The organism is Eubacterium album, assembly GCF_025336545.1.
Taxonomy (GTDB): Bacteria; Bacillota; Clostridia; order Lachnospirales; family Lachnospiraceae; genus Eubacterium_U; species Eubacterium_U album.
Window position 1 is genome coordinate 1 of sequence record NZ_JAODBU010000003.1, and the last position, 57,671, is coordinate 57,671.

At 33.2% G+C, this 57,671-nt stretch carries 42 protein-coding genes, 1 other RNA gene and 1 other annotated feature; of the genes, 36 read left to right on the forward strand and 7 right to left on the reverse strand.

Going from position 1 to position 57,671, the window contains the following annotated elements; all coding sequences use genetic code 11:
* Nucleotides 1–198: 198 nt before the first annotated feature.
* A complete protein-coding gene (locus N5B56_RS02635) occupies nucleotides 199–1,356 on the reverse strand; it encodes a sensor histidine kinase (protein WP_260978329.1) in 1,158 nt (385 codons plus the stop codon).
* On the reverse strand, nucleotides 1,353–2,033 hold the full coding sequence (locus tag N5B56_RS02640) for a response regulator transcription factor (protein ID WP_022024520.1): 681 nt from the start codon (nucleotides 2,031–2,033) through the stop codon (nucleotides 1,353–1,355). Before N5B56_RS02640 ends, N5B56_RS02635 begins: the two co-directional genes overlap by 4 nt.
* Before the next feature lie 94 nt (nucleotides 2,034–2,127).
* On the opposite strand from N5B56_RS02640, the gene N5B56_RS02645 reads away from it, so the two are divergent.
* The 4 genes from N5B56_RS02645 (at nucleotide 2,128) to N5B56_RS02660 (ending at nucleotide 5,413) form a co-directional block, all read left to right on the forward strand.
* Complete coding sequence (locus N5B56_RS02645; protein ID WP_009263530.1) at nucleotides 2,128–2,271, forward strand: CD1871A family CXXC motif-containing protein; 144 nt, start codon at nucleotides 2,128–2,130, stop codon at nucleotides 2,269–2,271.
* Nucleotides 2,264–3,151 (forward strand): 4Fe-4S binding protein, encoded by an 888-nt coding sequence (locus N5B56_RS02650; protein WP_260978330.1) that lies wholly within the window; start codon nucleotides 2,264–2,266, stop codon nucleotides 3,149–3,151. The genes N5B56_RS02645 and N5B56_RS02650 overlap by 8 nt, the downstream gene beginning before the upstream one ends.
* 41 nt (nucleotides 3,152–3,192) lie before the next feature.
* A complete protein-coding gene (locus tag N5B56_RS02655) occupies nucleotides 3,193–4,095 on the forward strand; it encodes a TlpA disulfide reductase family protein (protein ID WP_260978331.1) in 903 nt (300 codons plus the stop codon).
* 175 nt (nucleotides 4,096–4,270) lie between these two features.
* The gene (locus tag N5B56_RS02660) at nucleotides 4,271–5,413 is read left to right on the forward strand and encodes a hypothetical protein (protein WP_260978332.1); all 1,143 of its coding nucleotides are present in this window, start codon (nucleotides 4,271–4,273) and stop codon (nucleotides 5,411–5,413) included.
* A 96-nt stretch (nucleotides 5,414–5,509) separates the two neighbouring features.
* On the opposite strand, the gene ppk1 is transcribed toward N5B56_RS02660, so the two are convergent.
* Together ppk1 and N5B56_RS02670 are read right to left on the reverse strand one after the other, a co-directional pair.
* Entirely contained in the window at nucleotides 5,510–7,639 is a 2,130-nt protein-coding gene (gene ppk1 / locus N5B56_RS02665) for a polyphosphate kinase 1 (protein WP_260978333.1), read from the reverse strand.
* Between the two features lie 112 nt (nucleotides 7,640–7,751).
* Complete coding sequence (locus tag N5B56_RS02670) at nucleotides 7,752–8,660, reverse strand: Ppx/GppA phosphatase family protein (RefSeq protein WP_118564962.1); 909 nt, start codon at nucleotides 8,658–8,660, stop codon at nucleotides 7,752–7,754.
* A 475-nt stretch (nucleotides 8,661–9,135) separates the two neighbouring features.
* On the opposite strand from N5B56_RS02670, the gene N5B56_RS02675 reads away from it, so the two are divergent.
* The 6 genes from N5B56_RS02675 to rlmB all read left to right on the forward strand — a co-directional run bounded on the left by N5B56_RS02675 (nucleotide 9,136) and on the right by rlmB (nucleotide 19,189).
* Nucleotides 9,136–11,715, forward strand: coding sequence for a beta-1,3-glucanase family protein (locus N5B56_RS02675; RefSeq protein WP_260978334.1), 2,580 nt, complete (start codon nucleotides 9,136–9,138; stop codon nucleotides 11,713–11,715).
* A 210-nt stretch (nucleotides 11,716–11,925) separates the two neighbouring features.
* Complete coding sequence (locus tag N5B56_RS02680; RefSeq protein WP_178515793.1) at nucleotides 11,926–12,483, forward strand: CDP-alcohol phosphatidyltransferase family protein; 558 nt, start codon at nucleotides 11,926–11,928, stop codon at nucleotides 12,481–12,483.
* Between the two features lie 93 nt (nucleotides 12,484–12,576).
* Nucleotides 12,577–16,062 carry a DNA polymerase III subunit alpha gene (locus N5B56_RS02685; protein ID WP_260978335.1) on the forward strand — a complete coding sequence of 1,162 codons (3,486 nt, stop codon included), beginning with the start codon at nucleotides 12,577–12,579 and terminating at the stop codon, nucleotides 16,060–16,062.
* A 146-nt stretch (nucleotides 16,063–16,208) separates the two neighbouring features.
* Nucleotides 16,209–17,591, forward strand: coding sequence for a TrkH family potassium uptake protein (locus N5B56_RS02690; protein ID WP_118564968.1), 1,383 nt, complete (start codon nucleotides 16,209–16,211; stop codon nucleotides 17,589–17,591).
* Nucleotides 17,592–17,740: 149 nt separating this feature from the next.
* Nucleotides 17,741–18,394 carry a potassium channel family protein gene (locus N5B56_RS02695; RefSeq protein WP_117908413.1) on the forward strand — a complete coding sequence of 218 codons (654 nt, stop codon included), beginning with the start codon at nucleotides 17,741–17,743 and terminating at the stop codon, nucleotides 18,392–18,394.
* Nucleotides 18,395–18,400: 6 nt separating this feature from the next.
* Nucleotides 18,401–19,189: a 23S rRNA (guanosine(2251)-2'-O)-methyltransferase RlmB gene (gene rlmB / locus N5B56_RS02700; RefSeq protein ID WP_118565028.1), complete on the forward strand. Its 789-nt coding sequence runs from the start codon at nucleotides 18,401–18,403 to the stop codon at nucleotides 19,187–19,189.
* Nucleotides 19,190–19,465: 276 nt separating this feature from the next.
* On the opposite strand, the gene N5B56_RS02705 is transcribed toward rlmB, so the two are convergent.
* Together N5B56_RS02705 and N5B56_RS02710 are read right to left on the reverse strand one after the other, a co-directional pair.
* Nucleotides 19,466–20,158: an adaptor protein MecA gene (locus N5B56_RS02705; RefSeq protein ID WP_022089328.1), complete on the reverse strand. Its 693-nt coding sequence runs from the start codon at nucleotides 20,156–20,158 to the stop codon at nucleotides 19,466–19,468.
* A gap of 611 nt (nucleotides 20,159–20,769) precedes the next feature.
* Nucleotides 20,770–22,785 (reverse strand): leucine-rich repeat domain-containing protein, encoded by a 2,016-nt coding sequence (locus N5B56_RS02710; protein WP_260978336.1) that lies wholly within the window; start codon nucleotides 22,783–22,785, stop codon nucleotides 20,770–20,772.
* Nucleotides 22,786–23,095: 310 nt separating this feature from the next.
* On the opposite strand from N5B56_RS02710, the gene N5B56_RS02715 reads away from it, so the two are divergent.
* The 16 genes from N5B56_RS02715 (at nucleotide 23,096) to N5B56_RS02790 (ending at nucleotide 42,735) form a co-directional block, all read left to right on the forward strand.
* Nucleotides 23,096–24,889, forward strand: coding sequence for a glycosyl hydrolase family 18 protein (locus tag N5B56_RS02715; protein WP_022089330.1), 1,794 nt, complete (start codon nucleotides 23,096–23,098; stop codon nucleotides 24,887–24,889).
* Between the two features lie 53 nt (nucleotides 24,890–24,942).
* Nucleotides 24,943–25,386, forward strand: coding sequence for a hypothetical protein (locus N5B56_RS02720; protein WP_022089331.1), 444 nt, complete (start codon nucleotides 24,943–24,945; stop codon nucleotides 25,384–25,386).
* 11 nt (nucleotides 25,387–25,397) lie between these two features.
* Nucleotides 25,398–25,850 carry a tRNA adenosine(34) deaminase TadA gene (tadA, locus tag N5B56_RS02725; protein WP_147585389.1) on the forward strand — a complete coding sequence of 151 codons (453 nt, stop codon included), beginning with the start codon at nucleotides 25,398–25,400 and terminating at the stop codon, nucleotides 25,848–25,850.
* Between the two features lie 83 nt (nucleotides 25,851–25,933).
* Nucleotides 25,934–26,194, forward strand: an RNA gene (ffs, locus tag N5B56_RS02730) — signal recognition particle sRNA large type.
* A 199-nt stretch (nucleotides 26,195–26,393) separates the two neighbouring features.
* Entirely contained in the window at nucleotides 26,394–28,394 is a 2,001-nt protein-coding gene (locus N5B56_RS02735) for a hypothetical protein (protein ID WP_260978337.1), read from the forward strand.
* 171 nt (nucleotides 28,395–28,565) lie between these two features.
* On the forward strand, nucleotides 28,566–30,128 hold the full coding sequence (gene dnaX / locus N5B56_RS02740) for a DNA polymerase III subunit gamma/tau (RefSeq protein WP_022089334.1): 1,563 nt from the start codon (nucleotides 28,566–28,568) through the stop codon (nucleotides 30,126–30,128).
* A 1-nt stretch (nucleotide 30,129) separates the two neighbouring features.
* Complete coding sequence (locus N5B56_RS02745; RefSeq protein WP_022089335.1) at nucleotides 30,130–30,471, forward strand: YbaB/EbfC family nucleoid-associated protein; 342 nt, start codon at nucleotides 30,130–30,132, stop codon at nucleotides 30,469–30,471.
* A gap of 10 nt (nucleotides 30,472–30,481) precedes the next feature.
* Complete coding sequence (recR, locus tag N5B56_RS02750; protein ID WP_022089336.1) at nucleotides 30,482–31,078, forward strand: recombination mediator RecR; 597 nt, start codon at nucleotides 30,482–30,484, stop codon at nucleotides 31,076–31,078.
* A gap of 48 nt (nucleotides 31,079–31,126) precedes the next feature.
* Nucleotides 31,127–35,611, forward strand: a complete 4,485-nt coding sequence (locus tag N5B56_RS02755; protein ID WP_260978338.1) for a hypothetical protein — start codon at nucleotides 31,127–31,129, stop codon at nucleotides 35,609–35,611.
* 15 nt (nucleotides 35,612–35,626) lie between these two features.
* The gene (locus N5B56_RS02760) at nucleotides 35,627–36,463 is read left to right on the forward strand and encodes a transketolase (protein WP_022089338.1); all 837 of its coding nucleotides are present in this window, start codon (nucleotides 35,627–35,629) and stop codon (nucleotides 36,461–36,463) included.
* Nucleotides 36,451–37,386 carry a transketolase family protein gene (locus N5B56_RS02765; protein ID WP_260978339.1) on the forward strand — a complete coding sequence of 312 codons (936 nt, stop codon included), beginning with the start codon at nucleotides 36,451–36,453 and terminating at the stop codon, nucleotides 37,384–37,386. The genes N5B56_RS02760 and N5B56_RS02765 overlap by 13 nt, the downstream gene beginning before the upstream one ends.
* Nucleotides 37,387–37,752: 366 nt before the next feature.
* Complete coding sequence (locus N5B56_RS02770) at nucleotides 37,753–39,489, forward strand: ammonium transporter (RefSeq protein WP_260978340.1); 1,737 nt, start codon at nucleotides 37,753–37,755, stop codon at nucleotides 39,487–39,489.
* 221 nt (nucleotides 39,490–39,710) lie between these two features.
* Nucleotides 39,711–40,169: a LytTR family DNA-binding domain-containing protein gene (locus tag N5B56_RS02775; protein WP_260978341.1), complete on the forward strand. Its 459-nt coding sequence runs from the start codon at nucleotides 39,711–39,713 to the stop codon at nucleotides 40,167–40,169.
* Entirely contained in the window at nucleotides 40,169–40,915 is a 747-nt protein-coding gene (locus N5B56_RS02780; RefSeq protein ID WP_117908428.1) for a LiaF transmembrane domain-containing protein, read from the forward strand. Before N5B56_RS02775 ends, N5B56_RS02780 begins: the two co-directional genes overlap by 1 nt.
* 381 nt (nucleotides 40,916–41,296) lie before the next feature.
* On the forward strand, nucleotides 41,297–42,334 hold the full coding sequence (locus N5B56_RS02785; protein ID WP_260978342.1) for an SPFH domain-containing protein: 1,038 nt from the start codon (nucleotides 41,297–41,299) through the stop codon (nucleotides 42,332–42,334).
* 209 nt (nucleotides 42,335–42,543) lie between these two features.
* Nucleotides 42,544–42,735 carry a type II toxin-antitoxin system antitoxin gene (locus tag N5B56_RS02790; RefSeq protein ID WP_117909009.1) on the forward strand — a complete coding sequence of 64 codons (192 nt, stop codon included), beginning with the start codon at nucleotides 42,544–42,546 and terminating at the stop codon, nucleotides 42,733–42,735.
* A gap of 90 nt (nucleotides 42,736–42,825) precedes the next feature.
* Here N5B56_RS02790 and N5B56_RS02795 read toward each other — a convergent pair whose 3' ends face one another.
* Nucleotides 42,826–43,857 (reverse strand): sigma-70 domain-containing protein, encoded by a 1,032-nt coding sequence (locus N5B56_RS02795; RefSeq protein WP_260978343.1) that lies wholly within the window; start codon nucleotides 43,855–43,857, stop codon nucleotides 42,826–42,828.
* A 121-nt stretch (nucleotides 43,858–43,978) separates the two neighbouring features.
* On the opposite strand from N5B56_RS02795, the gene N5B56_RS02800 reads away from it, so the two are divergent.
* The 10 genes from N5B56_RS02800 (at nucleotide 43,979) to N5B56_RS02845 (ending at nucleotide 57,498) form a co-directional block, all read left to right on the forward strand.
* The gene (locus N5B56_RS02800; protein ID WP_260978344.1) at nucleotides 43,979–45,127 is read left to right on the forward strand and encodes an NTF2-like N-terminal transpeptidase domain-containing protein; all 1,149 of its coding nucleotides are present in this window, start codon (nucleotides 43,979–43,981) and stop codon (nucleotides 45,125–45,127) included.
* Entirely contained in the window at nucleotides 45,127–45,738 is a 612-nt protein-coding gene (locus N5B56_RS02805; protein WP_117908435.1) for a flavin reductase family protein, read from the forward strand. Before N5B56_RS02800 ends, N5B56_RS02805 begins: the two co-directional genes overlap by 1 nt.
* A 67-nt stretch (nucleotides 45,739–45,805) precedes the next feature.
* A complete protein-coding gene (locus N5B56_RS02810; protein WP_260978345.1) occupies nucleotides 45,806–47,041 on the forward strand; it encodes a Y-family DNA polymerase in 1,236 nt (411 codons plus the stop codon).
* A 94-nt stretch (nucleotides 47,042–47,135) separates the two neighbouring features.
* Entirely contained in the window at nucleotides 47,136–47,651 is a 516-nt protein-coding gene (locus N5B56_RS02815; RefSeq protein ID WP_117908439.1) for a shikimate kinase, read from the forward strand.
* Between the two features lie 172 nt (nucleotides 47,652–47,823).
* Entirely contained in the window at nucleotides 47,824–48,600 is a 777-nt protein-coding gene (locus N5B56_RS02820) for a M23 family metallopeptidase (RefSeq protein WP_260978346.1), read from the forward strand.
* Nucleotides 48,601–48,875: 275 nt separating this feature from the next.
* Entirely contained in the window at nucleotides 48,876–50,168 is a 1,293-nt protein-coding gene (gene murA / locus N5B56_RS02825) for a UDP-N-acetylglucosamine 1-carboxyvinyltransferase (protein WP_022089352.1), read from the forward strand.
* A gap of 245 nt (nucleotides 50,169–50,413) precedes the next feature.
* Nucleotides 50,414–50,638: a binding site (T-box leader), on the forward strand.
* 150 nt (nucleotides 50,639–50,788) lie between these two features.
* Entirely contained in the window at nucleotides 50,789–52,777 is a 1,989-nt protein-coding gene (locus N5B56_RS02830) for a 2-isopropylmalate synthase (protein ID WP_117908443.1), read from the forward strand.
* Nucleotides 52,778–52,952: 175 nt separating this feature from the next.
* Nucleotides 52,953–53,846: a fibronectin type III domain-containing protein gene (locus N5B56_RS02835; RefSeq protein ID WP_118564981.1), complete on the forward strand. Its 894-nt coding sequence runs from the start codon at nucleotides 52,953–52,955 to the stop codon at nucleotides 53,844–53,846.
* A gap of 582 nt (nucleotides 53,847–54,428) precedes the next feature.
* A complete protein-coding gene (locus N5B56_RS02840) occupies nucleotides 54,429–55,730 on the forward strand; it encodes a GGDEF domain-containing response regulator (RefSeq protein WP_178515818.1) in 1,302 nt (433 codons plus the stop codon).
* A 241-nt stretch (nucleotides 55,731–55,971) separates the two neighbouring features.
* Nucleotides 55,972–57,498 carry a sodium:solute symporter family protein gene (locus N5B56_RS02845; RefSeq protein ID WP_117908450.1) on the forward strand — a complete coding sequence of 509 codons (1,527 nt, stop codon included), beginning with the start codon at nucleotides 55,972–55,974 and terminating at the stop codon, nucleotides 57,496–57,498.
* Nucleotides 57,499–57,671: the final 173 nt, after the last annotated feature.

Here is a 57,671-nt window from a genome sequence, read left to right on the forward strand (position 1 = left end):
TTGACATGGGTATTTTTATATGCTAGTTATATAAACAAGAGCTGCAAGCTCATTTCATGAACTTACAGCTCCATCACTTATCATAGAATGTCTATTTACAGACTTTATTTCACAGACTCAGATAGTCCAAGAAAATGTCCGCACCCTCGACTCGTTAAACGCGACAGCATCTTTTTATTTGAAAATTATAACTCTTTGTCAAGTGTAGTGCTGTGCAAAAGTCACCTCGAAAATCGTTCCCCCAGTCTTGCCTGATTTGATACAAATACTGCCATCATGTACTCTAACGATTTCACGGACAAAAGCAAGGCCTAGTCCTACGCCACCCAGTTCCCGGCTTCTGGATTTATCCACACGGAAGAATGGCTCGAACACTCTCTCCCTAAGCTCCTTTGGTATTCCGCTTCCCGTATCTTCTACAGACAGATAAACATGCTTGTTTCTCTGATATGCGGTTACTGTAACCTGTCCGAGCGGATGATTATATTTGATGGCATTCTCAACCAGATTGTATACAAGCCTATAAATAAGGATATCACTGCCTATCATAGTGGCATCCTCACATTTTCCAATCAGCTTTATATTCTTTTCCACGGCAAGAGGCTCAAGGTCTGCCAAAACCTCTTCAACAATAGCATCCAATATAATTTTATCATCCCTTCCCACCGTCTGAAGCTCACTCATGTCAAGAAGAGTCTTTACCATCCTGTTTAATTTTTCATTTTGTTCCGTAACCATTTTTATGGTCTGCAAAGTGTCTGCATCATTTCCCGGGTGAGAGGCAGAATTATATAAATCAAGCTGTACCTGCATTAACGCTAATGGAGTACGCAGCTCATGTGCTGCATTTGCAGTAAACTGTCTCTGTATCTCAAATGCTTCCGACAGACGCTCAAGCATCTTATTATAAGAAATACCCAGCTGGTTCAGTTCCTTAACATTGTTTTCCTCTATTCTTGAATCAGACAGATTCTGAGCCTGTACCTCTTCAATTTTATCTGAAAACTCCCTGATTGGTCTGAGTGTATGCCCACTTATAAAATAAGTGACGACACCTCCCAAAAGCGCCAGCAAAACCGTGATTATCAGACTGTTTCTTTTATAGCCGGCCTTATTATTGTACACCTGAATCGAAAATTCATCCGCAAACTCATCCCACTTATCGTCCGGTATGCTGATATATATTTCATCTGATTTGTTCCCTTTTTCATCCCCCTGTGACTCTACCGCATCCTGCAGAGAATCGATGTAATGCACACCATTTTTATAGACAAACATAGTCAGGCAGCCACATATAATAGCAATACACAATGTAGTAATGCACGTAAGTCTCCACTGTAGCGACATTCTTTTCATCTGTCAGACTCCTCCCGTATTTTATAGCCTTCACCTACCTTGTTCTGAATGGGATCATATCCCAGCTTCGCCTTAAGCTTTTTTCTAAGTGAAGACATATGTACCCTGATTGCTCCGCTAAAGCTGTCTGCCGTGGCATCCCACACATGCTCTATCAGCTCCTCCTGACTCACCGGTCTGCCTATATTGATAAGTAAATATTCCAAAATACCATTCTCTTTTCTTGTTAGTGGAACCGGCTCTTCCTTTGCATATGCCTCACGTTTAATCGTATCAAACTTTATTTCTCCGCATTTAAGACATATATCATTCTGTACAAATTTCCTTCTTGTCAGGCTTCTGATACGTGCCTCAAGCTCCTGCAGATGGAATGGTTTTTCCATATAATCATTTGCTCCTGCATCCAGTCCCTCTACCTTATCAGCAATCTGACCTCTTGCAGATAATATCAAAACCTTAGTTTCATCATTGTATTTTCTAAGCTCCTTAAGAAGCTCCATGCCATCCATCCCCGGCAGATTCAAATCCAAAACTATCAGATCATAATTCTCCGACAGTATACATTCAAGAGCCTCTTTCCCATCATAACAGGTATCCACCTCATAACCGGCAGCATACAGACTCTTTGCAACCATATCACATATTTGTTTCTCATCCTCAACAATTAATAATCTCAAAATGTTCTCCTGCTTCTTAACAATAATTTTACAACCTATATTGTATAATACCAAAGTCAGCTGGTCAACAATACAACAAAAAAGGAGCAACATTATGTTGAAATACCAAAAAACATGTCAAATCATTCTGCTTATCCTTGGTGTATCCATGATAAGCTATGGTGCAGTCAGAGGTGAGGCGGCTACAGTGCTTGGTAAAGCAATAAAACTATGTCTGGAGTGTGTCGGAATTGGATAAGGAAAAGAAATTACTATCAAGAAAACTGGCAAAAATACGTGGCTGGATACAGGCCGCAGCAACGCTGCTGACCAATATTCATATTCCAAATTTATTTAAGGGTAAAATATATCAGGGCAATGCAAAAACAGTATGCGTACCCGGATTAAACTGCTACTCCTGCCCTGCCGCGACAGGAGCCTGTCCAATAGGGGCATTTCAGGCAGTTGTCGGATCATCAAAATTTAAGTTTTCATACTACATAACCGGATTTTTTATTTTACTCGGTGTAACTCTCGGTAGATTTATATGTGGTTTTTTGTGCCCATTTGGATGGTTTCAGGATTTACTTCATAAAATCCCCGGAAAGAAATTATCCACAGCCAAACTAAAGCCTCTTAGGTACCTAAAATATGTCATTCTTATTGTTTTCGTTATACTTCTTCCGATGCTTGTAACGAACTCTATAGGAATGGGAGACCCGTTCTTCTGCAAATATATCTGTCCTCAGGGTGTTTTAGAGGGTGCTATACCGTTATCTATTGGAAATGCTGCTATCCGTTCTGCGCTGGGAAAGCTTTTTTCTTTCAAGTGTATGATTTTAATTGCAGTGATTGTACTAAGTATCTTATTTTACAGACCCTTCTGTAAATGGATTTGTCCGCTTGGAGCAATCTACTCATTATTTAATAAGGTCAGCCTGCTCAAAATCACCGTTGATAGCAGCAAATGTGTCGAATGCGGTCAATGCTCAAAGGCATGTAAGATGGATGTGGATGTGTGTAAGACACCGAATCACCCCGAGTGCATACGCTGCGGTGCCTGCATAAAGGCCTGTCCGAAGGACGCCATCTGCTACCGGTTTATGGGAAAATCATGTCAAAAAAATGACAACAGATAGCTATTAAACATTTTACTATTATTTTAAAGGAGAAATTACTCATGAAAAACAAATTATTATTTATTTCTATTTTTACACTCTGCATAGCATTATCACTTACAGCATGTGGCTTAAAGCAAGCTTCCACAACAGATTCTAAGAACACTCAGACTGAAGCCGGCTCAGAAGCATCCAGCAAATCAGATTCCAGGCTTGATGATTTATATCAGCAGGAAAATCAGCTTTTTGCAGATCACGCTGATGTGTGGAACAAGGCATTTGGCATGATGAACAAAAGTGACGCCGATCCAAACGGAAATTATGCTGATTATCTTGCCGGTACCGTAGAATCAAACAAGAATTCATTCACAGACGATGAGCTTAAAACACTTAATGAGGATATTGAAACCATACGAAAAATCGAGGAACAGATAGCAGAGCTTGAAAACAAAAATACATCATCAGACGATAACAAGAAGGATAGCTCTAAAGCCTCATCTGTATTCAGTGATTTTTCCGGTGAGGATTTTGATGGCAATAAGGTTGATGACAGCCTGTTTTCCGGTAATGCAGTAACAGTCGTCAATTTATGGTTTACCGGCTGCAAACCATGTGTCGCTGAATTATCCAAGCTTAACGAATTAAATGATGCTATCAAATCAATGGGCGGAGAAGTTGTTGGCATCAACACTGAGACCTTCGATGGCAATAAAACAGCTATCAAAGAGGCTGCCTCTGTTCTTGAAAGCCAGGGTGTCAAATATCGTAATCTGTCAATTGACTCCTCTAGTGTTGCCGGTAAATATGCCTCAGAAATCATGGCCTTTCCAACAACTATACTTGTTGACAGAAATGGCAATATTGTAGGCGAACCAATGCTCGGCGGAATTGATAACAAGGACAACTATGATGCCCTTATGAAGCAGATTCAGTCTGTAATTGATGCAGACAGCACAAATAAATAGATGTCTACATATAAAAAGCTCCTGTGCATTGCACAGAGAGCTTTTTTTGAACATTACTATAATGTCAAGGAATCGCTCTTAATTGTCGTTGGGGAAAGAGTAATTATAAAGCGTTGAAATAAATCTCTTAATATAATAAAATCAAGATAAAAAAATATATAAAGGAGAGGGTGTTATGCATGTAAAGAAAATGATTGTATTCACAATGTTTATGCTTATGTCTGTGGGAATTTGTGGATACTCAAATGATACTAAACAACAGACGGTTAAGGAAGAAAAAGGCGTTGAAATAAATGCGGAAAATTTTCCTAGCGAATATGTAAGAGAATTAGTCAGCGAATCCTTTGATTCCAATAATGACAATCAATTGAGCCAAAATGAAATTGATGCAGTAACAGAATTATGGATAGATCCTGATGATACATATACTTATATGGATGGATTGGATAATAGTAATTTCAAATATTCTGTTATTGACTGTAGAGGACTGGAAATATTTAAAAATGTAGAGAAAATAAGAATCTGTGCGGAGACTGTTGAACATAACGATGAACAAATAGAAAAATATGGCTTATTAAATTTTGAAAAATTATATGAATTATATAAAGTTAAAGAATTGTTTATATCAGGAGAAAAATATAAAGCAAAATATGAATTAAATCGCTTCCCAAATTTGGAAAAAGTACAATTGAACTATATTAATAATTTAGATCAAATAAAATTTGGAGATAAAATAAAACAGATAAAATTTAATTCTGTATATACCGATAGTGTTATTGACCTTTCAAAAGTACATAGTTTAGAAAGATTTAAGGCAATAGGATTTAATTGTAATGGAATCGTGTATGGAAAAAATAAGAAGCTTAAAAATATTTCCATGCAGGAAATAGGAAAAGGAATAAAAGAGATAGATGTATCAAAGTTAAAGAATTTAAAAAGCCTTGAAGTATGTTACTCAAAATATTTAAAAAATATTAAAATTGGAAAAATTAAAAAAATACATTTATATGAATGCAAAAGAATAAAAAAATTAGATATATCTAAATGTGACAAATTTAAGAAAGTGATAGTAATAGCTACGGGAATTGATAAAGTGCGAATGAGTAAAACGCCATCAATAAATGATTTATGCTTATCGTTTAGTAAAATAGAAAAGATTGATTTAACAAATGCAAAAATTCATTCTCTTTCTTTGGAAGGAAATCCTATAAAAAACATAAATGTATCAAAGGCAAAGAAGATTGATAAGATATATGTAAAAAAATACCAAAATGTAAAAAAAGGAGATAAACAACAAATTAAAATAATAAGGAGGTAGCATATGAGAAAAAAGCATCCGGTTTTTATATGCATTACTGTAATCAGTAAATAAGTATATAAAACCGGATGCTTTTTATAGAAGAATGTAAAAGTCTTATCCAAATTTTCTTTTGATTTCAGCTATAAAATCTTTCGGGTTAAAAGATTTACTTTCGGAGTTTGCATTTCCTGCATTTCTTTTTGCTTCGTTCATTAATACGGTATGATTATCGATTGACTCATTGCTTGTAATTATGGAACGGTATGTGCCGTCACTACGCATAATACGGGCTTTTGTGTTATCAGCCTGTTGAACTTCAATAAAATGCATTATTTTTTCTTTTACAGTTTTATCTTTAATAGGACATCCTACTTCTACACGTTTATCCATATTTCTTGTCATAAAATCGGCTGATGAAATATACATAATTTCATCATTTCCGGAGCCAAATAAATATATTCGGGAGTGTTCTAAGTATCTTCCAACAATACTCTTTATAAAGATATTATCAGTTTTTCCTTCAACCTGAGGAAGAATGCAGCAAATACCACGAACAATCATCTGAATATTAACACCGGCAAGAGAAGCCTCAGCTAATTTATTAATAAGAGTCAGGTCAGATATTGAATTGAATTTAAGAAAAATACGTCCTTTTGTTCCTTTAGCAATTTCTCTATCAATAAGTTTAATAATTTCTGACTTCATTGAATTAGGGGCAACAAGTAAGGTGGAATAGTTTCCTTCAAGATTCCCAATTGCCATGTTTTTGAAAAATTCATTTGCGTCAGTTCCTATTTCCATGTCAGAGGTCATAAGTGAAAAATCAGTATATTGTTTTGATGTCTTTTCGTTGTAATTTCCGGTGCCTATCTGGGTAATATAGGAAATTTTCCCACGCTCTCTTCTTGTAATAAGGCAAACCTTTGAATGAACCTTATAACCTTCAAATCCATAAATTATACGGCAGCCTGCCTGTTCTAAACGTTGTGACCAGTCAATGTTATTTTGCTCATCAAATCTGGCTCGTAATTCTATAAGTACAGTTACATCTTTATCATTTTCTGCAGCTGCACATAAATAGTCTACAATTTTGGCATTTTTTGCAAGGCGGTATATTGATATCTTTATTGAAATAACGGAGCTGTCATACGCAGCCTCTTTAAGTAATTTCAAAAACGGATTCATACTTTCATATGGATAGGAAAGTAATAAATCTTTTTTCTGCAGTTGTTTTATTATGCTTTCATTTAATCGGATATCATTACTTGGTTGTGGCTCAAATGGTGGATATACTAATTCACTTTTCACACTACCTGATATTTTGTCTTCTAAACCAAATGCGTAGGACATTGTTAAAGGTGAAGAAGTAATGAAGACCTGAACTTTGGTCAATTCCAATTTTTCACATAAAAAGCGAAGAAAATTACCACTGATTTTATTCTTTAATTCAAGCCTTACCGGAGCAAGTCTTTTTCTTGAATTTAACAATTGTTGCATTGCATCACGGAAATCTTCATCTACATCAAATGCTTCATCTCCTGACGCAATATCAGCATTTCTTGTTACTGAAAATACAGTACTTTCTATAATTTTATATGAACTGAATATTGTATCAGCAAAATAAGAAACCACATCGCTTGTAAAAACATACCTTACATCTGCACCGGGCAGGAAAATTACTTCCGGAAGGGCAGTTGGAATTGGAATTATACCAAATAGTTCATTTCCCTTTTTTTCATCCGCATTAGTTAATGTAGCACCCACATATATATTTTTATTAACTAAAAATGGAAATGGATGGTGTGGGTCGATTATTTGAGGTGAAAGTATAGGATTAATCTGTGTCAAAAAATAGTTCTTAAGATATTTTAATTCCTTTTTCTCAATTTCATTCATTCTCAGACCGTGAACACCATAGGTTTTTAACTGCTCAGTAACATTTTCATAAATTTCATCTCTGAAATTAATTAATGGTTTTACAGCACGAAAAATGGCTTCAAGCTGTTCAGCGGGAGTCATTCCTGTTTTATTATCTTTATGATTGCTCTTAATCAGACTCAAATCATGAAGAGTACCAACACGAATCATAAAAAATTCATCAAGATTACTTGTAAAGATTGATATAAATTTAAGACGTTCTAATAAAGGTACTGTTTCGTCTGTAGCCTCGGATAAAACACGTTGGTCAAATCTAAGCCATGACAATTCTCTGTTTTGTGTATAATTTTGTAATTTCTCTTTCATTCAAATCTCCTTAATTAATGGTTATCTTATGGTTTTGGGACTGCTGCAGGTGGTAGGCTCGTAAGCATTTTTTGCAAATTGATACACAGCCCACACGTAAAAGTGTAATTACTTACAAATTTTTACTTTCTAGTATATTTAGAAGATAGCCTTCGCGTACACCATATGGGCTAACGGTAAAATTAGTGCATCCATAATGTTTTGCAACTGAATTGATTATTGCAATTCCGGGAATTATAGTGTGGATACGTCCGGGAGTTGCCTTAATGATTGCGGATACCAATTTAGACTTGTCTTTCTTTGCCAATTTCAAAATTTTATTTAAACGTTTGCATTCAAAGCCTGTATATCCTGAATTCTCATTAAAAAGTTCATCGCTTAATTTACAACAGGCACGTGCAGAACCACCTACTCCGAATAAAACAGTCGAGTTAATGGTTTCAGACGAAAGAGGTAGTGTATTAAGTATTTCACTTACATGATTATTGATATTTTTGATTTCTGATTTAGTAGGAATAATATCTTCAACGTAATTTGTGTACATATTTAATGAACCAACAGGTATTGAACATGTAGACAATAATGTGCCGTTTTCAAAATAAACAAGTTCAGTACTTCCTCCACCTACATCAACTAATAAGCCGTTTCCGGATGAAATGCTTTTCATTGTACCATAGTAGTCGTACAAAGCTTCTTCTTTGCCGGAAATGATTTCAATATCAAAACTACAATGTTTTTTTATTTCAGCTAAAACTTCTTCTGAGTTACTGATATTTCGTAATGAAGCGGTTGCAAATGCGTGAACTTCTTTTACATCCACACTTTCCAAAATGGTTTCAAATTTGCTTAAAGCTTCAATGGCTTTTAAAATACCTTTTTTCGAAAGCATATTGTTATTGTCAATATAACCGGCAAGCCCGGCAGGAATTTTAGAATTAAGCATTTGTTGAATCTCATTGTCTATTACTTTATATAAAACCATTCGTATTGTATTTGAACCAATATCTATAATTGCGTACATATAAACCTCCAAAAAATCTGATTTAATTAAAAAGAAATTGCAAATTAATTAGCAAAATTTATGTAATTAATAGGAGAACATTAGTTTAAATATTTTATTGATAGTATTTACATATATAAGAAATTATAAACAGTCAAAGTAAAATCTAAATATGACCAATGTATATTGTGCATAAAATTAATAAGTAACATAAATCATAGGCGAAAGTGAATAAAAATATTTTTGTTTAGAGAAATTATTTAGTAAAATCCAATAAAAAATTACGCGAAAAATTCAATAAAAAACAAAATTGAAAACAACAAAATACAATAAATGCCAAAAATAGAAAAGAAATTAAAAAATAATGTTACCATAATAAAATTTGAACCCTTTTTTTTAGTAAAATAAAAAGGTAAAAATAGTATATAAGAAAAAGTACTTATCGCGATTGAGAAGCGATATCACAAAAAAATAAAAATATTTTTAGGAGGGTTTTATGAGAACATTGAACCGTTTTGCACCAGGATTCAAAAGAATTATGGTTGCAGTCTTAGCTATTGCTATGCTCGTATCTTCAGTTTCATTTTCAAAAGGTACAAATGCAAAAGCAGCAGCATCAACTATTGGAAGCGCAGAAGACTATTCTGTAACAGCAACGGACGTATCAGACAGTCTTTGCAGAATCACATTTACACCAACAAATCCGGCAGCTTATGTAATTATTCATTACAAAGTTAACGATGGAGAGCAGGTTAATGTTGGAATGAACGCTAAGGGTTCATGTTTCGAATACGATATCAACAATGTTAAAAAAGGTGATAAAATCGATTGCTCATTTACATATAACAAAGGTGGACTTCAGTATGATTCATCAATGATGACATACACAACAGGATCAGCTCCTGTAACAGATACAAGTATTGAAGCACCATTTGGTTTAGTAGTTGCAAGTCCTGCAAATGGAGAAATCAGTGTAGTATGGGGAAGAGGAAACGTTGACTCATATAATGTTTACATTGACAATGCATTAGTAGGAAGCAAGTTGGGATGTGGATATTATGTTTATAAAGGATATGCAGCAGGCACTCATACAGTAAAAGTTACTACAGTAAGTGGTAATAAAGAATCAGCAGCTGCAACAGCTAGCGTAAATGTTACAGGTTCTGTTGCCCCAACAACAAAGGCACCTGAAACAACAACAAAAGCGCCACAGACAACAAAGGCACCTGAAACTACAACAAAGGCGCCACAGACAACAAAGGCACCTACATCAAATATTGAAGCACCATTTGGATTAGTAGTAGGAAATCCTGAAGCAGGAAAAATCAGTGTAGTATGGGGAAGAGGAAATATTGACTCATACAATGTTTACATTGATGGTAAGAGAGTAGCATCAGCTGTAGGTTGCGGATATTATGTATATGAAGGATATGCAGCAGGAAGTCATACAGTAGCAATTACTACAACAAAGAACGGAAATGAATCAGCACAGACTACAATGACAGTAAATGTTGCACAGTCAGCAGTTGCCCCAACAACAAAAGCGCCAGAAACAACAAAGGTACCACAGACAACAAAAGCACCAGAAACAACAAAGGTACCACAGACAACAGAAGCAATTGGGGTTGACTCAAGTCTTCCTGCACCATTTGGTTTGGTTGCTTCATCACCTGTAAATAATCAGATTACAGTAGTATGGGGATATGGAACAATTAACTCATACAATGTATATGTAGATGATACAAGAGTTGCAAAGAAAGTAGGATGTGGCTCATACAAGTTTAAAAATATTGTAGCAGGAACACACACAGTTTCAGTTGCTACATATAAAGATGGAAAAGAATCAGCAAAAGTAAGCGTAACAGTAACAGTTAACGGTTTAACTGAAATTGTTACAACAGCACCGGCTGAAAAACCAACATACAGTGAAGCAATTCCTGAAACAAGAGCAGACTTAAAAGCAAACGAAGACAGAATGTATTTCCAGATGAACAATAAGACAAAAGGTCAGTATTCAGATGATCAGGTTTATTGGTGCATACTTGGAAAGAATCCAAAAACACATGAATTATGTTATGTTGATACAAATGGAAATTTAATCCCTGTAAGCTTATCAATGAATACAGTTAAAAAGGGAGACAGAATGTGTGCAAATATCTGCAACACATTAGCTCAGAAAGATTATGTTTATATGCCTGACATTGAATCAGGAAGAATGTACTTAAGCTATGGTTCACCTGTTTATGTTACAATTAACCAGGGTGCAGATGGAAATATGGGATTTGCAGGACCTGACCTTAACAATGCATCAGACCCTAATGCAGATGTATTATTTGAATTTATTGAATTTACAATTACAAACAAAGAATACTGGGGCAACACATCAAGAGTAGATTTCTATAGCTTCCCAATGGCTACAAGATTAATTGGTGAAGGCGGATGGAACAACTTCCCTGGTGATGCAGATGTTTACGATAAGACAGTAGGTGATTTAGGAACAAGAGCAGAAATGTTTGCAGCATTTAAAAATGAAGTACCTGCAGCATTCCAGACATTACTTACAGACAAGAGAATTATGGCACCATGTAAACTTACATTCAACGAAGGAAAGCAGTATTCAAATTATTTTGATAACTATATCAATAAATTCTGGTCAAAATATTCTACACAGGATTTAGTATTCTCATGTGATGCCGGAACATTCAGAGGACGTGTACATGGAGATACAATGGTATTTACAAAAGACGGTGTTGGTGGAACATACACAATTTACAAGCCAACAACTCAGGATGTATTAGAAGGAAAAGGCAACATGGCAAGAGGTAACTCAACAGAATTAGTTATCGAAGCACAGCTTTGCGCAGCATTTAACAGAGGTGTTGCAACAGAACCTGAAAATTATGATAATGAAAGTGCTTACTATAAGAATAGCAATTCAAACTTCTATTCAGGATTCTTCCACAATCATTCATTTGACAGACTTGCATATGGCTTCTGCTATGATGATGTAAATGACCACAGCACATTATTACATTACACAAATCCAACAGGATTAATCATTGATCTTAAGTGGTAAGAAATTAATAAACTGTAAACGGAAATAGAAATAAAAGACGTTGTTCTTACAATGAAAATTGTAAGGATGACGTCTTTTTTTAAAATTAATTATAGTAAAAATAGCTTGAGATATACCTCAGGCTCTTTTTTGTGTTATAATAACATATACTATGTGCATTTGTTAAATACTTATGGATAAAACCTGAATAATGAAATGGAGATAGATATTATGAAAAAGGACTGGAAGAGAGAATATTTTTCAATCCCAAATTTAATGGGATATTTTAGACTGATTTTAATACCGGTATATTTAATGGTATATATTCACGCAGATGGAATGAAAGATTATGCAATATCAGCAGGAATTTTATTATTGTCAGCGCTCACAGATTTCTTTGATGGAAAAGTGGCAAGAAGATTTGACATGATAACTGATTGGGGAAAAATTCTTGATCCTATAGCAGATAAACTTACTCAGGGAATTGTTGTTATAAGTTTGATTTTCAGATACAGATTTATGGCGATTGTGTTGGTTATATTTATAGTCCAGCAATTGGGACAGGGAATTTTAGGACTTATATATATTAAAAAAAGCGGAAAAGTTGAGGGTGCGAAAATGTTTGGAAAAGTAAGCACAGCATTTCTTGACTTTATGGTATTAGTTTTAGTTATATGGATAGATATACCGAAAAATGTTGCATTGGCAATGATGACAGTGTCAGTATTTTTAATGACAAATTCATTGCTTAGATATTTTGATTATTATTACAAAGAGATAAGGAAATAAAATGAATGAAGTTCATTTTCTAAAGATATTTCCGATGACCAGCCAACAATTAAATGGCTAGGCAATAACACATTTTTTATAGGAGATTAACATATGAATTTTGCTCATTTACATGTGCATACAGAGTTTAGTTTGTTAGACGGCTCGAGTAAAATTAAAGAAATTACGGCAAGGGCAAAGGAACTTGGAATGAATAGCCTTGCGATTACTGACCATGGTGTTATGTATGGGGCGATAGACTTTTATCGCGCTGCAAATGCCAATGGAATTAAGCCGATTATCGGATGTGAGGTTTATGTTGCACCGGGTTCAAGATTTACTAAAGAAGCAGGGGAGAGCGAAGACCGTTACTATCATTTGGTTTTGCTTGCCGAAAATAATAAAGGATATAGTAATTTGTCAAAAATCGTATCAAAAGGATTTGTCGATGGATTTTATTATAAACCACGAGTAGATTATGAGGTATTGCAGGAATTTCATGAAGGAATAATATGCCTAAGTGCCTGCCTTGCAGGTGAAGTACAAAGGTATCTTGCAAGAGGAATGTATGAAGAGGGTAAGAAGGCAGCTCTTAAATATCGGGATATTTTTGGAGAAGATAACTACTTTCTTGAAATGCAGGACCATGGAATACCTGAACAGCGTATGGTTAATCAACAACTTATGCGTATGAGTCAGGAGACAGGCATTGAATTAGTTTGCACAAATGACGTACATTATACTTATGATACTGACGTAGAGGCACATGACATCTTATTGTGTATCCAGACAGGTAAAAAGCAGTCAGATGAAAATCGTATGAGATACGAAGGGGGACAATACTATTTAAAAAGTCCCGAAGAGATGGCTGAGTTATTTAAATTTGCGCCTGAAGCATTAGAAAATACGCAGAAGATTGCAGACAGATGTAATGTTACATTTGAATTTGGTGTTACAAAACTTCCTAATTATGAAGTGCCTGAAGGTTACACTCCGGCAACATATTTGAGAGAATTGTGCAATAATGGATTGCAGAAGAGATATGTCGATACAAAGCTTGATTATGATTGCCCGATGTCTTTAGGACAATTGAAAGAACGCTTAGATTACGAACTTAGCACAATTGAAACCATGGGATACGTGGAATACTTCCTTATCGTATGGGATTTTATAAATTATGCAAAGACAAATGGAATTGCAGTAGGTCCGGGACGAGGTTCGGCAGCAGGAAGTATAGTTTCGTATTGCCTTGAAATTACGGATATTGACCCTATTAGATATAACTTACTTTTTGAAAGATTTTTAAATCCTGAGCGTGTGTCCATGCCCGATATTGATATTGATTTTTGTATCGAAAGAAGGCAGGAAGTTATTGATTATGTAGGAAGAAAATATGGCAAAGACCATGTCGCTCAGATTGTTACATTTGGAACTTTAAAAGCCAGAGGTGTGCTTAGGGATGTAGGTAGGGTACTTGATATGCCATATGCACAGGTGGATGCAATTGCAAAGACAATTCCTAAGGAATTGAACATTACTCTTGATGGAGCTTTGAAGGAAAGTAAAGAGTTTAAGGATTTATATGAGAGTGATGAACAGATTAAATATCTTGTTGATATGTCACGAAGACTTGAAGGGCTTCCACGTCATGCTTCAATGCATGCGGCAGGTGTAGTAATTTGTGCAAAACCTGTTGAAGAGTATGTTCCGCTTTCAAGAGCAAGTGACGGTTCAATTACAACCCAGTATATAATGACAACATTAGAAGAATTGGGACTTTTAAAAATGGACTTTTTAGGATTAAGAAACTTAACTGTAATTCAGAATGCGGTTAGATTTGTTGAAAAAGACCATAATATAAAATTGGATATGCATAGCATAGATTATGATGATAAAAAAGTATTGGCTTCTATAGGAACAGGAAATACAGAAGGAATTTTCCAGTTGGAAAGTGGCGGTATGAAAGGGTTCATGAAGGAATTAAAACCTCAGAATCTTGAAGATATAATAGCCGGAATATCACTATATCGTCCGGGTCCTATGGATTTCATTCCTAAATATCTTGAGGGAAAAAATAATCCGGAAGCAATTACTTACGACTGCCCGCAACTTGAGCATATATTAGAGCCAACTTACGGCTGTATTGTATATCAGGAACAGGTTATGCAGATAGTTAGGGATTTGGCAGGATATACATTAGGACGAAGCGACTTGGTTAGAAGAGCCATGTCAAAGAAAAAAGATTACGTTATGCAGCAGGAAAGACAGAACTTTGTTTATGGAAATAAAGAAGAAAATGTACCGGGCTGCATAGCAAATGGAATAGATGAAAAGACTGCAAATAAAATTTATGATGATATGATTGATTTCGCCAAATATGCTTTCAACAAGTCTCATGCGGCGGCATATGCAGTTGTTGCCTATCAGACAGCATATTTGAAATACTATTATCCGGCAGAATTTATGGCAGCTATGCTTACATCTGTCATGGATAATGCAGAAAAAGTATCTGAATATATTTATTCATGCCGCTCAATGGGAATAAAAATACTTCCTCCGGATATAAATGAAGGAGAAAGCGGATTTTCTGTATCTGAAAATTGCATACGATATGGTTTGACTGCAATTAAAAGTGTAGGAAAAAATATTATTGATGCGATTGTAATGGAAAGAAATGCAGCAGGAAAATATAAATCATTAGAAGATTTTATCTCAAGAACAAGTCCGCTTGGAGTTAATAAGAGAGCTGTTGAAAACTTTATTAAGGCAGGGGCTTTGGATTCGCTTGGAGCGACAAGAAAACAAATGATGATGGTTTATGTTCAAATCATGGATTCAGAGGCACAGGAAAGAAAAAACACCATGGCAGGTCAAATGAGTTTATTTGATTTTGTAAGCGAAGAAGATAAAGCAGATTTTGAAATTAAAATGCCTGATGTTGGTGAGTATTCAAGTGACCAGATGCTTGAATTTGAAAAAGAAGTTTTAGGAATCTATGTTAGTGGACATCCTTTACAGAAAGAAGAAGCAAGATGGCGTAAGCATATTACAAATATTTCCACTGATTTTGCTGAAGTAGGAGAAGATGAGGAAAATACAAAAGTCGAAGACAAGGCAAGAGTAACAATAGGTGGAATAATTACCGGAATTACAAAAAAATATACAAGACAGGGGCAGCCTATGGCATTCTTAACATTAGAAGATTTGTTAGGTTCTGTTGAAGTAATTGTATTTCCAAGACAATATGAAAAATATAAAACACTGATTGCTGAGGATAATCAGATATTTGTTAACGGACAGGCAAGCTTAGAAGAAAATGCAGCAGGTAAAGTTATTGCAAATGATATAAAAGCATTTGATGAATATGGTACAAGTCTTTGGATTGCATTTGCAGATAAAGATGATTATACAAATAAGGAAGCAGAGCTGTTTGAATTACTTTCTGAAAATAAGGGAAAAGATAAGGTTATAATATATCTTGTGAAGGAAAAACAGAGTAAAATGTTGCCTGCTATGTATAGAGTAGATTCAAATGATACATTAGTTGAAAAATTAAAGGCTATGTATGGAGAAAAATTTGTAACAAAAGTATTAGAGTAGTATTTGTAACAAAGATATTAGAGTAACATTTGCAATAAAGATATTGTAGTAACAGTTGCAACAAAATTGTAAAGCAGCAATTGTAACAAAGATATTAGAATAATTGATAAATAATAAAATTATCAGATATTTATTTGGGAGTAAAAATGAAAGTTGATAAAGCTATAAAAGCTACATTTAATACAAATTTAATAATTCTTAACGGCTTTTTAGTTGCTCTTTTAGTAGGAACTATATTGTTAATGTTGCCCGTTTCCTCTGCAAGTGGAAATGGAACAGATTTTATTACGGCATTGTTTACGGCAACGACATCGCTTTGTGTGACAGGTCTGGTAGTTGTGCCTACATATGCATACTGGAGCATATTTGGAAAAGTAATAATACTTATATTAATACAGCTTGGCGGGCTTGGGATTATTAGTTTTACAATTGGATTTCTAATTATAATAGGAAAGAAAATTTCTTTGAAAGAAAGAAAAATGATACAGGAATCGTATAATCTTGATTCGGCACAGGGTGTCTTAAAAATATTGAGAAAAATATTTGGAATCACTCTAAAAATAGAAGGAATAGGAGCGATACTTTATTCCATACAGTTTATTCCTGAATATGGAATCGTAAAAGGAATCTGTTACAGCGTATTTCATTCGGTATCTGCGTTTTGTAATGCGGGAATAGATATAATTGGAAATGACAGTCTTGTTAAGTATCATGGAAATGTGCTTGTCAATTTTACAACTGTGATGTTAATCATATGTGGTGGTATTGGATTTATTGTATGGCTTGATATCGGTGGCATAATAAGTGAAATCCGTAACAAAAAATTGAGCCCAAATAAATTTATAGAAAGAATGAAATTGCATACAAAGCTTGTATTGATTACGACAGCTATTTTAGTTGGAGGAGGATTTTTATTTATTCTTTTATTTGAATATAATAATCCGGACACGCTTGGGAATATGACATTTGGAAATAAATGCTTAGCGGCTTTATTTGAAGCGGTAACGCTTAGAACAGCAGGATTTATTACTGTGCCGCAGGCAGGATTTAGAGATGGAACATTTATGATAATGTGTGGTTTGATGATTGTTGGCGGTTCCCCTTTTGGAACAGCAGGTGGAATTAAAACAACTACATTGGCACTTATTTTTCTACTAACCTGGTCAACTATAAAAGGCAAGGAGGATATAGAGGTTTGCAGAAGAAGAATAAATAAACAAAATGTCAGAAGTGCAGTAGCAATCGGAACAATAGTACTTAGCATACTTGCAGTAGCAATTATGGCGTTAAGTTTTACGGAAGATGCACCTTTGAAGGTAATTACATTTGAGGCTGTTTCAGCCCTTGGAACAGTTGGACTTAGTATGGATTTTACAGCAAGTCTTACAGCTATAGGAAAACTTATTATAATAGTACTTATGTTCTTTGGAAGAGTAGGACCTATAACGATTGCCATGGCAATGGCAGGCAGGGCAAGAAAAGATAGAAAGATAACGAATTATCCTGAAAAGAGAGTAATGATTGGATAAAATTCAAACAAGTAATGTGATTATATTTTTAAAATGTAATATTCAGTAATAAACGGATGAAATTTAAATGAAATAAAGTATGCAGAAATTATTTTATATTAAAAAATTTTGTATACAGTTTTAAACAAATGAATTAGAAGGAGCATAAAATGAAGGACGTAGCGGTTTTTGGAATTGGAAAATTAGGAAAAACATTTGCAGTAACTTATTCAAAAAAAGGTGGAAAAGTTTTTGCAATTGATAGACGTCAGGAAAGAGTAGATGGAATTGCAGAAGATGTGACATATGCCATAAGAGCCGATGTTACAGAGGAAAATGTTGTAGAAAATCTGGGAATCAATAATGTAGATGCGGTAGTAGTTGCCCTTGGAAATAATTTTGAGGCAAGCATAATTGTTACTACAATATGCAAATCTTTAGGGATTCCATACATTGTTGCTTCAGCGATGGACAAATTACAGGCAGATGTACTGATGAAAATTGGTGCGGATCATGTTATTTTACCGGAAAGTGAAACTGGAAAAAGGCTTGCAAATGGAATGGCAAGTGGAGGGCATTTTCAGGATATTGCTGATTTGTCAGATGAATTTAGCATAATTGAAACTAAGGTTCCAAAAGAATGGATTGGTAAAAGTTTAATAGAATTAAATCCAAGAAAGAAATTTGGATTCAATGTAATAGCAGAGAAGGTAAATGGTGTTTATAAAAATAATATAGATGCGGATAAACCTTTTGGAGATCAGGAATCAATAATTGTAATTGGTGATAATGAGAAATTATTAAGAGTATTTAAAGAGGGTTAAAAAATGATAATCACATCAAATACAAATGAACAGATAAAGAATTTAATTCATTTAAAGGATAAGAGCAAAGCCAGAAAAACTTCAGGAACATTTATTGTAGAAGGAATTAAAATGTTTCAGGAAATACCAAAAGAAGATTTTATTAAGGCTTATGCTTCTGAAAGCTTTTATGAAAAAAGAAAAGAAGAAATATCAGATTATTTTAAGAAAAATAATTTAAAAGAAGATGTTCAACTTGTTAGCGACAGTGTATTCAAAAAAATATCAGATACAGTAACGCCACAGGGAATATTAGCTGTTGTAAGACAAAAAACATATTCTATTGAAGATATAATAAAATCAAGAAATAAAGAAAAAAGCTGTATTGTTGTACTTGATAGAATTCAGGATCCCGGGAATCTCGGTACAATAGTAAGAACAGGCGAAGCTGCCGGAATTACAGGAATAATTATGAGTAGTTCAACTGCAGATATTTATAATCCAAAAGTTATACGTTCTACGATGGGGTCAATTTATAGAGTTCCATTTGCAATAGTAGCTGATTTGCCTAAAGCAGTAGATATATTAAGAGAAGATGGTATAACATGTTTTGCAGCACATTTAAAGGGTGAATTATATAATTCAGGAACACTTACAAAGGATTGTGCTTTATTAATTGGAAACGAAGCAAATGGATTAAGTGATGAAGTAGCAAATAAAGCAGACAAACTAATTAAAATCCCTATGGCAGGAAAAGTAGAATCACTAAATGCGGCAATTGCAACATCAATATTAATGTATGAAGCAACAAGGTAAAAAAGGTTCTAAACTTTGGATTTCTCCATGCTTGACAAAGAACCAAAAAAACTCCCACATTTGTATCTTATTCTTGTGAAGTTCTATGATATCAATAAAGAACGCTCGCACTGCTTGTCGCTCGTAGCAGTTCTAAATATTCAGCACACAGACCGGCTTTGAAACCTAAAGTTTCAGCCGGTCTATGCACCGAATATTTGAACCGACGGCGCCAAATGCACTTTATTTGATATCATAGAACTCCACAGTTATGAGAACAAATGTAGGAGTCTTATTTTATAAAGCTGATAATTTCTCTACAGCTTTGTCATCAAGTATTTCTTCAAAATGTTCAAGATAAAATAAATCTTTTGCATACGTTGCACTTTCAATTTGACCGTGTTCTGTGATAAATCCTAAAATTTTATTTAATACTGAAGGCTCAGTTGATTCTAAGCATATAGATAAATAATATTTATTGTTATATGGAGATTTATATACAGAACTATCTCCTTTAAAATAAGGCATGATTAACTTTGTTACAGTAATCACATCGCTTAAATTATCATATATTGAAATATTGTAAAGCAAGTCAGAATCACCGGAATTATCCGATACTTCGTCCTTTACAGATGAAACAATGTTGTCTAATTCTTCCGGATTAATATCGTCAAATGGATCAAAAGCATCTTCCTCTTTATTAGAAGAAAATAATTTAGCTAAACTGCTTCCGCGGTCATCTCCATCTTCAACTTTTGTAATCAATAAAACGATATTTTCAGGAGAAACCGGAATTGCTTCAACCATAAGAGGTTTGTCGTTTACTTCAAATCCAAAATCCTCATTGGCCTGACGCATCATATCTTGAAAAAGTTCCTTTGTTTTCCCTGCCCCAAAAGCCAATTCACTGAATTTAATATGTCTGTCTTCTAAATCAGCACGGCTTATTGTGCAACGAATCTGCTTATCATTGATTTTTTCAATTTTCATAAAATCACCTCACTAACAGTTTAGATTCGTATAGTTTATTATATCCACTATAAAAAAATATGTAAAGTTTTCATCCATATTTTAATATGTAATATATTGCAAATATGGAAAAGTTTCAATATAAAATAAGGATATTTGACAAAATATTCTTATTTATATTTATATTATACGTCAAAAAAGAACACAATATGTCAAAAAAATGAAAAATATATGATATATATGATAAATAAGATGTTGGGGTCAAAAGCCTCAACTTTGACGCCTGCGGATTGTATTTTTTAACAAATCGTTCTAAATTAATGTTGCGTATTTTATACAATATGTGTATAATGATTGAGAGAAGGAGTATATGTTATAATATGGGTAAGAACACTTCTTTGCAACTATTGGAATGCCGATATGCAACGACTTACTATTAATAAGTTTTATGAAATGTTAATATATATCACAATTATTATTTAAAGTATTAATAGTTTGACCTTTTATAATACGGAGTATACGGAATTTCCCTTAAACAAATAAAAGAGCCGGTTATATATAATAATATTTGTCAGATAATGTATTTGAACAATTATTATAATAACGGGCTCTTAGTTTTTTGCTAATTTATTTTATAGAGAACACATACACCATTTTCCATAAACACGTTTACCTTTAACAATTTTAAAAGGTCTGATTTTTACATATAAATATTGTTTTGACGGATTGTTTGAATCCGTATTAATTCTTCCGTTTAATACAACTTTTGCTGAAGTGTTTTTTCTGCCAACATCCATAGCCTTGTATTTTTTGAAGTTTTTATTTGTAGCATATCTTATCTGATATCCTGATGCTCCGGTAACCTGATTCCAATGGATTGTGCCTGAAAATTTTTTCTTGTTTTTAAACTGACTTAATAAAGAAATATAGGCATTTGTTTTTGCAGATTTAATTCCGGCAGAATAACATATTCTCAAATTATTACAGCCATCAAAAGCTGTATCCGAAATAGAAAGTTTGTTACCGTTAATTGTAATATTTTTAAAATCAGAACAATTGCTAAATGCAAAACTTTCAATATTTGTCACGGAATATGGAAGGGTTATATTCTTTAATATAGTATAAGCAAAAGATGAGTTGCCAATAGTTTTAATACCATGTCCAAAAGACACATTTGTGAGTGGATTATTTTCAAATGCACCTTCACCAATTATTTCAATATTATCGCCTAAAGTTAAATCAGAAATACTATTGCGACTAAACATATGATTTGGAATTGTCTTAAGGTTTAAAGGAAAGTTTATAGTTTCAATAGCGTTATCAGCAAATACATAGTCACCCCATGTAAGAACAGTTTCAGGAAGTGTTATGCTTTTAAAATTACATAATCTAAAAGCACGATTTCCTATATAATATAATTTGTCAGGAAAATTAATTTCCGAAAGATATATGCAACCATTAAAGGCATCATCTCCAATTTTTAAAAGAGTAGATGGAAGTATAACTTTTTTAAAAGAGTATCTTGAGTCTGTTACATATGAATTAAATGCGTTAGGAGCAATTTCTGTTACTCCCTCGGGAATTTCAACAGTCGAAAGTCTGCCGTTATAACCGATAACAACATTGTCGTTTGTAATAAACATACCATTTTCAAATCTCAGTTTATTGCCAAGAGCCAGTGAAAGATGATAAATATCTATGCGGGCTAATGAACTGTAAAGAGTAGAAATGCTTAAGGAATCAAGTGAGTCTGATCCAATTGCAATGTCAGTTACAGAGGTCTGAGAAACAGAGGCCTTAGCAAAATATTTATCTTTTTCTATGGTTGTAACGCTTCCGGGAATCACTAGTTTTGTAAGATTAGTACAGCATGCGTAAGCATCGGAAGACGAATCTGTCTGGGCATAAAGAATAGACTGAAGGTTAAATTCCTGACAACCATCTTCAATAATTAGTTCAGTTCTTTCAGAAGGAACACGAACTATGTTCAAACCATTTTTAGAATAAATTATACCATTTATAGATTTATATGCAGGGTCTTTTTTGTAAACTACAAGATTGTTTGTTTTTACTGTTGAAACTACATCTAACTTAAGAGACGATGAAAACTTAACTGTTTCAATTATAGTATCTCCGCTTATGGAATCGTATGCATCATCCCCCGGGAGTGTCTTAACATTATAATTTCCGGGAACTGATAATTTAGACAATGAATCACAAGAAGAAAATGCACATTGTCCAATAGTGCTAACAGTGTTTGGTACTATAATCTTTTTTATTTTTGTTCCGTAAAAAGCGTAACAATTTATGACTTTCAAAGTGTTTGGAAGCTTAACTTTTTGCAGATTTTTACAATTATAAAATGCGTATTTAGAAACAGATGTAACGCCATTTCTTATAATAACGGTATGTATTTGTCTGTTCTTTTTAAATGTCATTGAGTTAGGCATTTTACCTTTTCCATAAATGGTAATAGTTCCATCCTTTATTTTATATTTGACGGAAGCTATCTGAGTGGAAGAGCTACTTTGATTGATTTTTGCTGCCGCATTTACATTTTTTAAAATTGCACTATTTCCAAAAATAAATATAGAACAAAAAAATGTAAGGATTAATAAAGTTACACCAGATTTAAAAGTTTTTGCCATATAAATCCCTCCTCTCACAGCTTTGAACAGCTGGATAAATTTGAAATTTTTCATACAAATAAATATGTATTTTCCGCTCATACTAATTGATTTAATTATACCAAAATATAGTCTGAAATTAAACAAAAGTTATTAAATCTTAAGATATATAAAGATGAAATTATGTTATATATATGTTATGATGTAGTAGTTAAATATTTGCAAAAAAAATGCTAATAAAATGATGTGAATATCAAAAATATGCATAATAAATTGGTAAGCCTATAGTAGTGTTCAATTTAGGAAGATATTCACAGAGGAGGAAGAACAAGTGAGAAAGAGCATAAAGTATATAATGACAATGGCTACAATCTCAGCCATGGCAATAACAATGACAGGATGTTTTGGACCGGAAACAAGTAAAGAATATGTTACTTTGAATGATTATATGATGCTTCATTATACAGATGATGATGGAAATGAGGTTACAGCGACATCTGCAGATGGAAATGAAATGGCAGCAGTTGTCTGTGATAATGAATATGTAAATAAATATGCATTTGAAAAAGATGGCGATACTTATATGGATATAAGTGGAGTGAAAAAATATATTGATGACAGATTTTACTATGATAGTACGGAAAATACAGTTATGTATACTAATGCAACTACAATATATACAAGCCCTGTAGGCAGCAATGAAGTTACAGGCGGTACAAAAGAAAATCTTGATTTTACATCATCAGTTATGGATGGTGAGATATGTTATGTAAATTTAAAATATATAAGCAAATACATTGATTTTGATTATAAATATGCAAAAGCAAATGGGGATAAGCCTGCAGTTGTTGTAGTTAATACAAAAAGCCGTGAGGATAAAAATGGCACTGTAAAGAAAAATACTCAGATTAGAACAGATGCAGATTATATGGCTGATATTGTTAGTGACGTAAAGGCTGATACAAAACTCACAATTTTAGATAAAGGTGATGAATGGGATAAAGTTGCTACAGACGATGGAGTTATAGGTTATATTTTAAATAAGAGAGTTAAAGTAGGAAAAACAACAAAAGTTTCATATAAAAATGATTATGATACATATACGCATAATGTCTTAGATAAAAAGATAAGCCTTGCATGGCATCAGGTTATGTATTCATCAAGTAATTCAGGGTTAAGTGACATGATAAAAAACGCTAAAGGTCTTAATGTTATTTCACCAACATGGTTTAGCGTAAGTGATTCAAAGGGAGAAGTGTCATCAATAGGCTCAGCGGATTATGTAAAGAAGGCACATAGTGCTGGACTTGATGTATGGGGACTTGTAAGTGATTTTGAAACAGATGGCAATGGAGATTATTATATAAAAACAGTTGTAAATAATACAAAAGCAAGACAAAAGATGGTTTCTAATATAATGAAATATGCATCATTATATGATTTAGATGGAATTAATGTAGATTTTGAATATATAAATGTTTCTGAGGGAGCCGGATATTTACAGTTCTTGAGAGAATTGTCAATTGAATGCAGAAAGAAAGGTATAGTTTTATCAATAGACAATTATCAGCCGTCTGCATGGACAGAATTTTATGACAGAAATCAGCAGGGAAGATTAGCAGATTATGTTGTTGTAATGAATTATGACGAACATACAACTTCAAGTAATGAGGCAGGATCAGTATCATCATTGACATTTACGGAAGAAGGTTTAAAAAATACAATTGATGAAGTGGGAGATGCTTCAAGAGTAATTAATGGAATGCCATTTTATACAAGAATATGGACGGAAACTCCTGAGGACGAATCAGATGGAAATGGAAAATTAATCGAAGATGCTGCAAATGGTAATTATGTTTTGTCAACAAAGGCTGTTTCAATGGATGCGGCAAAAGAAGCGTATACAGAAGCAGGGGCTACACCTAGTTATAATGAAGAAACAGGACAAAATTATGTTGTTTATGAAAAAGGAAACAGTACATACATGATTTGGCTCGAAGATGAGACTTCAGTAAAGGCAAGACTTGAGTTAATGAACAAGTACGAAATTGCCGGGGCAGGATATTGGAAATTAGGATTAGAGTCAGACGATATATGGAATACGATTTCACAATATTTTAAATAATTACTCATAAAAATTGTTTTGGCTTCATATAATTTTAAAGAAGGAGTGAGGCCATGATTAATACAAAACGAGTTTTTTACATTTATTCTTACAAAAGAGGAGTAAAGGGCAGAAATGTAGGATTTGCCAGAATCAGGGGAAGAGATGATAATTATAAGTTGAATGTATCCATTAAAGTTCCGGTAGAATATGGTGCTGAGAATATGGAAATATGCCTGCTTAAAAGAAATCAGGGATTTGTATCCGGATATAAGGTTGGCACAATGACACCATTTAATGAAATATGTAAATTCAATACCGTGATTAGTTCGAAAAAATTGCGGGAAGCTGAATTTGATATAAATGATATTGATGGAATTTATATATTTGGAACAGAGCAGGATGGATATGCTTTTTTTGCAAAAATGGAGGATGAATTGAATGATCATCCAAAAGAATTATTTGATTATCAGATGGACAAATTTAATAGGAATTCACAACTTGTATATGTAAATTAGGAGCATTGCCAATGAATGAAAAATACATGAAAGAGGCAATTAAGCAGGCAAAAAAAGCTGCTTCAATAGGTGAGGTACCGATAGGTTGCGTAATTGTTTATAAAGATAAAATTATAGGCAGAGGCTATAACAGAAGAATGACAGATAAAAATGCTTTAAGCCATGCAGAATTAAATGCCATAAAAAAAGCAAATAAAGTGTTAGATGACTGGAGACTTGATGACTGTGAAATGTATGTAACAACAGAGCCATGTCAGATGTGTGCGGGTGCAATTGTACAGGCAAGGATTAAAAAAGTTTACATAGGTTGTATGAATCCCAAGGCAGGTTGTGCCGGTTCTATTATGAATTTGTTTAATGTAGATGCTTTCAATCATCAGGTAGAAAGTGAAAATGGAATTCTTGAAGAAGAGTGCAGCATGTTACTTAAGGAGTTTTTTAGAAATCTTAGAAATAAAAAGTAGTTTCATTTAGTATTATTTTACGTTGACAAAGTAAAATAAAATAATGTATACTAAATGTCTGTAATTGAATAAGTTTAAAACTTCCGCGCAGCCGGGGAGATAGCGGTGCCCTGTACCTGCAATCCGCTACAGCAGGGGTGATGCTTTGCGTCGGGTCTATTTTGTAGAGCTGCCCTTTATAAGTGATGTTGACGCTTGGGTCTTGTGCAACGGAAATTTGTGAATCGTGTCAGGTCAGGAATGGAGCAGCACTAAGCAAAACCTTTCGTGTGACGCGAGGGTGCCTGAGCTGAGTTAACTGTAGAGGTAACGTCTATGAGATTTTCACAAAACAAAGCGCGCGGATTAAAATAAAAAGAACTATGACTTTATAAGTTATAGTTCTTTTTTTGGTCGAAAAAAAGATTCACATATATAAGGTGGTTTGCTATAATGAAGCAATGTATTTAATATGACGATTAGGTATAAATGCATAATATAAAAGATACTAAAATAGAAATGCAAATGAGTAAAAGTATAATTAAAAAATAAAGCGTGGTAAAAATGAAAAATATGGTTGGTAATAAATTTATGAAACTAAAAAATGAACTTCATATTGGGAAGAATGACATAATAGCTATGGGGTTAATGCTATTGGCATTATTAATACTTATGCAGTATAGAACATATAGACCGTTTTTAGATGAATCAGACAATTTTTTAGGAGGAAAAATATTAAGCCGTGGCGGGGTTATATATAAAGATTATATATCTCAACATATGCCGGGGATGTATTACATTGTTGGAATTATTGTAAAGTTAGGCTTTACGGAAATTCAGGAAATACGTACATGCTTTTATTTATTAATATTTTTGTCGTGGATAGTTATGTATTTTAGATACAAAAATATATTTTCATCGTGGATAATTCCCACTTTTGTATTTATGTATTTGTCTATGTTCAGTATTTCTAAAGGACATACAGTGTTGGCTGAACAGATAGAAATTATCGCGTTTATGGTGCTTATATGTGAATTATTTTTATTTTTTAAAACAAAAAAATTAAAATTAAGTTCAGCAATTTTTATTTCAATTAGCACATGGTTAGCAATTGCCTGTGCTATGACTGCGGTATGGACAATATTTTTTATGGCACTTATATTTATCATAATTTATATTGAACAATTAAAAAGTAGTGAAAATAAAAAAAATATAATGAATGAGATTATAAGAACCAGTGTGATAATAGCAATTCCTTTTATAATATGGATGGTTTATTTATTAAAAACTAATTCAGTAGAAGAATGGTTTTACCAGGCATATAAATTTAATCAGGAAGTGTACGGAAAATATGTTAATTTCTCAGGAATATTTAAAACTGTTATTGCTCCGTTTTTTGGATATGGAAGTATGATTTGGAAGGCAATACAACAATTAACAGTATCGCTTTATTCAAGTGTAATAATTTTGGTGTATGTAGTAGTTAATATTCTTTTTTGCATAGAAATGAGTCGAAAAGGGAAAATATATGGAATACTTATGTTTGTTACCATTATAGCAATGGGAAATAGAAGTTTTGGTATATGGTCATCAGATGAAAATATGCATGCAACACCGTATTTGGCAATGACGGGATTTATGTTAGCGTATTTATTATTTGAAGTTTGGAATGTTCGAAAAGTGACAATAATAATGCTAACATTTCTTATGGTTGTACCGATTACATCAGCTCTTAATGAAGTGAGCGAATATAATAACAATATTAAATATGTAGAAACTTCTGATACGGCAAAATATATAAATGCATTAACTAAAAAGAATGAAAAAATATTTTTGGTCGGTTTTAATGAATATAATGATTACAATGCATATAATAGAATGCCGGCAACAAGGTTAGTACATATTCATCCGTGGTTTATGGAAGAGTTCCAACAGGATGTAATTAATGATTTGGAAAAAAATAAAACAAGAGTAATTGTTAACGCTGAGGATATGGATATATGGGGATATAAATATGTAGATTATGCCGCATCTTTGAGAAATTACATATTACAGAATTATACTCAGATTGGAAAAAGTGAAGCAAATGTATGGGTGCGAAATGATTATTATGAAAAGGCTCTTGAAAAACTGAATTATGACAATAATATGATAGTGCCAAATAATGAAGAATTAAAAGGTATTACATCAATAAATGGAAAGAGTGTGTCGGAATGTTTTGTACCTAAGATGAAAAAATTGGTTAAAATTTCAACATATATAACAATAAACGGGGATATAAGAGATGGATATTATATGGTGGATTTATATTCTCAAAAGGATAAAAAATGTATTTATAGTAGTGTAGTTCCGATTAGCGGAATAGTTGATGGATGGCAAATGTTTGACTTAGATGATGTTAAAGTGACTCCGGGGAATAAATATGAAGTAAGAATTTCAGTAGCAGGCGTGTCTGAAACATGTAATGTTAATATAGGAGTTATAAAAAATAATGTATCATTAAAAACAAAAATTAACAACAAATTGATTAATCAGGATTTAGCCTTAAGAGTTTATGGAAAATAGAATGAAAAATAGTCCCAAATATTGGATATATTCTAATATTTGGGATTTATTTTTGTTCCAAAATATTATATAATGAATCCAAAGGTATGCCCATTTATAGGAATGAAAACATTTTTATAAATACTAAGCATATTTTTTAGATTTAAAATAGACACAGGAAGGAGCGGGCTAATGTCATATACAGCTTTATATAGAAAGTTTAGACCGGCAACGTTTGACGAAGTAAAGGGACAGGATCATATTGTTAAAACTTTACAGAATCAGATTGAAGCTAACAGAATAGGCCATGCATATCTTTTTTGTGGAACACGAGGAACAGGTAAAACAAGTATTGCAAAGATATTTGCAAAAGCGGTTAATTGTGAACATCCGGTTAATGGAAGCCCGTGTAATGAATGTGCATCATGTAAGGCTATTGCAGCAGGAAGTTCAATGAATGTAGTTGAAATCGATGCGGCTTCTAATAATGGTGTTGATAATATCAGACAAATTAGAGAAGAAATTCAGTACTCACCAGCGGATGGAAAATATAAGGTTTATATTATTGATGAAGTACATATGCTGTCTATAGGAGCGTTTAATGCGTTATTAAAGACATTAGAAGAACCACCGGCATATGTTATTTTTGTGCTTGCAACTACCGAACCACATAAGATCCCTATAACAATTCTTTCAAGATGTCAGCGATATGATTTTAAGAGAATCACTATAGATACGATAGCAGACAGACTTTCAGAATTGATGGAGAAGGAACAGGTTACAGTTGAAGATAAGGCAATCAGATATGTTGCAAAGGCAGCAGATGGTTCTATGAGAGATGCGTTAAGTCTTTTGGATCAGTGTATTGCTTTTTATTTAGGACAAACACTTACCTATGATAATGTACTTGAAGTGTTAGGTGCTGTAGACACAGAAGTGTTCAGCAAACTTATCAGAGGCATTATAAATGGAGATGTTGTTGGTAGTCTGCATATATTGGATGATATGATAATGCAGGGAAGAGAACTTGGACAGTTTGTAAATGATTTTATCTGGTATATGAGAAATTTATTATTAGTTCAGACATCAGATAATGTTGAGGATGTAATTGACGCATCCGCAGACAGAATCCAGGCATTAAAAGAAGAAGCGCAGATGGTTGAGACCGAAGTTCTTATGAGATACATAAGAGTTTTTTCGGATTTGTCAAATCAGATAAAATATTCTTCACAGAAAAGAGTTTTAATAGAAATAGCTCTTATAAAGCTTAATAAACCGGCAATGGATACGGATGTAAGTTCCTTATTAAACAGAATGGCTTTAATTGAAAATAAATTAGAAAATGGTGTTGTTGCAGTAAGCCCTACAACAACGCAAAGTGCCACACCGGAGAGGCAGTCACAACCTAAAAAGAAATTTGATAAGGCGATACCAAAGGATGTGCAGGAAGTTGCTGATAATTGGGGAATGGTACAAAAACATTTGCCAACACACTTTAGAGCATATTTTAAAGACGCAAGATTTAGTGTGAAAGGTGACAACATATTACTTGTTGTATTTAAACATGGTGCAGTAGGTTATAATCAGTGTAATAAGCCGGAAGTCATAGAAATGCTAAATACAATTATTAGCGAACAGATAAAGAAAGAAGTTACAGTTGAAGTACAAATGCTTGAAGATAATCAGAATTTTGCAGATGTATATCAGGAAGTAATCTCAAGAATAAACATGGATATTGAAGAGGAGGATTTTTAACATGGCAAGACGTGGAGGATTTCCAGGTGGCGGAATGCCACAGAATATGAACAATTTAATGAAGCAGGCTCAGAAGATGCAGAAGCAGATGGAAGAAGCTCAGGCAAATCTTGAAAGCCAGGAATTTACAACTACAGCCGGAGGCGGTGCAGTTGAAGTGACAATTACAGGTAAGAAAGAAATTACAAAAGTAAAAATTGATGAAGAAGTTGTAGACCCTGATGACATTGAAATGTTAGAAGATTTAATTATGGCTGCAGTAAATGAGGCAATCAGAACTGTAGAAGAAAATACAACACAGCAGATGTCTAAAATAACAGGCGGTCTTGGCGGATTATTTTAAGGAGTAGACATTGGATTATTACAGTGGATATATATCAAAGTTGATTGAGGAACTTTCCATACTTCCGGGAATTGGCGCTAAGACAGCGTCAAGACTTGCATTTTATATATTAGATATGCCACAGGAACAGGTGGAAGAGTTATCCCAATCAATTATTGATGCTAAGAAAAATGTAAAATATTGTAAAAAGTGTTTTACTTTGACAGATCAGGACATTTGTCCTATTTGCGCAAGTAAAGACAGAGACCATAAAACAATTATGGTTGTAGAAAACACAAAAGATATGGCAGCCTATGAAAAAGTAGGAGAATATAAAGGGGTATACCATGTATTACATGGTGCCATAAATCCTTTAATGGGAATTGGACAGAATGATATAAAACTTAAAGAATTATTTGAAAGATTAAAAGATGATGTAGATGAAGTTATAATTGCTACAAATTCCAGCGTTGAAGGTGAAGCAACGGCGATGTACATAAGCAAAGTCGTTAAACCTTTAGGGATAAAGATAAGTCGAATCGCCAGTGGAGTACCGGTAGGTGGAGATTTAGAATGTATTGATAACGTTACGTTACTGAGAGCGTTACAGGGAAGAGTGCAGATTTAGATTAAGTCATAATTCGCAACGGCGGATGAATGAAAGGTGTTTATCAAAATGGATAGAAATGAGTATAACTTTAAAATAGAAGAAATGAGAGTCGCTGTTCGTAATAAAGATTACGAAAGAGCAGTGCAAATCGCAGACTCTCTTGATTATAGAAGAGAAAAAGCAAATGACATTTTATCCCTAATAGCAGATGCATATGAAATGGCAAAGCAGTATGATAAGGCAAAGCAGGCTTTGATTATTGCTTATGAAAATACAAATACAGGAAGACATTTGGCTTATAGGTTGTGTTTGTTGTCAGCAAAATTACAACAGTTTGATGAAGCAGAAGAGTTTTATCAGGACTTTGTTGAACTTGCACCTAGGGACAATGATAAATATATATTGCAGTATGAAATGCAGAAAGCAAAGAAGGCTCCAATTGGAAAACTAATAGAAATCCTTGAAAAGTATATTCAGGAAGATATGGAGGAAAAATGGGCTTATGAATTAGCTAAGTTATATCATGAAGCAGGAGATGAAGAAAGCTGCGTTGATATGTGCGATGAAATAAGCTTATGGTTTGCTGAAGGAAAGTATGTAAATAAGGCTATGGAGTTAAAAAAACTTTACAGACCACTTACAAAGCTTCAGCAGGAGAGATATGACAATTATAGATTAGGCAGAAAGCCTTTACAAAAGATAGAAAAAGATGAGAGAAAAGAAAACAAACAGGCAGGAGACATAGAAGATAACTTATCAATAGATAATGCCATCTCTGAAGATAAAGAGAAAGAATCAGTGTCGGTAAAGATAGCTGATGAGGTTATTGACGAGAGACCAAGCATTCCATTTATGATAAGAAAGGATAATTTTAAAGAAAGTATCAGAAAGCTTAAACATCCTGTTATAGAAAGTATTCACAAGTCAAATGACGAAAAGAAAGCCGAAGGTGAATCGGAACAAAAAGAACTGTTTGCACAGCAGAACAATCCTGATGTACAGGAGATATTTGTAAAGCAAAATGATCCTGAAATGCATGAGATTACTTTTGAAGATGAATTTGAAAAAGACGAATTGGAGTTAGAATCAGAAGAAAATTCAGAATCAGAAGAGAATCCAGAAGTGAACAAAAATTCAGAATCAGAAGAGAATCCAGAAGTGAACAAAAATTTGGAATCAGAAGAAAACTTGGAATCAAAAGAAAATGAGTTTATAGTCGATGAAGCTAATATTGAAGAAAGTTCTAAAGAAAAGTCAGATTATTCAGCTAAAGAAGCGACAGATGAAAGCGATGGCAAGTTGGATGTTGAAAAAATAGCTGTTGAAAGCGATTCTACAGAAAACAATGTCGATAAAGAAGCGGAAACTATTTTTGATGGTAAAGAGAATGTTGATGCTATACAAGAAAATGATTCTGATGAAAAAAGTCTTAGCGAAGAAGATAATGCTTCAAATAACGAAAGCATAACTGATGATGAAGAAGATCAGATAGTTAAAAAGCAGAATACAGGACAATTATCAATAGAAGAAGTTTTACATAAACTTCAGGATAGGGGAATTCTTAAGGCGGACACAGTTGAAAAGGCAGTTAAGGCCTTAGATGAGGCAGAAAATATTGTTGAAAAAACAGAAGAAGATTTTGAAAAAATAAATCCTGACTATAAGAGAATTCAGTCGATACATGAAGGTCTTGGTATAGATGAAGAAGGAAATGAACAGGAAATTGAAGAGACAGAGACAAATAACCAAGATAATGAGCAGTATTTTGATGAAATTGAGATAAGTAATCAGGGAAAAGAGATACAGCATGCCGGTGTATCAGAATTTGAAAATCCTACTCATGATAAGGAACTTGGTGCAGACCACGAAAAAGAATTAGATATGGTTCAACGTGGACTTGAATCATTTGCAGCAGAAGCGGCAGCAGATGTATTTGTTCCTGATGTTGATACCGATGTTATAGAAGAGGAAATTAAATTCCAGACAGGTGAAATTTCATTTGGAACAATGGATTTAAATGAAATAGTAAACCAGTCTGCTGCTCCTGAAAGACATAATGAAAAAAGAATTAATGTAAGTTCAAATGATATTTCAGATACGGTTCAATTAGAAAAGCATACATCTTCAATTCCAAATATGGATAATGAGATGACAGAAATAACATTGGATCCGATTGATTTTGAAAAAACAGATAATATTGAAAAATCACCTGAAACAAATGAAATTCCAAATTTTGATATTGAAGCTTTGGAAGATACAGAAACTGAAGGTGAAACAAAAGCAACACCGAATACCGATATGGATACTTTAGGTAATGAAGAAGCCGTAGGTGAAACAAAAGTAATACCAAACATCGACATTGAAGCTTTGGAAGATGAAGAAGTCGCAGGTGAAACAAAAGCAATACCAAATATCGAAGAGGAATTGGAAAAGGCAGCTGAGTCAGAACAGACAAATGTACCAACATTGGATTTGGAATTCGATATGCCTGAGATAATTAGTGGTACAGATGATTCAGTATTAGGGAATCAGTTGCCGGAAGAAGATTTGGTAAATTACGACATAGAGGAAACTATTCAATATGAAAAGGAAGAACTTGAAGAATTAAATAATATTATAGATTCCGAAAGAATGATGAATATTGAAGGTAAGCCTGAGGAATTGCCAGAATATGAAGAGCCTGAGGTTGTTACAGAAAAGTTACCTAAAAAGCGTTTAAGTGAATTATCAGCAGATTTAGAGGAAATATTTAACAATGATATTATTGATTTCAGAGATATGCCTGCTGAAGAACTTGAAAGAGAACGAAGAGAGTCAATTTTAATTTCAGACATTGATAAAACAATGGAATTAGAAAGACCTAAGAGTATCAGTGATTTGGTAAAAGAGGCGGAGGAAAATATAATTTCTGAAGAGCCTGAATTGCTGGATGAACCTTTAGAAGAAACAGTTGGCGAGTCGGAAAGTGATACAATTGATGAAGACGCAGTTGAATCAACAGAGCCGGAAATGGAATCGCTAGGAAAAACGGAAAACAAACCTGTTGATGAATTAGAAAACGAATCAACAGAGGAGTTTGAAATAAATAGTACTGATGAATCAGAAAACGAATATGCGGAAACAATAGAAGATTATGAAACAATTGATGACGTGGAAGAAGTTGAAGATTCAGAAGATGAACATATAGAAGATATAGAGGAGTCGGAAGATGAATCGGTAGAGGATTTTGAAGAACTAAAAGAAGATTTAGTTGAGGAAGAATTACAAGAAGATTCATCAGAAAATTTAACTAAAGATGAGCCGGAAGAAACAAAAAAATCAAAGATGGAAAATGTTGAAATGCCTGAAGTATCAGCCAAAATGGATAAGATTGCGCAGGAAATTGAAAGCATGCCGGAGATAAGCATACCGGAACTTGATATACCTAAGATAGAAATTCCAAATCTCGATTTACCTGATTTGAGCGATGAGGATGCATTAGAGTTAAGCGATTTGACGGATGTTGCGGATTCTAAAGAAGATTCAGAATCAGTTGATGGGCTGGATGATAATGATGAAGTAGAAGATAGTAAATTAAAAGGATCATTAGATAAATCAGAAGATTATGTTGAATCAGAGCCAGAAGAAGTTGAACCTGCAGAGCAGGAATCAGAGTCAACAGAAGAGGTTGAACCTGCAGAGCAGGAATCAGATGCAGTAGAAGAAGGTAAAGATTCAGAACAGGAAACAGAACAGAAATCAGCAGAGAAAGAATCTGAAACAAAAGAAGAAAAAGATAATTCAGGAACAAAAATTGTAACAGATGAAGATATGAAGGTGTTTGCAAATTATACAAACATTGAAGGATTGGACGATACAATAAAATACACAATTGAAAAATTAGTCAAAGAATTTGTGCCTGATGGAAATTCTTCAAATGGAAACATAGCAATCAGTGGTGATGAAAAAAGTGGAAAAACTACATTGGCTATTGATATAATCAAGATGGTTAATGCAAAGAGAGGCAGAGCCGGAAGAAGAATTGCTAAAGTAAATGCGGAGGTATTAAACCGAAGAGGATTTACAGCTGCATTAAACAAACTTATGGGAAGCGATTTAATTGTAGAAAAAGCTACAGATTTGAATAGTGAGCAAATAGATGAGATAATTAAGTCTGCTAAACTTTATACAAATGACATGTTGATAGTTCTCGAAGGAGAAACTGATGCAATGGCAGATATGTTTGATGAGAATGAAGAGTTAAAACAGATTTTTGATTATCCTATTCTTATTAAGACTTATAATGTAAAAGAATGGGTAGCTTATGGTGTTCAATATGCTAAAGATAACGGCTTTAATATCAACGAGATGGGAATGCTTGCATTATTTAAAGCTATAGATGACTGGTATGGAACAAAGAAAGAAATCAGTCAGAAGGATGTTGAACAAATATTAGATGCAGCCATAAAAAGGGCAAAACATAAATTAGGCAGAAAAATCGTTGGTATTTTTAAAACAAAAGATAAAGACGATTTGCAGATATTAAAAGAAGCAGATTTTAATATTAAATAAAAGAAAGGAATTAAAATGGAAAATTTACAGCTTGAAAAAATAGCAAATGAAGTGCGTAAAGGTGTTATTAAAGGCGTACACAGCGCAAAATCAGGACATCCGGGTGGATCATTATCAGTAGCCGACATGTTAACATTTTTGTATTTCGAAGAAATGAATGTTGACCCTAAAAATCCTAAGATGGAAGACAGAGACAGATTAGTTTTATCAAAAGGTCACGTTGCACCTGCTTTATATGCAGTGTTAGCAGAAAAAGGATTCTTCCCTAAGGAAGATTTAACAACTTTAAGACATATCGGTTCTTATTTACAGGGACATCCCGATATGAAGCATACACCGGGTGTTGATATGTCAGCAGGTTCATTAGGACAGGGTGTTTCTGCAGCAGTAGGAATGGCTTTAGGCGCAAAGATTGATAACAAAGATTACAGAGTATTTGCAGTTACAGGTGATGGCGAAATTCAGGAAGGACAGATTTGGGAAGCAGCTATGTTTGCAGGAGCAAAGAAGTTAGATAACCTTACTGTTATTGTCGATAATAATAACCTTCAGATTGATGGAACAATTGAAGATGTATGTTCACCATACCCAATTGATAAGAAATTTGAAGCATTTAATTTCCATGTAATTAATATAGATGCTCATAATTTTGATGAAATTAGAGCAGCTTTAAAGGAAGCAAGAGAAACAAAAGGAATGCCTACAGCAATTATTATGAAGAGTATTAAAGGAAAAGGCGTTTCGTTTATGGAAAACCAGGCTTCATGGCATGGTGCAGCTCCAAATGATGAGCAGTTTGAACAGGCAATGGAAGAATTAGAGAAAGCAGGTGAAGCATTATGTCAGAAGTAAAGAAGATAGCAACAAGAGAAAGCTATGGTAATGCACTTGTAGAATTAGCTAAAGAGCATGATAACGTAGTAGTATTAGACGCTGATTTAGCAGCAGCTACAAAGACAGGCATTTTCAAAAAAGCAAACCCTGACAAATTCTTTGACTGTGGTATTGCAGAAGCAAATATGATGGGGATTGCAGCAGGACTTTCAACAACAGGTAAAGTTCCTTTTGCAAGTACATTTGCTATGTTTGCAGCAGGAAGAGCTTACGAACAGATTAGAAATGAAATTGGATATCCACATCTTAATGTAAAAATAGGAGCTACACATGCAGGTATTTCTGTAGGTGAAGATGGAGCTACACATCAGTGTAATGAAGATATTGCTTTAATGAGAACAATCCCTGGAATGACAGTTATTAATCCATGTGATGATGTAGAAGCAAGAGCGGCAGTAAAGGCAGCATATGAAATTGACGGACCTGTTTATTTAAGATTTGGACGTTTGGCTGCACCTGTATTAAATAAAGAAGATTACAAGTTTGAAGTAGGTAAGGGTGTAATAATGCGTGAAGGTAAGGACCTTACAATTGTTGCAACAGGACTCATGGTATCTTCAGCTTTGGAAGCAGCAGAAAAATTGGCACAGGATGGAATTGAAGCTACAGTAATTAATATTCATACAATTAAGCCATTAGATGAAGATTTAATTGTAGAATCAGCAAAGGCTACAGGTAAAGTAGTAACTGTTGAAGAACATTCAGTTATTGGTGGACTTGGAAGTGCAGTTTGTGACTGCTTAAGTGCAAAATGTCCTACACCTGTTACAAAAATTGGTGTTCAGGATGTTTATGGACATTCAGGACCGGCTGTTGAGTTGTTAAAAGAATTTGGTTTAGATGGCGAAGGCGTATATAAATCAATTAAAGAAATAATGTAAAAGATGCAATTGATATTAAATTTTTTAAGGAATATATGAATAAAATAAATATCAAATTAAAATAATTAAATGTCAATTTAAAATACAAAAGGATTTGTATTATAAAATAAGCAAAATCGATTTTTAGTTGAAATTTAAAAAATCATTTGCTAGAATACAGTGCATGATAAGAAATGCAAGGGCGCAGACGTAAGAAGTCAGTGCCCTTGTATTTTTTTGTATTAGTAATTATACAGTAATTAATATTTACCGGATGATTACAAATGAGAAGAAAAACTTCTCAGAACTTGGAAAGTGTTTCCCCTTTAAAAATGCTTTCTTAAGTAAAATCTATAGGACAATGAAAAAAGAATGGAGGAATTAGTTATGGACGCAAATGAAATTTTGGAGGCAGCTACAAGTAGTAGTTTTGCAATTTGGTTCTTAATTGGTGCAAGTTTAGTATTCTTTATGCAGGCCGGTTTCGCAATGGTTGAAACAGGATTTACCAGAGCAAAGAATGCAGGTAACATTATCATGAAGAACCTGATGGATTTTTGTATCGGTACTATAATGTACATTGTTTTAGGTTTTGGACTTATGATGTCAGAAGATTATGTAATGGGAATCATTGGTATTCCAAATCTTGACATCTTCACAAATTACAGCAACTTCAATTGGTCACAGTTCGTATTCCAGTTAGTATTCTGTGCAACAGCAGCAACAATTGTTTCAGGAGCTATGGCTGAAAGAACAAAATTCAGTGCTTATTGTGTTTACTCAGCAGCAATCAGTTTGATTGTATATCCTATTGAAGCAGGTTGGGTTTGGAACTACGGCGGAAACGGATGGTTACAGAAATTACATTTCGTAGATTTCGCAGGTTCAGCAGTAATCCACTCAGTAGGTGGTATGGCAGCTTTAGTCGGAGCAATTATTCTTGGAGCCAGAATTGGTAAATACACAAAGAAAGCAGATGGAACAATTATTTCAAATGCTATCGGTGGACATTCAATAACACTTGGAGCTCTTGGATGTTTCATCCTTTGGTTTGGATGGTATGGATTTAACGGTGCAGCTGCAACAAACACAGACAGTCTTGCATCAATCTTTATGAATACAACAATCGCTCCTGCAACAGCAACAGTTGTATGTATGATATTTACTTGGATTAAAGATGGAAAACCTGATGTAGGTATGTGCTTAAATGCATCACTTGCAGGTTTGGTAGCAATTACAGCAGGTTGTGCTTCAGTTGATACAATTGGTGCTTTAGTAATTGGTGCAGTTGCAGGTATTTTAGTAGATGTAGTAGTAGAAGTACTTGATAAGAAGTTCCACATCGATGACCCTGTTGGTGCAGTTGGTGTTCACTGGGCAAACGGTGTTTGGGGAACAATTGCAGTAGGCTTATTTGCAACAGGTAAAGGCGATACAGTTCAGGCATTTGCAGATGGTTCTTATTACGCAGGTTTATTCTACGGAGGTGGAGCAAAATTATTAGGAATTCAGATTTTAGGTATTGTTGCAATTGATGTATATGCAGCAATCATGATGACAATTGTATTCCAGCTTATTAAACATACAATAGGACTTAGAACAACAGCAGAAGAAGAAATTATTGGTATGGATATATCAGAACATGGTCTTGCATCAGCATATGCAGACTTCCTTCCTACAACACCTTCATACATGGGTGAAAGCGTAGGAGCAGTAGATGTAGCAAATCTTGAACCTGCTACATTATCAATTGGTGAAGCAAAACCAACTGGAAAATATACAAAGATTACAGTTATTTGTAATGAAGATAAATTTGGAACCCTTAAAGACACAATGGCAGCTATCGGTGTAACAGGTATGACAGTTATCCAGGCAATGGGCTGTGGTGTTGAACAGGGAAAGAGTGGTGTTTACAGAGGTGTTAAGATGAGCATGAACCTTCTTCCAAAGGTTAAAGTTGAAATCGTTGTATCAACAGTTGATCCTAACCTTGTAGTAGCAGCAGCTAGAAAAGCTCTTTATACAGGCGGTGTTGGCGATGGTAAGATTTTCGTAACAGATGTAGAAGATGTAATGAGAGTCAGAACAGGTGACACAGGTATTGCAGCACTTTCAAATGAGTAAATACTCAACAATATAATGGATATTTAGGAACTCTGTTCTTAAAATATATTTTACTTAATCTCATTAAAGGGGCCGGTGGTTATCCATCGGCTCCTAAATTTGTTTGCAAATAACGTTCACAGACTGGTATTTACCACTTACTGCTAATAAAATACCACTTACATAAAATCTATTTACATCCACATAATTTGCAAATATAATCATCACATAAGGAGTCAGATATGAAAGTAATCGTAAATGTGGATGAAAACTGCATAGAGGAACAGGTAATAATAAATTGCCACGAACTGAATGAGAATATAATTAATATTCGGAAAACTATCTCAGCGATGGAAAACCAGAGTCTTAAAATTGAGCTTAAACAGGGTGAAAAAGAATTTTATATAGATGTTGGTGAAATTCTTTTTTTTGAAACTGATAACAATCAGGTTATGGCTCATACAGCAAATGAGATATTTTTAACAGGCAGTAAATTATACGAATTGGAGAAAATATTACCATGGTACTTTAGCAGAATATCAAAGTCAGCAATTTTAAATGTAAAGAAAGTGTATGCGATTACAAGAAATCTGACAGCGTCAAGTTTAATTGAATTTGAAGGAACGCCTAAACATGTATATGTTTCAAGGGCATATTACAAGCCGTTAAAAGAAAAATTAGAAGAAATGAGGAATATGTGATGAAAAAAAACAATATTTACTGGGGAATGATATTTATAATAATGGCTGCATTAATTGTAGTTAATGGTCTGGGTCTGATTGAAGGCGTGGGTGTCTGGAGTATAATTTTTACAGTACTTTTTGGTGCTGCATTATTAGATGGAATTGTAAGATTACAGGCAACAACAATATTATTCTCGCTTGCTTTTTTAGCAATTGTCTGGTCAGAGCAACTTCACATTGAAAGTATAACTCCATGGCCGATTCTGTTTGCAGCATTGTTAGGAAGTATTGGAATAAGCATGATATTTGGAAAGAAAAATAAAAAATGGAAAAAAGATTACTCAGGTGGAAATCATTATTACAGCAATAATAGTAGTAATGAAGGAAAATATTTTGATGAAAATGTTAATGTAGAGCAGGATAGCGGAGAAGTAGTAACATGCGAATCAAAATTTGCAGGAACTGTTAAATACATTACTTCAAATAATTTAAAAAAAGTATATGTAAGAAATGAATTTTCAGGAATGTCAATTTATTTAGATAAGGCAAAAGTGCCAAGTAAGAGACTTGAAATAGAAATAAAGAATTCATTTGGAGGAGTGGAAATTTATATTCCGGCTAACTGGATTGTAGAAAATGAGTTAAATTGTTCATTTGGCGGCTACGACGAAGAAGGTACAAAAGCACCAACAGATGCTGAAAGCGTGACAGTTGTTATTAAGGGATCAGCAAATTTGTCTGGCGTTACAATAAAATACATTTAAATATAGAAGTAGTAGCAAAAGAGGTATGAGAAAAATAAACCTATAATAAAATTTAGTATAGAATTAAAAAGCAATCAATTACAATAAAAGAATAAGTATAAGAAAAAAGACTGAACAGTATGCATGCATGATATGTGTCCAGGATTCTGGGTACATATCAGCACACTGTTTGGTCTTTTTTGATTAGAGCATATGCTACAATGCAGAAAATACTTTTGTCTTGTGAATAAATTTTATTAAAGTTTATTCACATAGACCATAGGAGGGAAAAAGTAAATTATCAGAATTTGTGTATTATAAATTTTATCATTGACAAAGAAAAGAATAAGTATTAAAGTAATATCAAAATAATATCACTTTAATACTTGGGAGGATAAAGTTATGGATGAAAATGTAAAGTTAAGTAATGTAAAGGAAAGGGAAATTACTAAGAAAAATGGATTCGCAATGTTATTTGCCAATATACTTGGATATGTAGCAACAGTTGTGACGTTTGTACTAGGATTAGTTTTTGCAATAAACTATGAAGATGTTAATGACGTGATATTTGGATTAGGAATCGGTTTATTTGTTGTTAGTTTAGCGTTATTAATTGTATCTATTGTTCTGTCATGTGGACTAAAATCAGTTAATCCTAATGAAGCAATGGTATTTACTCTTTTTGGTGAATATTATGGCACAATTAAAAGTGCAGGATTTTATTTTATAAATCCATTTTGTAGTGCAGTAGTTCCTAACGAAGAAACAACAGGAAATATCTTTGAAATTTCTTCTGATGTTAATGGTAACAGCTCAGCAAAAGTTGCCGGAGTTACAAAAAAGAAAATATCAACTAAGGTTATAACATTAAATAATGAGAAACAGAAAGTGAATGATGCTTTAGGAAATCCGATAATTATCGGAGCGGTGGTTATTTGCAAGATAATTGACCCTACAAAAGCAGTTTTAAATGTTGATAATTATATGAAATTTTTATCAACTCAGTGTGATTCTGTAATAAGAAATATTTCAAGATTGTATCCTTATGATATAATATCAGATGAAAATGAGGATGATAACGAAAAGACTCTACGTGGAAGCAGCCAGGAAATTGCAGATAGTATGGAAGTAGAGTTACAGAAAAAGGTTGAAGATGCCGGAATAGAAATTATGGAAGTTAGAATAACTCATTTGTCATATGCAGAAGAAATAGCTGCAGCAATGCTTCAGAGACAACAGGCAACGGCAATTATTGCAGCAAGACAGAAAATTGTTGAAGGCGCAGTAAGTATGGTTAAAATGGCAATTGACCAACTTGGAGAAGAAGAAATTGTGGTGCTTGATGAAGAAAGAAAAGCTGCTATGGTAAGCAATCTTTTAGTTGTGTTATGTGGAAATAAAGAAGCACAACCAATTGTGAACAGCGGAAGTATTTATTAATAAAAATAGAAAATAATAAATTAAAAATTAATTCAACAGATAATAATGTTAAAATAAGTCAAACAATTGAGCTAAAATAAATTAAAAAAGTTATGACTATTTGAAACTATATATATTGAAAAACAGTGAAAGGAGCCGGTATGGATAAGGAAGAACAACTTAATAAAAAAGAACTTGAGCTCCAAAAACGTTTAGAAAATATTTCTAATATGGAAAAAGAAATATTAACAAAAGAAAAAAAACTAAAAGAAAAAGAAAAGGCAAAGAAACAGGTGTTGTTAAGACTGTCCCCTTCATTATGGGAAGAGATTGCAGCATGGGCAGAAGATGATTTCCGCTCAATAAATGGCCAGATTGAATATCTTTTAGCGGAGTGCGTAAAAAAGAGAAAAGGAAAATAGTGTAAAAAACAACGGATGATTTTAATATTTATTAAAATCATCCGTTGTTTTTTTCTATTTTAAAATCATATTTTTTTGCATTCTAAAATACTATTTTTTATTTATCTTCCATTCTAATGGGTCACCTAAATCTGTTTCAGAAGATTCAAATTCTTCGTCAGTATTATTAATTAATGGAGAAGATGTTCCAAAGTCATTTGATACAGAGTTATTTAATATAGAAGATTCAAAATCATTTAAGCCCAAATCATTTAAATCAGAATTATTAGCTTCTGTAGCGTTTAATTCAGAAGACGCTTTATTGATAGCTTCTGCATCCTGAGAATCACCGGCATTTAAAACATTAAGAGAAGTTTTTACAATAGTTTCAACTTCATCTTCAGTTATGCCCATTTTCTTAGCCAACTCTTCAAAAGTTGGAGCACGACCAAGCAATTCAGTAAGGTCTCTGGAAATTTCATCTAATTCATTCATACGGTTAGCCAGATGTTCGCCAACACGGTCTTCGTTAATTTGGTCATTGATGACAAGAGTTAATGTATTTCTGATGGCATCATCAACATAAGCTGCAAATTCATCTGAAGAACCATTAAATTCAGAAAGAGCTATCATTAATCCGATATTTGCTTCCTGAATTAAATCACCATAAGTTACACCCTGCCCACGAAATTCATTTGCAATGCCAGCTACTTTTGAAAGTTGAGATTCAACAATTTTATTAGTAACAGAAAGGTCTCCGTTTGCAAGCAAATCAAGTAAATTAGCAAGCTCGGCTTCTGATATTTCATCGATAGCCTCTAAATCTTTTTTATACATTTCAATAAAAGCAAGTTCAGCTTCAGTTTCTACAACTTTACTTTCAGCTGCTTTTACAGCCTCTAATTCCTTAGTCTCTTCTTCCTTAGGATCAATAGTCACTTCTTCAGAAACAATATAATCCATTCCATCAATTTTTATTTTACTTTCCTGTAAGTACTTATATATAAATTCGTATTGCTTTTCATCTTCTATTATGTCATTGAAAAAAGTATGAATGTCTTCAGTAGACACATGGTTTGCATTAGCTGCCGCAAATTCTATTAAAGAAGACAAAGCATCATTAAAAAGTAATTTTTTGTCCATGAATTCTCCAATCCGCTTTTTGTAAAGTAAAAGCAATTTTGATACATAAATGATACATAAAAGCCTTGCAAAAATCAAGGATAATAGGTAACATTATTTTGAAACGGGAAGGTGGATTGAAATGATTAAAAAAATAATAAATTCCAATATAGTAAGACTGATAGGAGCACTTTTATTTTTGACAGTATGTGCAGTAATAGGCGCAGGATTGTCATATGTAAATTATGAATCTAATCCTACTGATGAGGCAGTTGCATATTTCAAAGCATTTTTAGCACAGGATTATGATACAATATATGGTCTTGTAAATCAGCCAAAGAATACATATATAAACAAAACTGCATACACAGACAGAGTGAAAAAGATAAGAGAATCTATTGTAATTGATTCATATGAAATTTCTGAGCCATATAAAGAAAATGGCAAAAAGACAGTAGATATTATATGTAATAATGAAACAACAGAAACTAACCAGACAATAAAATTGGTATTTGATGAAGTAAAACATGGAATGCAGATTATTCCTGATTATAAAGTAGATATATCAAAAATGCTTGTAAAAAACGTAAATTTTGTTGTGCCGACAGGAGATGCTTTATATATAAATGGAGAAGTCGTAACAAAAGACATGGCTAAGGTCACGACAGACGCGAATACAAATACAGATACATATCATTTTGATAAAATACTTTACGGAGCATATGACGCAAATGCGATAAACAGATATAGCCAGATAGATTTAAAACCTGAAATTATTCAGGAAGGAACTACAATTAATTTCGACGCTACAGCATATCATGCAAATTTAGAATTTGAAGAAAAAATAAAGGCAAATGCAGACAATATGATTACTCAGTTTTATGTTAATGCAAGGGAGAAAAAAGGCAATAATAAAGAGTTAAAAGCATATTTTGCAAATGATAAAAAACTTCAGAAAAAGGTTGATAAATATTTAAAAGAAACAGAAGAAGTATTATATTGGCCGGAAACAAAGAACATTGATAAATATTCAGTAGTTTCATTTGAACCGGGAGAAGTTACACATAATAGTGTATACAACAATAATAATACATTTACTGTTACATATGATTTTGTGTATACATATGTGTCCTCTACAGATACAGCAATTTATACGAGTTATGTTTACAGTATAGGTGGTTCATGTAAAACAAAAATGACTTTAACCTATACATTAAATGAAGATCAAACATTAACCCTTACGGATATAAAAGTTAAAAATAAAAACCAAAAAGAAAAGGGAGAAGATTAATGTCAAAAGAAATTTGGAAACCGGGGAATATGATATTTCCTTTGCCTGCAGTTTTGGTAACGGTAAGTGATAACGAAGGTAATGACAATGTACTGACAGTTGCATGGACAGGCACAATATGTACAAATCCGGCGATGGCTTATGTATCAATACGACCATCGCGACATTCGTATAAGATGATAAAAGAAACAGGAGAATTTGTAATAAATCTGACTACAAAAGATTTGGCGTATGCAACAGATTATTGTGGAGTTAAATCAGGAAGAGATGTTGATAAATTTAAAGAAGCACATTTGACAAAAGAAAAGGCACAGTATGTAAAGGCTCCATTAATAAAAGAAAGTCCGGTGAACATTGAGTGCAAAGTTGTTGATGTAAAAGAATGTGGTTCTCATGACATGTTTATTGCAAATGTATTAGCAGTACACGCAGACAAAGAATATATGGATAAGGATGGAAGATTCCAATTAGAAAAAGCAAATCCAATAGTATATTCTCATGGACATTATTATAGTTTAGGTCAAAATCTTGGAAGATTTGGTTATAGCGTAATGAAGAAAAAGAGAAAAAAATCTGCAAATAAAAAGAAAAGATTAGAAAATAAGAGATAAAAAGTCGAAAAATGCAAAAGCATAGATATTTAGGAAAAGCTACTAGGAAAAAGGCAGGTGGCAGTGTATGGAACAAATTATATTTCATATTGATGTAAATTCAGCATTTTTAAGTTGGACTGCAGTAAAACTGCTAAAGGAAGGCAATGATGTAGATGTAAGAACAATTCCGGCTATCATAGGTGGTGACAGAGAAAAACGTCATGGAATAGTCCTTGCAAAATCAATATCAGCTCAGAAATATGGAATAAAAACAGGTGAGCCGGTGGCTGATGCATTAAAAAAATGCCCTGATATTATGATAATACCACCTGAACATGAGTATTACCGTGAGCAGAGTAGAAAATTTATTTCCATATTAAAAGAATATACTTCGGACATTGAACAGGTCAGTGTTGATGAATGTTATTTTGACTATACGGGAATTCAGAATAAGTTCAGTTCATATATGTCAGCAGCAGAGGTTATAAAAAACAGAATTCAAAATGAATTAGGATTTACAGTAAACATAGGAATTTCTTCTAAAAAAGTATTAGCAAAAATGGCATCGGATTTTGAAAAGCCAAATAAAATACATACATTGTTTCCGGAAGAAATAAAAACAAAAATGTGGCCACTTCCGGTTGGTGAACTGTTTATGGCAGGCAAATCAAGTGTGGAAGTTTTAAATAAATTAGGAATCCATACAATAGGTCAGTTAGCAAATACACCGGTTAATATAGTGGAATCACATTTGAAAAAACACGGGAAAATTTTGTGGGAGTATGCAAATGGAATTGATGATTCAAAAGTAAATGCTACAAAAGAAGATTTTAAAGGAATTGGAAATTCTACAACACTTCCAACAGATTTAGACAAAATAGATGATATAAATTTAGTATTATTACAGTTGGCTGTAAAGGTAAGCGGACGATTGAGAGAGTCCGGACAAAAAGCAAAAACAATTGCCATTGAGATAAAGTATAATGATTTTTCAAAAATGTCTCATCAGACAAGTTTGTATAATGCTACAAATGTAGAAAATGAAATATACGAAAATGCAAAACAGTTATTTAAGGATATTTGGACAGGAAAGCCGGTAAGACTTTTAGGAATAAGAACAGCGAATCTTGTAGGAGAAGATGAGCCGGAGCAAATGTCAATATTTGAGCTTATGAATGAAAAACAATCACAAAAGGTTCAACCGTCCAGAGAAAAAATGAAAAAACTTGATAAGGCATTAGATGCAATAAAAGAAAAATATGGAGAAGATGCCGTGTCAAGGGCAAGTCTTTTGAATAAAGATAAAATAAAGAAACATTAAATACTAATAGCTAATTTTACAAAGTGTAAGCAGTAGCAAAAAATTATAAAATTGATAAAGTATTAAATAGCAACAAATAGAGAAAGGACTGAAAATGAAGGAAAATATTGTTTTAATAGGAATGCCGGGAGTAGGAAAAAGTACAGTAGGAGTAATACTTGCAAAGTTGATGGGATACCAGTTTATAGATGCTGATTTGGTAATTCAGGATAGAGAAAATAAATTACTTAAAGAAATAATAGCTGAAAAAGGAATAGATGGATTTATTCAGGTAGAAAATGATATAAATAAATCATTAAATCCTAAAAAAGCCATTATTTCAACAGGCGGAAGCGTAGTGTACGGCAGGGAAGCAATGGAACATTTGTCAGAAATTGCAACTGTTGTATATTTAGAGCTTGATTTGGCAAACCTAAAAAAGAGACTTGGCAATTTGAAAAACAGAGGCGTAGTTTTGCGTGATGGACAGACGCTTGATGATTTATTTAACGAAAGAGTACCCCTTTATGAAAAATATGCAGATGTAGTGGTAAATGAAAGTAACATAAATGTAGAAGAAACTGTGCAGTTTACATTAGAAAAAATAAAAGAGTACAAAGGCGAAAAATAGGGCAGATGTAAAAATAGGAAAAAACGAATGTGAATAAAATAATTTGTTAATACAAAGGCGAATAATAAGATAATTCACTTACTTATGAACAAACTCATGTAGGCTTAGAACTTTTGAGCCTGGTAGCATGTGAACAAAATAACAATTTATTTGGAGGCGTTTACAATTAAAAATGAATAGTAAGTATATAAACAAATGCCATGCAGTATCATATGTTGTGGCAGGAATTTTAATACTTATGATAATCCTGTTTAATTTTTCTCAAATGATAATGGAAACATGGGCATATAGTTTTATGATTTCAGAAAATGATAAAACTATAAAAGTTATTCAGGCAAATGATACCTCAGATACACATTTAGCTAAAAATCATAAAGAAAGTGATGACGCAGTTAAAGAAATTTGCAATACAAAAATATCTTCTATAAAAGGTGAAAAAGCTGACTATTTGGAAGATACAGCAAATAAGGAGTCTTTAAAAAATACAATAAATAAAGATTCTTTGAGAAGGACAGCAAATAATGAAAAAAACCAAACTGATGATAATTCAGTACAGAATGTATCAAATACTGTGATACAACTTAGAAAACCTGTAAGTGGTGGAGTGACAACTTCAGTATTTGGAGACGTGGTTGACAGAAGAACCACACATTTGGGACACGACTGGGCAGTTGAAGTTGGAACAAGCGTATGTGCGGCAGCAGATGGTACAGTAGAAAAAGCATATTTAAGTGACAGTTATGGATATAATATACTGGTAAATCATGGAAATGGACTAAAAACCAGATACGCTCATTTAAGCAAAATCTTAATTAATTTAGGTGATACGGTTGAACAGGGAAGGATAATAGGACTTAGTGGAAATACCGGAGACAGTACAGGTCCGCATCTTCATTTTGAAGTAATACAAAATGATAAGCATGTAAATCCACTTAATTTTCTTAAATAGGTAACATTTTCAACAAAAAAACATATAATAAATTGTGAAAATGTATGAATTAATCGGTTTACAAAGAGCGATAATGTGTTATAATTAGTCTATGCGTAAAGAAGCAAAGGATAATTGTATTAGAATTTAATTCTCATACAAGTGACATAATAGATAGAAATAAATAGAATTTTAAAGTTAGACCGAATTAGTGAATTAGATGATAAACTATTTCGGTCGGTTTTTGCTTTGAGTTTTTACAACTCAATTATATACATAAATACCCGAGGTGCATAATGGAACGTTATATTATAAAAGGCGGAACACCACTCAATGGAGAAGTGGAGATAAGTGGTGCTAAGAACGCAGCTTTAGGTTTATTAGCAGCGGCTATTATGACTGATGAAGAAGTGACAATAGATAATTTACCTGACGTTAGTGATATTAATCATTTGATTGATGCAATTGCTAACATTGGTGCCACAGTCGATAGAGTAGACAGACACTGCGTTAAGATAAAAGGTGACACAATTACATCATGTGTAGTTGAATATGAACAGATGAAGAAAATAAGAGCTTCTTATTATTTAATTGGAGCGTTACTTGGTAAATTTAATAAGGCCGAAGTAGCTCTTCCAGGTGGATGTGACATAGGAAGCAGACCAATAGATCAGCATATAAAAGGATTTAGAGCTTTAGGTGCAGAAGTTGATACAGAACATGGAATGGTAGATGCCAGAGCAGAGAAGTTATTAGGAAATCATATATTCCTTGACGTTGTATCAGTAGGAGCAACAATTAATGTTATGCTTGCAGCTTCAATGGCTCAAGGTAAGACAATTATTGAAAATGCAGCTAAAGAGCCTCACGTTGTAGATGTAGCTAATATGCTTAACAGTATGGGAGCTAATATCAGAGGTGCAGGAACAGATAAGATTAGAATTGAAGGTGTAGAGAAGTTACACGGAACAGTTTATTCTACAATTCCTGATCAGATTGAAGCAGGAACATTTATGTGTGCAGCAGCAGCAACAGGCGGAAGTGTTCTTGTAAAGAATGTTATTCCTAAACATTTGGAATGCATTTCAGCTAAGCTTATTGAAATGGGTTGCGTAATAACAGAATACGATGATGCGGTAAGAGTTAAAGGTGGAGAATTTATTAGAAATACTCAGATTAAGACGTTACCATATCCGGGATTCCCAACAGATATGCAGCCACAGATGGCAGTTGTACTTGCAATGGCCAATGGTAGCAGCACAGTAACAGAAAGCATTTTTGAAAACAGATTTAAATATGTAGATGAACTTAACAGAATGGGTGCAAGAATTAAAGTTGAAGGCAATACAGCTTTAATAATGGGCGTAAATGGTCTTACAGGAGCACCGGTTTGTGCACCTGACTTAAGAGCAGGAGCAGCGTTAGTAATTGCCGGACTTGCAGCAGAAGGATTTACAACTGTTGAAGATATTGTTTACATTAAGAGAGGTTATGAACACTTCTCTGACAAGTTAAGAGGACTTGGAGCAACAATTGAAAAGGTTGACAGTGAAAAAGATGTTCAGAAATTTAAATTAAAAGTAGGCTGAATATCATAATTGTATTAGGTTAAAAAATATATTTATATAATAAAGAAAGCTATCAATTTAAAGTTGGTAGCTTTCTTTATTGTTAGCGTACTTGAAGGCACGCGTTTTTTATTGTTATAAAAAAGAAAAATCAACTAAATTGATAAATAAAATACAAAATATTAAAAAATATCAATAAAAATGATTAAAAATGTCACTTTAATTCTAGATTTGCATATGTTATTATTATCACAGTTAAAACATAAACAAATGCATAGAAGAGGAACAGTAATTATTGAGCGACTTTCAGAAAGCTGTCGGTTGATGTGAGACAGTAGGAGTGATATAATGAACTCGCCTTAGAGCAGCCGGCTGAACATATTAGTAGGTCAGGACGGATTCCACCGTTAAAGGGAGCGGATGTCATGAGCATCCAGTAAGGGCATGTCTATACATGAAGTAGAGTGGTACCGCGATGATTCGTCTCTATAATATCTTTTGATATTATAGAGCTTTTTTACGTTATAGGACAATTTGCTACATTAATGTAATAAAGTAAAATAAATCAATTAAAAAACATCAAGGTACAGATTTAGATGCAAGTTACATATATTTATTAAAGGTTAGAAGGAGTAAGAACTATGATGGATTGTACAAAATATGAGAAACAGTATTTTATGCCACCTACACCAACATTTGATTGGGTTAAGAAAGAAAAGATTGAAAAAGCACCAATTTGGTGTAGTGTTGATTTAAGAGATGGAAATCAGGCTTTAATTGAACCAATGAGCTTGGAAGAAAAATTAGAATTCTTTCAGATGTTAGTTAAAGTGGGCTTTAAAGAAATCGAAGTTGGATTCCCGGCTGCATCAGAAACAGAATACAATTTTATGAGAGCATTAATAGAAAGAAACATGATTCCTGATGATGTTACAGTTCAGGTATTAACACAGGCAAGAGAGCATATTATTAAGAAAACTTTTGAAGCTGTAAAAGGATGTAAGCATGCAGTAATTCATTTGTATAACTCTACATCAGTTGCACAGCGTGAGCAGGTATTTAAGAAGTCAAAAGAACAGATTAAAAAGATTGCCGTAGATGGAGCAAAATTATTAAAAGAATTAGCTGATGAAGTAGATGGAAACTTCTCATTTGAATATAGTCCTGAAAGTTTTACAGGAACAGAAGTAGATTATGCATTGGAAGTATGTAATGCTGTATTAGATGTATGGCAGCCAAAGCCTGACAATAAAGTTATAATCAACCTTCCTGCAACAGTTGAAAATTCTTTACCACATGTATTTGCAACTCAGATTGAATATATGCACAAGAATTTGAAATATCGTGATGCAGTTACGATTTCATTACATCCACATAATGACAGAGGATGTGGTGTTTCAGATGCCGAATTAGGATTATTGGCAGGTGCTGACAGAATTGAAGGAACTTTATTTGGAAATGGTGAAAGAACAGGTAATGTTGATATTATTACATTAGCAATGAATATGTTCTCACATGGAGTTGATCCAAAACTTGATTTCAGTGATATGCCACATATTTGCGAAACATACGAAAAATTAACAAGAATGAAAGTTTCTCCACGTCAGCCATATGCAGGTGATTTGGTATTTACTGCATTTTCAGGTTCGCATCAGGATGCTATTTCAAAAGGAATGGCATACAGAGAAGCAGGTCATACAGAAAAATGGAATGTTCCATATTTACCAATTGATCCTAAGGATGTTGGAAGAGCATACGATTCAGATGTAATCAGAATTAACAGCCAGTCAGGAAAGGGTGGCGTAAGCTACATCTTAAAACAGAATTTTGGTATGGATTTACCGGATGGAATGAAGGAAGAAGTCGGATACACAGTTAAGGATGTTTCAGATAAAGAGCATAAAGAATTATCACCAAATTGGGTATACCAGATATTTGAAGATAAATACATTACAAATAATACAGTATTCAGCGTACCTGAATGTCATTTCCAACAGAAAGACGGAATTATAGCTGAGGTTACAATTGCATATGATGACAAAGTCAGAGTTATCAAGAGCACAGGAAACGGAAGACTTGATGCCGTAAGTAATGCATTTAAGCAGTACTTTAACATAAGTTATGAATTGTCAGTATATGAAGAACATTCATTATCAAGAGGTTCATCATCAAAGGCTGTATCATATGTAGGAATCAGTCATAATGGTAAGATGTTCTGGGGTGTTGGAATTGATGCTGATATTATTAAGTCATCAATTCAGGCTTTGACAGTTGCAGTGAATCAGTTAGAAAGTGAAGTAGGAGTAAATGCCTGTAAGGATGACAGATTAAATGAAATAATGAATTATATTCATACAAATTATTTGACAGTAACTTTAGATGAATTGGCTGATGAATTCCATTTGTCAAAACCATATTTATCAAAGTACATTAAAGAAAAATCAGGAAATACATTTGGTGATATCGTTAAAAATGTAAGAATGAAAAAGGCAAGAGCTTTACTTAAGAGTGGAAGCATGACTGTTGAAGCAATTGCAGAAAATGTTGGTTATCAGAATGTTGAACATTTTAACAGATTGTTTAAGAAAAAATATGGAATGACTCCTGTTCAGTTCAGAAACAGCAAATAATTGGGAAAAATAAGAGATTCTTAAGTTGTAATCATTATATAATATGATACAATAATAAGTAACAAATAAAGAGGCGAAAATAAAATGAACGAAGTTCGTTTCTTAAAATATTTTCGCCGACCAGCCGCTGACCGAAGGGAGGGGGCATTACAGTATTATAGGAGGAGAGAAATATATGAGATCAACAAAGGTAAAAGTTTTAGCGGTAACAGCAGCAGTAACAGTTATGTTTACAGGGTGTATGACAGAAAATGCTAATGTAAAGATTAATTCAGATGGAACAGCATCTGCAGTAGCTACAGTAGATATTGATAAAGCAAGCATGGATACATGGTTAACTTCATCAGGACTGACAACTTCAGATATTTCTGATGGAAAAGAAATGAAAGTTGTAACAAAAGATGGCAAGGAATTTTACGAAGCAACAGAAACTTACTCATCAACAGTTGATAAGATTGGTGAAGTAGTAAAAGAAGCATTATCAAGTGATGCTTATGTAACAAGCACTACATTATACAGTGAAGTAAGTTTGGCACAGAGTGAGTCAGTTGCTATGTACTCAGCTATGGGAATCGACACATCAGCTATTACACTTAACTTTAGCATTGAGTTTCCTGCAGCAATTACATCAACAACAGGAACAATTGATCCTGCTAACCCAAACAAAGCTAATTTTGTTATTAACTTAGCAACAACAAATATGATAGTATTTGCAACAACAGATTCTACAGTAACATCTGATGCAGTTAAAGCAACAGTACAGAAACTTAATCAGGTAGGAAAAGTTAAAGTTAAGAGTCTTAAGGCAAATAAAGTAAAAGGTAAAAAGGCAACAGCTACTTTAAAATTTAAAAAGGCAGCTCAGGCTAAGAATTACCAGATTCAGTGGTCTACAAATAAGAACTTCAAGAAGAAAACAAGTGCTACAGCTAAGAAAGTGAGATACACTATTAAGAACTTAAAGAAGGGCACAAAGTACTTCGTAAGGGTAAGAGCCGCAAAGACAAATTACTGCGGAACAGAAGTTTATGGCGATTGGTCAGTTAAGACAGTTAAAACAAAAAAATAAAACAGATTTTATAATAAAAGCAAATTTATGATAGAATTTGAAAATTAATAAGAACACCGATATGTTAATAAGATTAGGAATTTAATCTTTAGATGTTAATATATCGGTGTTTTTAATTGTTAAAAAAAGAAAAGTAACTACTGACAATTTAATATATTAGGAATTTATGGAAAGAAAATAGATAATAAAATTAATGATGTTAGTATAAGGAAAATTAATTAAATTTATATAATGAAAAAATATGACTGTTAACTATTAATAAAATAAAAAATAATAAAAACGTTTCTAAAATAATAATACTTTCATAAAAATGCGTATTGTAATGTTTTTATTTAAGTGGTAAGATTAATGAAAATAGCTTTAAATAAGCTTACATAATACACTACTATCATATATAACAAAATGTTTTGGGGAAGACATTATTACTGAACACAATTTTTATATGTAGTTAGAAGATAAAACTATTTATGAGAGAGAAACCGGCACTTTGTAGGGAAGAGTGTCGGATTTTTTATTTCATTTGGGAAAAACCAAATATAGGAGAAGAGATAAGTTCGATAAATAGGGGAGGTAAATTAAATAATGGATACAATGCTTATTGTAGATGACAATGAGATTGATAGAAATATCATTGCTAATTATTTTGCAGAAGATTTTATGATTCTGGAGGCACAAAGTGGAGAAGAGTGCTTTAGAATTTTAAAAGAGTACAAATATAATATTGATATTGTATTATTGGATAACTGGTTACCTGATATGACAGGTGTGGATATTCTTAAGGAAAGAAAGTTAGATCAAAGATTTGCAGATATTCCTGTTATTATTGTTACAGTTAACAATGATTCAGCAAATTTAATCGAAGCTTTTAAAAATGGAGCAGATGATTACATAACAAAGCCGCTTGTAAGGGAAGTAATTAAGGCACGTGTAAGCAATGTTTTGATTGCTACAAGAAAATACGCAGAAATACAAAAGAAAAACAGAGAATTGTCAGAACTTTCCGAACTTGATCAGATGACAGGGTTATATAATAAGATGACAACTGTTAATAAAATTAATAACCGGCTTTATGAACATAAGAATCATATAGGTGCAATTATTGTTGTTGATATGGATGATTTTAAATATATAAATGATAGTGAAGGACATTTGATTGGTGACCATGCAATAAAACGTGTATCTAGAATATTGAAGGATAACTTTAGAAAAGAAGACATAATAGGTCGAATTGGCGGAGATGAATTTGTTGTATTTTTAAATGATATTCCGGATAAAGAGATTGCCAGAAGAAAGGCAAGAGATATAATTAGAATATTTAAAGTAAAGAAAAGTACAGTGATTAAAGGAAGAACTACTGTAAGTGTCGGATTAGCATTTGCTGATAATGGAACAAATGATTATAAAGAATTATTTGACAGAGCTGATAAAGCTTTAGCAGAAGCAAAGAAATATGGTAAAGCATGTTACCATGAATATGGCGTGGATGATTATGGTACTTATGAAGAAAAAAGAGAAAGCGTTATTGTATACAGTAAAAGCCGAACCATATGTCATGCGATAGATAAGGCAATCAGTAGCAAATATAACGTGATTGAAGTTATTTCATCAGACGAAATAGATAAAGTTATAAAGCAACAGCGCGAAATTAGGATTATAATTGCGGATTTATCAAATGATGAAGATGATGGAAAATTAATTATGGATTATTTAGATAATAATAAGGATATAGCAGGTATTCCTAAGATTGCAGTTTGCAAGGAAAGCAATATCGAGCAGTGTAAGATAGCAATTCAGGGAGGCGTTGTTGATTTGATGATGGAACCTATTGAAAAAGATATTGTGAGAAGAAGAGTATCAAGAATAATTAAAGATGAGGAAAAGTAAATACTAACCATAATATAGTTAGTAATATTCATTTTTAATTTTAATCCAAGCTTTAATAATTAGTTGAATAAATCCTGAAAATAAATATGAAATCTTCGAAAAAGAGGAGGCAATAACCAAATCTTTTTCGGGGATTTTTTATTGACAAAAAGAGGATGTTATGTGATAATAACTTTAATGCTTTAAAGCGTAACGGTTTAAAGCGACGATAAAGGTATGTAACTAAAAGTGGAGGAACAAAATGTTAGTTAAAGTTTTATTATTGATTGTATTTTTTGCAGTCATGATTGGAATTGGTGTGTATACAAGAAAGCATGCCACAGATGTTAACGGGTTTGTATTGGGTTCAAGATCTGCAGGACCATGGATTACAGCATTTGCATATGGAACATCGTATTTTTCAGCAGTTGTTTTTGTAGGATATGCAGGACAGTTTGGTTGGAAATATGGTATTGCTTCTACATGGATTGGACTTGGTAATGCCATACTTGGTAGTTTGTTAGCATGGTTTGTATTAGGTAGAAGAACAAGAGTTATGACTCAGCATATAGATGCTAAGACAATGCCTGATTATTTTGGAAAAAGATATAACAGTGATGCACTTAAAATAGCAGCCAGTGTTATCACATTTGTATTCTTAATTCCATATACAGCATCTGTATATAATGGTCTTTCAAGATTATTTGGAATGGCATTTGACATAACATATAGTACAGTAGTTATTATCATGGCAGTACTTACAGGACTTTATGTAATTCTTGGCGGATATATGGCAACAGCAATCAATGACTTTATTCAGGGGATTGTAATGTTGTTTGGTATTTGTGCAGTTATTTATTCAGTATTAAACGGACAGGGTGGATTTTACAGCTCATTGTCAAAACTTGCAGCACAGGTGCCTGTAGAGGGAGACGTAATCAAAGTTGCAGGTGACGGAATATTTGCATCATTTTTTGGACCTGATCCATTAAATCTTTTAGGAGTAATTATTTTAACTTCATTAGGAACATGGGGACTTCCTCAGATGGTTGGTAAATTCTATGCGATTAAAAGTGAAAAATCAATCAAGACAGGTATGATAGTTTCAACTGCATTTGCAGTAGTTGTTTCAGGTGGATGTTATTTCTTAGGAGGATTTGGAAGATTATTCTCTGATAAAATTGATATTGCAACCGGTGGATATGATTCAATTATCCCTACAATGCTTTCAACACTTCCTGATATATTAATAGGTATTGTAATTGTGTTAGTATTATCAGCTTCAATGTCAACACTTTCCTCATTGGTACTTACATCAAGTTCAACAATTACAATTGACTTTTTGGGAACAACGGTATTAAAGAAAACGGCAGAAAAGAAACAGGTATTACTTATGAAAATTTTCGTAGTAGTATTTGTAGCAATTTCAGTAATTATCGCATTAAATAAAGATAGTATTCCTAATATTGCTCAGCTTATGGGTTACTCATGGGGAGCTTTAGCAGGAGCATTCCTTGCGCCATTTATGTATGGATTATATTGGAAGAAAGTTACAAAGGCTTCTGTATGGGCAAGTTTTATTTTCAGCATCATAGTTACTGTGACAAATATGATTTGGGGCTACATACAGTCACCAATTAATGCAGGTGCATTTACAATGCTTGTAAGTTTAATCCTTGTACCTGTTATAAGTTTAATAACACCTAAGATGAAAAAAGAAGAAACAGATAAATTATTTGAATGCTTTGAAGAAAAGGTAGAAGTTCCTGTAAAGGATGCTTTGGATTAATAAAAATATAAAAATAATTTTTGAGAATTCAGGTAAATTGAAAATATAGAAAGTCTTTAGTCATTGACTTACATAAAATCTCTGTTTATAATTTTATGGTGAGCGTAAGCTTAGATACATAAAATAGAATAAACTGTTCAACAACACAAGGGCAGAAGAAAATGGAGGAGTAC

Excerpts from the sequence above, each read along its gene's own strand:
- N5B56_RS02635 (WP_260978329.1), bottom strand. The coding sequence starts at position 1,356 with ATGAAAAGAATGTCGCTACAGTGGAGACTTACGTGCATTACTACATTG.
- N5B56_RS02645 (WP_009263530.1), top strand. The coding sequence starts at position 2,128 with ATGTTGAAATACCAAAAAACATGTCAAATCATTCTGCTTATCCTTGGT.
- N5B56_RS02655 (WP_260978331.1), top strand. The coding sequence starts at position 3,193 with ATGAAAAACAAATTATTATTTATTTCTATTTTTACACTCTGCATAGCA.
- N5B56_RS02660 (WP_260978332.1), top strand. The coding sequence starts at position 4,271 with ATGCATGTAAAGAAAATGATTGTATTCACAATGTTTATGCTTATGTCT.
- ppk1 (WP_260978333.1), bottom strand. The coding sequence starts at position 7,639 with ATGAAAGAGAAATTACAAAATTATACACAAAACAGAGAATTGTCATGG.
- N5B56_RS02670 (WP_118564962.1), bottom strand. The coding sequence starts at position 8,660 with ATGTACGCAATTATAGATATTGGTTCAAATACAATACGAATGGTTTTA.
- N5B56_RS02675 (WP_260978334.1), top strand. The coding sequence starts at position 9,136 with ATGAGAACATTGAACCGTTTTGCACCAGGATTCAAAAGAATTATGGTT.
- N5B56_RS02680 (WP_178515793.1), top strand. The coding sequence starts at position 11,926 with ATGAAAAAGGACTGGAAGAGAGAATATTTTTCAATCCCAAATTTAATG.
- N5B56_RS02685 (WP_260978335.1), top strand. The coding sequence starts at position 12,577 with ATGAATTTTGCTCATTTACATGTGCATACAGAGTTTAGTTTGTTAGAC.
- N5B56_RS02690 (WP_118564968.1), top strand. The coding sequence starts at position 16,209 with ATGAAAGTTGATAAAGCTATAAAAGCTACATTTAATACAAATTTAATA.
- N5B56_RS02695 (WP_117908413.1), top strand. The coding sequence starts at position 17,741 with ATGAAGGACGTAGCGGTTTTTGGAATTGGAAAATTAGGAAAAACATTT.
- N5B56_RS02705 (WP_022089328.1), bottom strand. The coding sequence starts at position 20,158 with ATGAAAATTGAAAAAATCAATGATAAGCAGATTCGTTGCACAATAAGC.
- N5B56_RS02710 (WP_260978336.1), bottom strand. The coding sequence starts at position 22,785 with ATGGCAAAAACTTTTAAATCTGGTGTAACTTTATTAATCCTTACATTT.
- N5B56_RS02720 (WP_022089331.1), top strand. The coding sequence starts at position 24,943 with ATGATTAATACAAAACGAGTTTTTTACATTTATTCTTACAAAAGAGGA.
- tadA (WP_147585389.1), top strand. The coding sequence starts at position 25,398 with ATGAATGAAAAATACATGAAAGAGGCAATTAAGCAGGCAAAAAAAGCT.
- N5B56_RS02735 (WP_260978337.1), top strand. The coding sequence starts at position 26,394 with ATGAAAAATATGGTTGGTAATAAATTTATGAAACTAAAAAATGAACTT.
- dnaX (WP_022089334.1), top strand. The coding sequence starts at position 28,566 with ATGTCATATACAGCTTTATATAGAAAGTTTAGACCGGCAACGTTTGAC.
- N5B56_RS02745 (WP_022089335.1), top strand. The coding sequence starts at position 30,130 with ATGGCAAGACGTGGAGGATTTCCAGGTGGCGGAATGCCACAGAATATG.
- N5B56_RS02755 (WP_260978338.1), top strand. The coding sequence starts at position 31,127 with ATGGATAGAAATGAGTATAACTTTAAAATAGAAGAAATGAGAGTCGCT.
- N5B56_RS02760 (WP_022089338.1), top strand. The coding sequence starts at position 35,627 with ATGGAAAATTTACAGCTTGAAAAAATAGCAAATGAAGTGCGTAAAGGT.
- N5B56_RS02765 (WP_260978339.1), top strand. The coding sequence starts at position 36,451 with ATGTCAGAAGTAAAGAAGATAGCAACAAGAGAAAGCTATGGTAATGCA.
- N5B56_RS02770 (WP_260978340.1), top strand. The coding sequence starts at position 37,753 with ATGGACGCAAATGAAATTTTGGAGGCAGCTACAAGTAGTAGTTTTGCA.
- N5B56_RS02775 (WP_260978341.1), top strand. The coding sequence starts at position 39,711 with ATGAAAGTAATCGTAAATGTGGATGAAAACTGCATAGAGGAACAGGTA.
- N5B56_RS02780 (WP_117908428.1), top strand. The coding sequence starts at position 40,169 with ATGAAAAAAAACAATATTTACTGGGGAATGATATTTATAATAATGGCT.
- N5B56_RS02785 (WP_260978342.1), top strand. The coding sequence starts at position 41,297 with ATGGATGAAAATGTAAAGTTAAGTAATGTAAAGGAAAGGGAAATTACT.
- N5B56_RS02790 (WP_117909009.1), top strand. The coding sequence starts at position 42,544 with ATGGAAAAAGAAATATTAACAAAAGAAAAAAAACTAAAAGAAAAAGAA.
- N5B56_RS02795 (WP_260978343.1), bottom strand. The coding sequence starts at position 43,857 with ATGGACAAAAAATTACTTTTTAATGATGCTTTGTCTTCTTTAATAGAA.
- N5B56_RS02800 (WP_260978344.1), top strand. The coding sequence starts at position 43,979 with ATGATTAAAAAAATAATAAATTCCAATATAGTAAGACTGATAGGAGCA.
- N5B56_RS02805 (WP_117908435.1), top strand. The coding sequence starts at position 45,127 with ATGTCAAAAGAAATTTGGAAACCGGGGAATATGATATTTCCTTTGCCT.
- N5B56_RS02810 (WP_260978345.1), top strand. The coding sequence starts at position 45,806 with ATGGAACAAATTATATTTCATATTGATGTAAATTCAGCATTTTTAAGT.
- N5B56_RS02815 (WP_117908439.1), top strand. The coding sequence starts at position 47,136 with ATGAAGGAAAATATTGTTTTAATAGGAATGCCGGGAGTAGGAAAAAGT.
- N5B56_RS02820 (WP_260978346.1), top strand. The coding sequence starts at position 47,824 with ATGAATAGTAAGTATATAAACAAATGCCATGCAGTATCATATGTTGTG.
- murA (WP_022089352.1), top strand. The coding sequence starts at position 48,876 with ATGGAACGTTATATTATAAAAGGCGGAACACCACTCAATGGAGAAGTG.
- N5B56_RS02830 (WP_117908443.1), top strand. The coding sequence starts at position 50,789 with ATGATGGATTGTACAAAATATGAGAAACAGTATTTTATGCCACCTACA.
- N5B56_RS02835 (WP_118564981.1), top strand. The coding sequence starts at position 52,953 with ATGAGATCAACAAAGGTAAAAGTTTTAGCGGTAACAGCAGCAGTAACA.
- N5B56_RS02840 (WP_178515818.1), top strand. The coding sequence starts at position 54,429 with ATGGATACAATGCTTATTGTAGATGACAATGAGATTGATAGAAATATC.
- N5B56_RS02845 (WP_117908450.1), top strand. The coding sequence starts at position 55,972 with ATGTTAGTTAAAGTTTTATTATTGATTGTATTTTTTGCAGTCATGATT.